Consider the following 55,233-nt stretch of genomic DNA (forward strand, 5'->3'; position numbering starts at 1 on the left):
ACTTCCTCGCCCGCGACCGCCACCCGATGGTGGCGCTGTTCCTCGATTGCCCGGCCGACGCGGTCGACGTCAACGTGCACCCGGCCAAGGCCGAGGTCCGCTTCCGCGACGCCGGCGTGGTGCGCGGGCTGATCGTCTCCGCCTTGCGCCATGCGCTGGCCGAGGCCGGCCACCGGGCCGCGACCACCGTCGCCGCCGGCGCCCTCGGCGCGATGCGGCCAGCGGGCGGCGGCCAGGCCGACTTCGGCTATCGGGCCACGGCCTATCGCCCCGGCCCCGGCCTGGCCGAGGCGGCGCTGGCTTACCAGGCGCCGGTGCCGTTCGCACCGGCGGCGCGCGCCGAGCCGGCACCGGCGCAGGCCGACAGCGATGCCGCGCCGGCGCCGCTGCGCGACTATCCGCTGGGCGCGGCCCGGGCCCAGCTGCACGAGACCTACATCGTCGCCCAGACCGCCGACGGCCTGGTGATCGTCGACCAGCACGCCGCCCACGAGCGGCTGGTCTACGAGCGCATGAAGCAGGCGCTGGCCGAGAACGGCGTCGCCCGCCAGGGCCTGCTGATTCCGGAAGTGGTGGAGCTGGACGAGGCCGCCGCCGACCGGCTGGCGGCACGGACGGCCGAGCTGGAGGAGCTGGGCCTGGTCATCGAACGCTTCGGCCGCGACGCCGTCGTCGTGCGCGAGGTGCCGGCGCTGCTGGGCCGCACCGACGCCGCCGGGTTGGTACGCGACCTCGCCGACGAGCTGGCCGGCTTCGACCAGTGTCTGTCGCTGCGCGAGCGGCTGGAAGCGGTCTGCGGCACCATGGCCTGCCACGGCTCGGTCCGCTCCGGCCGCCGGCTCGGTGCCGACGAGATGAACGCGCTGCTGCGCCAGATGGAGGCGACGCCGCACTCCGGCCAGTGCAATCACGGCCGCCCGACCTATGTCGAGCTCAAGCTGGGCGACATCGAGCGCCTGTTCGGCCGCCGCTGAGACGGAAGGGCAAACATTAAGAATAAATCAATCTTCTCAAATGCAGGACAAAGTTAACCATCCCTAAACGAGCGCGACATAGCGTGAAAGCGTTCGCAACAAGTTCGGGGCACGCTCCCGGATCCGGGCCGTCAGAGAGCAGCGGACCGGGGGTCAAGGCGGAAGGGGCATGACGATGCGTGGGGATACGACGGCAAGGCTGGCGTTTGTGGCCGTGGCGCTGGGCGCCCTGGCCGGCTGCGGCGGCGGCAGCGACATCGGTGCGTTGCAGGCCAGCGGCCGCGCGGTCGGCGACGCCTACATGCAAGCCAATGTAACGGGCGCTGCCTACAGCCCCAGCGCCAACGACGCCTTCTCGCCGGCGCAGCCCGGGCTGGTGCCGATGGGCGCGCAGCCGGCGCAGAGCATGCCGCTGAGCCAGGCGATCGAGCTGGCCGAGCGACCGACCGGCGAGATGTTCGTGCACGACATCCCCGGCCGTAAGCTGTCTTCGGGCGAGATCCAGCAGGTCGCGTCGGGCAACACCATGGTCGGGCCGCGCCTGTCGGTCCACTACCGGTCCGACGGCAGCGCCGAGATGGAGATCCTCAACCGCCACTTCGAGGGCAACTGGCGCGTCTCCGGCAACGACATGATGTGCCACAACTTCCCGTCGTTCGCGCCGTGGTCGGGCAGCGACGTCTGCTACGAGTGGTATCTGGACGGCAACCGGCTTTCGACCTACGAGCCGGTCACCGGCGCCGGCGCGACCAAGGGCGAGAACGTGCTGGTCGCGGGCAACCGCGTCCGCTGACCCCCGGCCCGGGCAGCCGGGCCGCCCGTTTCCGATTTCCGGAACCTCGACCGCCCCGCATCCACCGATGCGGGGCGTTTTCCTTGCCGCTCAGCCCAGCGCGCGGGCCAGGTCGGCGATCAGGTCTTCGGTATCCTCGATCCCGCAGGACAGCCGGACCAGCCCGTCGCCGATGCCGAGCGCCCGCCGCGCCTCGGCCGGCAGCGACGCGTGCGTCATGATCGCCGGATGCTCGATCAGGCTCTCGACGCCGCCCAGGCTCTCGGCCAGGGCGAAAATCTCGACGCGCTCGAGAAAGCGGCGGGCCGCGTCGAGCCCGCCGCCGAGCATCGCGGTGATCATGCCGCCGAAGCCGCCCTGCAGCTGCCGCTGCGCCAGCGCATGCTGCGGGTGGCTGGCGAGACCGGGATAGATCACCCGTTCGACCTTCGGGTGGCGCTCCAGATAGGCGGCGATCGCCGCGCCATTGGCATTGTGCTGCCGCATCCGCAGCGGCAGGGTCTTCACCCCGCGCAGGGCGAGGAAGCTGTCGAACGGCCCGAGGATGCCGCCGACCGCGTTCTGCAGGAAGCCGATGCGTTCGGCCAGTTCGGCACGCCGACCGACCACCACCACGCCGCCGACCATGTCGGAATGGCCGTTGATGAACTTGGTCACCGAATGGACGACGATGTCGAAGCCATGGTCCAGCGGCCGCTGCAGCGCCGGCGTGGCGAAGGTGTTGTCGGCGACCGCGATCAGGCCGTGCGCATGCGCCTTCTCCGCCACAGCGGCGAGATCGACCAGCCGCAGCATCGGGTTGGTCGGCGTCTCGACCCAGATCATCCGGGTCTCGGGCCGGACTGCCGCATCGATCGCCGACGGGTCGGTCAGGTCGACCAGGCTGAACGACAGGTCCGCGGTGCGGCTGCGCACGCGCTCGAACAGGCGCCGGGTGCCGCCATAGAGATCGTCCATGGCGATGACATGGGCGCCATGGTCGAGCAGCTCCAGCACCGTCGCCGTTGCCGCCATGCCGGAGGCGAAGGCGAAGCCGGCCTCGCCGTTCTCCAGGTCGGCGATGCAGGCCTCGAACGCCGCCCGGGTCGGGTTGCCGGTGCGAGCATATTCGTAGCCCTTGTGGCGGCCCGGGCTGTCCTGGACGAAGGTCGAGGTGGCGTAGATCGGCGTCATGATGGCGCCGGTGGTGGGGTCTGGCCGCTGGCCGGCATGAATCGCGCGCGTGGCGAGGCCCAGGCGGTTCGGCTTGGCGTCGGTCATCCGGAGTGGTCCTGGCTGGGATCGGGGCTTCCGGATCGCCCGAAACGCCGGCCGCCGTCAAGCGGCGCGGCGCGCGCCAGCGCTCAGTTCAGCTCCGGGATCGGGTCGCAGTCGCGATTGCCGTCCCAGGTATAGCGGGTGCCGTCGTAGCGCAGGTCGAAGGTGCACATGTCGATCCGGCACTGGCCGTGCAGGCGGATATCGCGCCAGCCATTGGTCGCGGTCGGCAGGACCGACAGACACGACCCCGCGTCGGTGCCGTCGCTGAGCCAGCGCCAGCTGTCGCCCTGCTGTTCGAACAGCCAGATGTTGCAGACATCGCCGGACCCGCACCAGGCATTCGCCTTCAGCATGACGAACACCTCGTTGCTGCCGTCGCCGTTCAGGTCGAATTCCGCCGCGGTCGGCGTGGTCGGCCCGCGGCCGCCGGCCAGCTCGGTGGCCAGCTCGGCGTTGACCAGGTTGCGCTGGCGCCCGGTGAGGCCGGAAGAAAAGCGCAGCTCGCGCGGCGGGTCGTCGGATACGACCACCGGGTCGGGCAGCGCCGGCACCGCCGGGGTCGCGACCGGCGCCGCCGCCGCGGCCGGCTCGGTCGAGGCCGCCTGTTCCGCGACCTCGTCTCCCGGCGCGGTGCAGCCGACCAGCCCCACGACAAGGACCGCGCCCATCGCCCAGCCCGGTGTTCTGCGCATTGTCTCTTCTCCGCTTCTCAATCGATGCAACCCGTACATGCTGCATTGTCGACGACGGCGCGGAAAAGCGGATTGATGCAGAGCAACTCCGCCGACGATGCGTCGCAGCGCCGGCCGGCAGCGGTGGCGCCGCGGCGTGCGGCGCCACCTGTCCGGTTGCCGTCGAGCCCTACAGGTTCAGGCTGCGGGCGTATTTGCCGAGCGCGTCGCGGGCCTTCAGAAGCGCCTCCTCGGCCTCGGCGATCGCCGTCGACAGCGCGTCGAGCTGCTCCTCCTGCGCCGACAGGTCGTCGATGTAGCGCCGGTAGAGGTCCGTGTCCCGCGGGATCGAATCCAGGTTCGCACGGATCCGCGCCTGGTCGTCCACGATCTCCCGATAGGCGTTCCGCAGGCGCGTGATCTCGGCCTCGCGCGTCGCCACCTCCATCTTGTAGCCGCGAAGCTCGGCGATCGCCGCGCGGACCTCGTCCGACAGCTCCCGCGCCGAGGCGTAGTACTCGATCTGGCTGTCCGACATCTCCACCAGCGACACCGACTGGTAGATCGGACGCTCCAGCGCCACCTCCAACGCGCGCGTCTCGCCGGCCGGCACATCCACCGTCAGGCGATAGCGCGTGTCGGTCATCTCCACCGGCACGCCCTCGTCCACGATCAGCTCGTAGCCCTCGGGCCGCGCATGCTCGATCACCACCGTGCGCGGCTCCCGCGCCGCACCCTCGATCGTGTAGGTCGACGTCGTCCGCTGCGTCAGCGTCAGCTGCAGCAGACCGTCGACCAGCCGCCCGCCGGCGATCACCTGGCTGCCGTCGTCGTCGCGCAGCACCGTCACCTTCTGGTCCAGCGCGAAGCTCAGCAGCCGCTCGTCCCCGGCCGGCAGCGCGCTCATCTGCGCGTCGCCCACATAGGACACCAGCCCGGTCGCCGCAGAGCGCTCGTACAGCGTCAGGATGCCCGGCGGCAGCCCGCTCTCGCCGTCGTTCTCCAGCCGCACCGACGCCAGCGGGTTGGTCGGATGCGTCTCGCTCTGGTACAGCGACAGCCGCTCCGCCGCGATCTCCCGGCTGACGATCGGCACCATCACCGAATGGCCGCTCTCCACCGACACAGGCTCCGGCAGATGGAACACCACCTGCGTCGTCGCCTCGCTCGACGATGCCGCCGCAACAATCGCGGACCCGGGCGGCGGCGGCGGTGCCGACTGGGCCAGCATCAGGTCCATCGGCGCCTCCTCGGCCGTCATCGCGAAGCCTCCGCTCGCATCCGCACGCATGGCCGGTGCGGGCTGCAGCAGGCCGATGGTTCCGTCCCGCTCGTTGTCCATCAGCGCGATGGCGCCGGTATCGATGCGGGGCATCACCCGGCCCAGCACCTCCACCGGCACCTCCGGCCGCGCCACGTAATAGGCCTGGTACAGCGCCTGCTGGAACGTCACCGGGTTGCCCGACACCACCGTCAGGTCGACCCCCTCCCAGTCCTCGCCGGACAGGTTCTCAAGTACCGCCCAGCCCTGAAGTTCCGCCGTCGCCACCGCAGGATCGTCCGACATCGTCAGCCGGTAGGTCGACTTCCACAGCGGCGCCTCAACCACATAGGCAACCCGGACCGTCCGCTCCGCATCCCCGAACGTATCGATCGTCACCACCCGGCGGTCGCGCTCGTTGTGCTGCGCCAGCGCCGCCAGCGCTCCGTTCACCTGCGCCTGCAACGCCTCGTCCACGAAACGAAGATTGTCCGACTCCTCAAGGATCAACTGGCGAACGCCGGTCTCCGTCAGCAGGCTCACGCGATGCTGCGTGATCGTGCCCCCGCCGTTCGCCAGCTGCACCGTCTCCGGCACAACCGCGATGATCCGGCCCTGGATCGCCCGGCCGCCCTCCGCGATCACCTCCGCACCGCGCAGCGCGTTCAGCAGGTCCACCGGCGACGACAGCGCCTCAGGACCGAACGGAAGCTCGCGGAACACCTCCTGCAACGGCTCCCGACCAGGCAGGCTCACCTCGCCGATCCCGCCATGGTCGTCATAGACCACGATGCTCTTCAGGATGTCGTTGACCTGGTCAAGGCGCACCTCCAGCGAAAGCTGCGCGTCCCCGCTGATCGTCGCCTCATACTCGAAATAGCCGACACCGCCCGTCGAAAGCAGAACCCGGCGCAACTCCAGATCGCCCGTACCCTGGGCCTGCGCCGCGCCGCACGCCAATACCGCACCAGACAACGCCGTCGCCGCGCCAAGAACCTGGCGCCTCGTCGAAAAACGCATGCTCGTCCTCCACTTGTTCGCCTCTGAAGCGCGGGGGTTCGACCGGCGGGTGGGCACGGGGCGATCGGGAGATCCGCCCCGCTCTGTGCGCGGCCGCGTTGTTTCGCTATCGTCTGGCAATGCTATACCAAAGGCCCAGACAAGGCGAAATTATGGCCCGATGACGGAAGCGGAGATCAACGAACTGCGCGCCCGCGTGGTGAAGGCGGAGGACCGTGCGCGGCGTGCCGAGGAGCGCGCCGCCATGCTGAAGATCGAGGTCGAGCGCCTGCGCAGCGCCGTGCCGGCCCCGTCGCCGGGCGGCGCCGGCACGCCGGCCGGGACCGGCGACCGGTTCGGTGCGGTCAAGCGGGCGTTCGCGCGCCTCTACCACCCCGACCGTCAGTCCGGCGGCACGCTCGAGCGGGCGTTGCGCGGCGAGGTGTTCAACGAGTTCTGGCCCGAGATCGAACGAATCGAACGCGAAAGCTGACCCAAGGCGACAACGACAGGAACCACCCATGACCCAGGATCTCGGACCCAATGCCGGGCTGATCGGCGCGGCCGATGCCCGCACGCGGCTGAACACCCCGGCGCTGATTCTCGACCTCGATGCCTTCGAGGCGAACATCGCCAGGATGGCGGACTACGCCCGCGCGCACGGCATGAACCTGCGGCCGCACGCCAAGTCGCACAAATGCGTCGCCGTCGCCCGCGCCCAGGTCGCCGCCGGCGCGCTCGGCGTCTGCTGCGCGACCATGGGCGAGATGGAGGCGATGGCCGCCGCCGGCATTCCCGGCCTGCTGCTGACCTCGCCGGTGACGACGCCGGCGAAGATCGGCCGGCTGGTTGCGCTGGCCGCATCCGGCACCGACATGATGGCGGTGATCGACGACGCGCGCATGGTCGCGCCACTGGACCAGGCGGCGGCCGCCGCCGGCACACGGCTGCGGCTGGTGATCGACCTCGACATCGGGCTCGACCGCACCGGCTGCGCTCCCGGCGACGCCGTGATGATCGCCCATGCAATCGCCGACGCCGGCACGCTCGATTTCGTCGGCGTGCAGGCCTATGCCGGCCACCACCAGCACATCGTCGACATCGGCGCGCGTCGCGCCGCCACGGTCGCCTCGGGCAAGGTGCTGGCCGACACCGTCGCCGCGCTGACCCAAGCCGGGATGGCGCCCGGCATCGTCACCGGCGCCGGCACCGGCACCTTCGACATGGCCTCTGAGCTGAAGGTCTATGGCGAACTGCAGGTCGGATCGTACCCGTTCATGGACGTCGACTATCTGGCGGTCGACTACGGGCCGGACGGACCGCCGTTCCGGCCGTCGCTGTTCGTCGCCACCAGCGTGATCAGCGCAGCGCGCAACGGCGGCGCGACCACCGACGCCGGCATCAAGGCGTTCGCCACCGACGGGCCGAAGCCGGTGCCGGCGCGCGGCGCACCGGCGGGCTCGACCTATGTCTTCCAGGGCGACGAGCACGGCCGCGTGGTGCTGCCGGCCGGCGCGCCGGCGATGGAACCGGGTGCAATGGTCGAGTGCATCAACCCGCATTGCGACCCGACCATCAACCTGCACAGCTGGGTGCACTGCATGCGCGGCGAGCGGCTGGAAGCGATCTGGCCGATCGACGCGCGCGGACGCTAGGGCATCCCGCGTCCGATCGGGCGCATCGATCCGGTCGGCGGTCGATCTAGCTTGCCGCGGCGTCGGCCCGCATCGTTTCGCGGATCGCGCCGACGATCTGGTCGGTCGTGGTCGGGTAGCCGAAGACCCGGACAAACCGGCCCTCGCGATCCATCAGGAAAATGCCGGCGGTGTGGTTGACCAGATAGTAGGCGGGGTCGTTCTCGTTCGGCACGATCTCGCTGAGGACGCCATAGCCGTCCTTGATCGCGGCAAGCTGTTCCTCGGTACCGGTCAGCCCGACGATGCGCGGATCGAAGCTGTCGACGAATGCGGCCAGCTTCTCGGGCGTGTCGCGGGCGGGGTCCACCGATACGAACAGCGGCTGAACCGCAGCCGCATCGTCGCCCAGCGCGTCCATCGCGGCGGCGATGTCGGCCAGGGTGGTCGGGCAGACGTCGGGGCAGAAGGTATAGCCGAAGAATACCAGCAGATAGCGGCCGCGATAGTCCTGGTCGGTCACCGTGGCGCCGCTGTCGTCGGTCAGGGTGAACGGCCCGCCCGGGCCGCCGGTGCGGTCGTCCACCGCCGTCGGCTCCGGCCCGCCGGGCACGAAGCCGAACAGATAGGCCGCGGAGATGCCGATCCCGCAGCCCGCAATCACGGCGCCGAGCGCCATGCCCACCCTTGCTCGCGTTGCCATGCCGTCCGTCCCGCTGCCGATCGCGCGCCGGAGCGCGCCGCATCAGCGGCTACATGGACGACAGGGGGGAAGAAGGAAAGGGCGCCGGACCGCTTGCGACACTCGGTCCGGGATTCGGGGTCAGCAGCAGATCGTCCGCCAGCGCATGCGAATCATCAGGCGGATCATGGCGTGCTTCAGCATTGCGGTGCCTTTCGGGCAGGGGGGACTCGGTCGACACTCATCCTAGGAGCCAGACGTTAACGAGGGATTGCGGTCGCCGCAGGGCGAAGCGCGTCACAGGCCGCCACGCAGCAGGGCGGCGATCCGTGCCGCGAAGCCGGGGTCGCGGACCAGCCGCAGGGCGAACTCGGGCAGCGCGCCGGGGTGGGCGGCGCGACCGGCGGCGCGGGCGAGCAGATCGGCGGTGCGGTGGGCCGGCAGGCTGCGGCCTGCCGTCGCGACGGCGGCCAGCGCCGCATGGCGGCCGTCGACCGACAGCGGCTCGCCGCCCTCGATATAGGCGACGACGCCGGCGACCACGCGCCCCTCGCCATCGCGGACCGCGCCGGTGGGCAGGGTGGCACGGCGATAGTGCGTGCCCTCGGTGCCGTCCATCCAGGCGGCCTGCGCTTCGGTCAGCCAGGTGAGGTGGACGCCGGCGTGGCATGACGCGTCGGCGGTAAGGCGCGCGGGAACGGCGCCGTAGCGGGTGAGACGGGCGGCGTAGACCACCTCCCACCCCTCCAGCGTCACCGGCTCGACGAACAGCCGGCCGCCGCAGGGCCGGTCGGCGAACTTGCGCGCCAACTGCGACGGCGCGGCGTTGGAGCCGTAGGCCAGCACCGGCACCCGGCCGTGCCGTGCCGCGGCGGGGTCGGCGTGGTCGCGGGGCACGCCGGCCTCCAGCCAATAGGCGCGCGGATGCCGTTCATAGGGATAGTCCAGCGCGCGGCGGATCGCCGTCGCATCGTCGTCCAGCACCACTTTGTCAGCCGGCACGGCGAACCGACCATGCGCCGGGATCGTGCAGGAAGCTGCGGATCTCGCCCATCGCGGCCGCGTCGACGCGGCCGTCGGCATGGGCCCGGCGCAGCAGCACGTCGATCGTGCACAGGCTGTGCATGACCAGATGCGCATTGCCGAAACGGTTGGCGCAATGGTCCAACGAGCGGTCGAGCACCACCAGCGTCTGGTCGACCGCGGCCTCGTTGTCGCGCAGGATCCTGCTGAACTTCAGGCTGCTGTCGCCGGTGGTGACCAGGTCCTCGACCAGCAGCACCCGGCGGCCGGACACCGCCGCGCCCTCGATCTGGGTGCCGAGCCCATGCGCCTTGGCCTCGCCGCGCACATAGGCGAGCGGCAGGTCGAGCCGGTCGGCGATCAGGGTGGCGAACGGCACGCCGGCCGTCACCCCGCCGGCGACCACGTCGAACGGGGCCAGGGCGCGGGCGCGCGCCACCATGTGCTCGATCACGATGCCCCGGCTCTGCGGGTGGCCGAGAACCTGCCGGCAATCGATGTAGAACGGCGCCTCGAGGCCGGACACCAGGCGGAACGGCGGATTCACCCGCACCTTGAAGCAGTCGGCGGCAAGCAGGGCGCCGGCGACGGCATCCGCGGTTGCATCGTTCATCGGCTTCGCTCCATGGTCATCCGGACGATCGGGAAGGATTCGGCGGGCGATGGCAGACACCACGATACTGGCCGAGCGGCAAAGGGCGACCGACGCGGGGCGCTGCCAACTGTACTGCGCCGTCGACACCGGCGACATGGCGCGTGCCCGCGACCTGGTCGCCGCCGTCGGCCGCCACGTCGACGGCATCAAGCTCGGGCTCGAATTCTACTTCGCGCAGGGGCCGGACGGCGCCCGGGCGATCGCCGAGGCCTGCGGCCTGCCGATCTTCCTGGACCTCAAGCTGCACGACATTCCCAACACGGTCGCCGGCGGCATGCGCAGCCTGCGCGCGCTGGCCCCGCACTACGTCACGATCCACGCGGCCGGCGGGCGCGCGATGCTTCGCGCCGCCTGCGACATGGCGGCGGAGAATGCGGCCGCCACCGGCAAGCTGGCCACGCGAGTCCTGGGCGTGACCGTACTGACCAGCATCGACGACCGCGACCTCGCCGAAACCGGCATCGTCTGCGCGGCCTCGGACCAGGTCCGGCGGCTGGCGGCGCTGGCGGCGGATGCCGGCTGTCCGGGCATCGTCGCCTCGCCGCTGGAGATCGGGCTGGTCCGCGCGACCTGCGGGCCGGCGGTGGACATCGTCACCCCCGGCGTGCGGCCGCACGGCAGCGCGGTCGGCGACCAGAAGCGGCTGATGACGCCGCGCGAGGCGGCCGACGCCGGCGCGACCGCGGTCGTCGTCGGCCGGCCGATCACCGCCGCGCCAGACCCAGCCGCGGCAGCCCGCGCGATCGCGGCGAGTCTGGCGACGCCGCCGCGTTAGAGGGCGGCGCCAGCGCCGCCAGCACCTCGTCGACCAGCGACGGGCCGCGATAGACCCAGCCGGTCATCACCTGGACCAGGGCGGCGCCGGCGTCGAGCCGGGCCAGGGCGTCGGCGGCCGACATCACGCCGCCGCTGGCGATCAGCGTCAGCCGGCCGCCGGCCTGGGAGCGGATGCGGCGCAGCTGGGCCAGCGCGCGAGCGGTCAGCGGTGCGCCGCTGAGACCGCCGAGCCGCCCGGCGTCGGGCGAGCGCAACCCGGCCGGCCGCGCGACGGTGGTGTTGCAGACGATCAGCCCGGCGAGGCCGGCGGCGACGGCGCGGTCGACCAGCGCTGCCTCGTCCTCCGCCGTCATGTCGGGGGCCAGCTTGACGAACAAGGGCGGCCGCCGGGCGAGCCGCGCGTGCGCCGCGGCGACCGCGTCCAGCACCTGGGCCAGCCGGTCGCCGGTCTGCCAGTCGCGCAGGCCCTGGGTGTTGGGCGACGACAGGTTGACGGCGAGATAGTCGGCGACCGGGCCGAAGCGGCTCACCCCGAACGCCATGTCGGCGGCGATGTCGGTCGAGTCGCGGTTCGACCCGACGCTGACGCCGAGCCGGAGCCGCGCATCGGGGTTGGCCTCGCGCCAGTGCGACAGCCGCCGCGCCACCGCCTCGGCGCCGTCGCCGGGCATGCCGAGGCGGTTGACGATGGCGCGGTCGGCTTTCAGGCGAAACAGCGCCGGCCCCGGATTGCCGGCCTGCGGCCGCGGGGTGACGGTGCCGATCTCGACATGGCCGAAGCCCATCCGCGCCAGCGCCGCGATCGCGACCCCGTTCTTGTCGAAGCCGGCGGCGAGGCCCAGCGGATTAGGAAAGCTGAGCCCGGCGGCGAGGGTCAGCGGGCCGCCCATCGGCCGCCGGGCAATCGGCAGGCCCAGCGCCAGCGCGCGAACCGCCAGCCGATGCGCGAGCTTCGGCGGCAACGTCAGCGCGAGGCGATGGGCCAGCATGGCGGCGCTATTCCGCGGCGATCGCCATGTTCTGCGCGTCGCGGTTCGGCACCAGGCCGCTCAGCTTCATCGCCCGCATCATCCGGGTCAGCCCGATGCCGCCGCCGAAGCGCGGGAAGAAATCATGGCTGAGGAAGTCGTCCAGCTCGCGCTGCACCCGCTCGCGGCCGAACTGCGCGAACAGGATGTCGGCGTACATGCCGTTGCTGATCGAATGGAACAGCTCGCGCATCTTGACCGGGTCCGACGAGCGCTCGGCCGAGCCGATGGTCTCGATGCCGTGCAGGATGACGTCGATCTTGTTGGCGGTGTCGCCCTCGGTGCGCATGTTCCAGAACGGGCTGGTGTAGATCGGGAAGTGCTCCAGGAAAAACACCGGGCCGTGGGTCTGGTCGATCCGGGTCTCGATGTCGCCGGTGATCTCCTTGACCTCGAACGCGGCGGCGGTGTCGAGATAGGTCTGGTGCACGAACGACGCCTTGGCGCCGAAGCCGAGATAGACCAGCAGGTCCTCCTCCAGCGCACGCAGCTCGTCGATGCCGCCGCGGGTCTCGAATTCGAACATCGGGAAGATCAGGTCGTGGCGGCCGGGCACCGGGTTCGGCTCGTTGCGGAAGCTGGTCGAGATGCAGAAGAAGCCGGGCGCGTCGGGGTTGGTCAGCAGTTCGTGCTCCAGCCACATCTGGCCGGTCTGCGGCAGCGGCCACAGCTGGCCGCCGTAGTTGTACGTCGCGATCGTGCGCGGATCCTCGCAAGCGGCCAGGATCGACAGCCGGCTCTGGGTGTGTACCTCGATGAAGCCGCGATTCTCGAAGAAGGCGCGCAGGCGCTTGACCGCATAGCTGTAGTCGTAGGGGTCGATCATGTTCGATGCCATGGCGCGGTGCTCCTTTTCAGGCCAGGGGGAAGACAAAAAAAATGCCGCCCAACGGCGGCTCTGACGGGTGACTCGGTCGAATCGGCACGACCGGGGGGACGGGACGGGTTCGCCCGCCCCACTGCAGGGCGGGCTGGCACGCGCGCTCAAAAAAACGCCGCCCATTCCGGCGGCGCTGCGCGTGCGTTCGATTTCTCATGACCAGTTGGGTCATGCCCGGCCCGTTCCCGAAGGTGTTGCTGATTGGCCGGAGTGGATATGCGATTCGGCAGACCGATTGCAACCCTAAATATGACCGAAGCGTGACGGCGACCCACCAGATGTTGGGCCAGGGCGACCGAATCCCAGGCGGCCGGAACCGGGGCAGCCGGCATCATGTCGCAGGCAGCCGCACCGTGAACCGGGTGCCCCGGCCGGGCGCGCTGTCCGCCTCGACCGCAATGCCCAGCCGGGCCGCGACCTCGTCGGCGATGGCGAGACCAAGGCCCTCGCCCTGCGAGGCCTCGCCCTTGCGACCGGCCCGGCGGAATTCGGCCAGTGCGGCCGGCGCCATGCCCGGTCCGCTGTCCTCGACCACGACAAACGCGGCCTCGGCCGTGGCCCCTGCCGTGACGGAGACGTGGCCTTCGCCCGTGTACTTGACCGCGTTGGCGACCAGGTTGCTGACCAGCCGCATCAGCGGCAGGACGGGGACCGCGACCTGCGCATCGGACCCGACAACCTTGAACGCAAGGCCCTTGGACACCGCCTCCTCGCGGAACATCTGCTCGACGGTGCCGGTGATCAGCGACAGCGGATAGGGCTCGGTCCGTTCGACCTGCGCGCCGTCCTGCGTATCGGCCGGCGCGTCGTCGGGCTCGTCCGCGTGCTCGGGAAAGGCCGCGTCCTCCGGCTCGCCGCGCGCTTCGGCCAGATAGGTGCCGGTCAGCCCCTCGAGATAGTCGAACGACTCCTTCAGGCGCGCGCGCACGGCCGAATCGCGGTCGGCCACCAGCGAATCGAGCGACAGGCGCAGCGAGGCGAGCGGCTGCCTGATGTCGTGGGTGGCCGATGCGAGCTGGCGCTGGCGCAGGGCGGCAAGACCGCGGGCGCGGGCATAGTTCTTCTCGCTCTCGAACAGCTCGCGATTGAGCGCGGCGTCGCGGCGGGCGGCGGCGACCTCGCGCTGCAGGGCGGATTGGTGGTCGCGGCGCAGCTGCAGCACGAAGCCGAGCAGGATCGCCATCGTCACCAGGCTGGTGACCAGGTAGACGATGCGGTGCGCGTTGTAGATCACGAACGGCGGTAGCGGCACGCCGGCGATGAACATGCCGACGAGGGTGGCGGCGGCGACGGCGACCGCCAGCACGCCGACGAGGCCGGCGGTGCCGAGCCCGCCGGTCGGCCGGCGCAGCAGCGGCAGCAGGGCGACGACCTGGGCGAACATCATCACCACCCAGAGCATGTAGCCGACCACCACCAGCACCCCGGGCTCGACGACCGGGATCAGCGCGTTGACCGCAATGCTGACGGCGGCGAGGCCACGGGTCGCCAGACGGAAGCGCGGGCTCGGCGCCTCGCTGTCGCGCTGCGCCGCCGCGACCAGGAAGCCGACCGCGCAGACCAGATACCAGAGCACCAGCGAGGCGATAGCGTTCCACTGCGGCCAGGACGGCCAGAGGAACTGAAAAGTCAGGCCGTCGATCTGGGCGTTGAGCAGGGTGCCGAACGCGAACAGGACGGCGTAGTACAACCCGGTCCACGCCCGCACCGCATAGCTGAACACGGCGAAGAACAGGATGCTGCCCAGGCTGAAGACATAGAACGCGGTGCTGAACACCGCGTCGCGCTCCAGCATCGACCGCAGGCTGGCCTCGGACTCCAGGCTGAACGGCAGCACGGCCGCGCCGCCGGCGGTGAAGCGGATCGCCAGGACCGCAGGCTCGCCCGGCTGCAGCGTGAACGGCCCGCTGATCATCGAGCGGTGCGGCACCGGCCGGCGGTCGAACGGCTCGTGCACGCTGGTATCGAGCGTCGCGGTCAGGCTGCCGTCGGCGTGCCGGACCCAGACGGCGACGGCGGGAAAGAACGGGGCGAACAGCGCCGCATGCCAGGTCCCGGGCGCGTCGCCGGCATTGTCCAGCCGCACGAACAGCCAGAAGGTGCTGAAAACGTTGCCGAAGTCGACCGTGTCGCCCGGAACCGGCGCAGCCGAGCCGGCATCGAAGGCGGCCAAGGCCTGTTCGAGCGTGAGGCGTCCGTCACGGTCCTCGATATAGGCGATCGCGCGCCCGGGCAGATCGGCGGGCCGGCCGACCTCCAGGTCGACGGCGCGCCCCTGCCCCGCGCCGCCCACGGTCGCCAGCAAGATGGCGAACACAAAGGCGGCCAGGGCTCGCCAGCGGCGCGGACCTGCACGGGACCGGGCAGCGACCCGGCTCATCTTCCGCCTCCCGAAGCGCGTCCCCGCGCGCGTCACGGACGCCAGACCCGTCAAGGCGCAGGTTCTGCCATGCCGGTCTGCTCCACCGGCCTGCGGGCCGAACCGCCGGACCCGGATCCCCGGCTTGCGATCGCGATCCGGAAGCGCGTGCCCTGGCCCGGGGCGCTCTCGACCGCCAGCGCCAGGCCGAGCTTGGCAGCGATGTCGTCGGCGATGGCCATGCCGAGGCCTTCGCCCTGCGACGCCGCGCCCTTGCGGCCAGCCTGGCGGAACTCGGCCAGCGCGGCGGGCGACATGCCCGGCCCGGTATCCTCCACCGTGATGAACGGGCCATCGCCGTCGGCCCCGGCCAGCACCGCGACCCGGCCGGCGACCGTGTACTTCACCGCATTCGACACCAGGTTGCTGACCAGCCGCATCAGCGGCAGCACCGGCACCGTCACCTCGACATCGTTGCCGCCGACCTCGAAGGCGAGCCCCTTCGATACCGCCTCCTCACGGAACATCTGGTCGACGGTGCCGGTAACCAGCGACAGCGGATAGGGCTCTGCCCTCTCGGCCGCTGCGACCTCCTCGTCGGCGTCGCCGCCATCCGCCGCGGTGTCGGCCTGGCCGGCCTCGCTGCGCGCCTCGGCCAGGTAGGTGCCGGTCAGGCCCTCCAGATAGTCGAAGGCCTCCTTCAGCCGGTCGCGCACCGCCGCGTCGCCGGTGGCGGCCAGCGCATCCATCGACAGGCGCAACGAGGCCAGCGGCTGCTTGATGTCATGGGTGGCGGTAGCGAGCTGGCGCTGGCGCAGCGCCGCCAGCTCGCGGGCGCGGGCATAGTTCTTCTCGCTTTCGAACAACTCGCGGTTCAGCTCGGCGTCGCGCCGCGCCGCATCCACCTCGCGCTCCAGCGCCCGCTCGTGGTCGCGGCGCAGCTGCAGCACCGAGCCGTGCAGGGTCATCATCGTCGTCACCGCGATCAGCAGAAAGGCGATCCGGTGGATGTTGCCGAGCAGCAGGGCCGGGATCTCCACCCCGGCCAGGAACAGCGCGATCAGCACCAGGATCGTGCCGCCGGTGAGGCCGGCACCGATCGTGCTGGTCAGGCCGAGCCCGCCGCGCGCCCTGACCAGCGGCACGCCGGCCAGCACGTGGGCGCCGATCATCGCCACCAGCAGCAGATAGGCCGCGATCATCAGCCAGCCCAGTCCGGCGAACGGCACCGGCACGATCAGCGCCAGGCTGCCGAGGGCAAAGCCATTCATCGCCCGGCGGAACCGCGGGCTGGCGACCGCGACGGCACGCTGCACGCCGGCGACGTAGAAGCCGAGCGCGCAGACCGCCAGCAGCAGAGGCAATGCGGCATAGCCGTTCCATATCGGCCAGTCGGGCCACAGGAACTGGAAGGCCAGCCCGTCGATCTGCGCCAGCAGCAGCAGGCCGAGGGCGAACAGGGCCGCATAGAGCAGGCCCGCCCGCGACCGCGTGGCGATGCTGGCGAAAGAGAAGAACAGGATCGAGGCCAGGCTGAAGGCATAGAACAGACCGGACAGCCAGGCATCCTCCACCATGAACGCCCGCAGCCCGGTCTCGGACTCGATGCTGAACGGCAGGCTGCTGCCGCCGCCGGCGGTGTAGGACAGCACCAGGTCGCCACGGCCATGCGCGGGCAGTTCGAAGGCCTCGCCGATCAGGAAGCGATGCGGCACCGGCCGTGCGGCAAAGGGCGCGCGGCCGTCGCTTTGCAGCAGGACCGTGTCGCCCCGGTCGGTGCGCAGATGCACCGTGAGGTCGGGCACGAACGGGGCGCGCGTCGCCACATGCCAGCGGCCGGCGCGCTCGCCCGGTTGGCGACCGCGACGAACAGCCAGAAGCTGTCGAACGCGTGCCCGAACTCGGCCGACTGGCGGCCCAGCGGCTGGGCCGCGCCGGCATCGTAGGCGGCCAGCGCCTGCGCCAGGTCGAGCGTACCGTCGGGATCGCGGATGTAGCTGATCTCGACGCCGGCGACCGCGGCGCTCTCGCCGGCCAGCAGGTCGAGCGCCGGCGCCGCGGTAACCGCCGCTAGCACCGCGAGCACCGCCGCCGTCAGACCGGCCAGGGCGCGCCAGGGTCGCGCCGGCATGCGGAAATGCCTCATAATGGCCCCCGTGAACCGGCCCCGCCCGGCCGAATCAGTTCGAGGTCCGTGTGAGCGAAGTCGATCCCTTCACCATCCGCGCCGTCGTCGCCGACGACCACCAGATCGTGCGCGCCGGCCTGAAGGGCGCGCTGGAGGCGCCGGGCGTCGTCGGCACCACGCCGATCCGGGTGGTGGACGAGGCCGGCGACGGGCTGGCCGCCATCGCCGCGGTCAAACGCCATCGGCCCGACCTGCTGCTGCTCGACGTCTCGATGCCCCATGCCGGCGGGGTCGAGGTGCTGCTGGAGGTGCGGCGCTGGAGCCCGCAGACCAAGGTGGTGGTGTTCACCGGCATCAGCGCGCCGGGGCTGATCGGCGACCTGATCGACGCCGGCGTCGACGGGCTGTTCTCCAAGGCCGCCGACAATGCGGAGATGTTCGCCAAGCTGCCGCTGATCGTCAACGGCGGCCGGCACATCGCCGCCTATTTCCTGGCCCGGCTGGAGGACCAGCCGAGCCGGCACAAGCTGACCGACCGCGAGCGCCAGACGCTGAACATGATCATCGCCGGCCGGTCGAACAAGGAGATCGCCGCCGGCCTGGGCATCAGCATCAAGACGGTCGACAAGCACCGCACCAGCCTGATGCAGAAGCTGGAGGTCAACTCCGTCGCCCAGCTGGTCGCGCTGGCCCTGAAGGAAGGGCTGATCGACCCGGCGCGCGAACTCTAGGGCGCCGTATTGGTCCGCCGGACGATCTGCGCTCGCTGCGTCGGTAGTCATCGTCGGCATGCATAGCCCAAGCCGGACAGGGTGTCGCGCTTGCGACCGATGCGCGGGACGGAGCCACCGGCGCACGTTGCCGCGCCAGTGGGCAACGCCAGATGCGCCTTCGGTTTGTTGGAGATCGACCATGCTGTACACCTCTCCAAGCCGGGTGGGCCGAGGCCGCCCGCGGCGGCGATCTGTAGAAGATTAGGTGCGTCTGGACTGCGGTCGTATGGGGTCAACGCCCCATTTCTGCCCAGATCAGGCAGCGACGCCGGGTGAAGAAACGATCGGGGCGGCGCTTTGAAGCGCCGCCCCGACAGGTTGATTGATGTCTGCCGATCACATGCGCGTCGAGCAGGTGCCGGTGCGAGTGTCGATGCCCTCGGGCTCTAACACGGAGCGCATCAGTAGCCGACGAAATAGAAGCTGTAATGGTTGAAGTTCAGGCTGTCGGATCTGACGCCGTTTCGCTCGGAGCCGTAGAATTCCCTGCGATGGCCGGCCGGATTCACCGAGATGTTGCCGCCCTCCCAGCCGATCGCGCCGGCATGGACCCCGGCCAGGCATAGCTGCGACGTTGCGTCGTAGATGTTGGTGCCGACCACCGCCAGCGGCATCGAGGACGGCTGGACCGGCCCGCAATGACAGGTGAATACCTGCTCGACATCCGGGACACCCCAGATCGTCTCGGGGCATTCGAACTGCGCCACCGGCCGGACCGGCCCGTTGCCCGGCCCACCCGGGAAGCCGGTGCCCGGCTGTATCGGCACGCAGCCGACGACGGCCGCGACGGCGCCCAGGGCGGCGGCCCAGTGCAGGATGCTGCGCCGGACCCCGGCATCGAAGATGCTATCGGTCATCCCGGTCTCTCCATTCCGATGCCGTCTCACGCTAGCGGGCACAGTCGACAAAGGTCACCCGCTGGCACGGTTCGCCGCTCTGACCGGTGCAGATCGACCCGTCGCCATAGCGATAGGTTCCGACATCGATCGGCTGGGATTCCCCCCAAACCGCCACGGTGTAGCCCTGTTCCCTGCAGAACGCGTGGAAGTTCTCGTCGTTATCGCAGTCGCCTGCGGTGTAGCACCCGTCCAGCCAGACCCCGCCGGCCCGCGGGTCGATGAACCTCTGGCGGTCGGGTCCGGCGAACCCGGGCGCACCGCCACCGGCAGAAGGGGCGCCAGTGGACGGGGTGCCCGGCAGGAAGGGGCCGGGGCCGGCAGCCCGGCCGACCGGCACGCACGCGGCGAGTGCCGTTGCAACCAAGACAGGCAGAATGAGGCCGGCCAGGCCGGCGCGGTGACGCAAATCCATGGTGTGCTCCCGGTTGGGTGGGCAATGCGGAACGTGGACAGGAAGATCGCCGCGGTCGGGCACAGAGGAAGCGGCCGGATACAGGTTGCCGTCCATCGGTGTTTGAGCCAGTCGCGCACGGAACGCCAGCAGCAATTCGGTTGCGCATGGGCAAAAGGGCGATGGCCCGACTCGGGTGGAGGGCCGCGGCGGGCAGACCGGCTCAGCGGCCGCCGAGATACTCCGCCGCCACCATCTCGCCGAACGGGAAGCCGAACTGGCAGGCATCCGCGCCGGTTACGTCGAACACGGTGCGCTGGCTGCCGGAAGGACAGGCCCAGCACTGGCCAAGACCGATATCCCAGAAGCCGGTCCCGCCGTTGCTGGCGATGCGCTGCTCGCACGCCGGGGTGGCGACCGGCACGGGCACAAATACCTGCTGCGGCGCCGGAGCCGGCTGCGGGTTGCCGCCGAAGCCGGGACCGGGCTTGAAGCCCTGGCCGACCGGCACGCAGGCGCCGAGCGAAGCCGCAGTCAGAACCGCAATGACCGCAAATCCGCGCCCGCGGCCCAGACCGTTGCGTACCGCCTTCTCGAACATCACAACCTCCATTCGCGTCGACGCCGCGCCTTGCGGTCGTCCGATGTGATGTGAAGGTAAGCGGCGGCGCCTGCCTGCGTTATGGGGTCGATACCCCATTCTGCGGCCCGGCCCTGGGCGTGCGCCTGCCGTCAGCGGCAGATCGGGTCAGGCAAGGCCGTGCCGCGGCCATGGCTGTCGGTCCGCAGCGCCGGGCAGCAAGGAAGCCCTGGTCCGCATACCGGTTCGGGCTCAGAGCGCCTTGTAGTTGGCCCACTGCTGCGGCTGCGGTGCGCCGATCTGCACCGCGCCAAAGTTCGCCTCCCAGGGCGGGCAGCATTGTGCGTTGTTGTACCAGAACTGCACATATTCCTGGGTCTCGGGCCGATTGCTGTTCCGGTAGATCCAGCGCAACTCGGCTCCCGTCACCGTCCGCACCTTGTCCGTCGCGCTGGTCTTGAACTCGTTGTTCGGGTTGTTCGGTTTCGTCGGATGCTTCCAGTTCTTCGCCAGAACGCCGGCCAGATCCAGGTCGTCCAGGACGAAATGCAGATGCCGATTGGAGGTCACGCAGAAGTTCAGGCCCGCTTTCGATTTTGCGCGGAACAGCGCATTGTTCATCGAGGCCTGATTGTCGTAGGTTATGTTCGGTGCGTTGATATATTTCGGGTGATTCTCCAGGGAATCCAGATACGCATTGTTCAGGTCTTGCCGCTCACCGGTGAACTTGTTCGCGACATCATTCCGCGACGTCGACAACTGCTTCATGGTGGTCACCGGCTGTGAAGTGTTTGCCTTGAAGGCGATGCCCTGGTTGCTGGTGACGTGCTGCTGGAATGCCGTGATGCTCTCCGCGACCCCGAAGATGAAGTCACCCTGGGTGTACGGTCTATAAGGCGCCTTGAACGGCATGGGTGTCTCTCCGCGAGAGCCCGGCACACGGCAACAGCGCTGCGGAATTCTGGAGCGCGCCTTGTGCAAGTCCCGCCGGCCGCGATCTTGCGCGCCGCACCCGCCCTTTGCAACTGACCTGCCGGACACCATCCGGACATCTGCGGCACGGCCGGCCTGCTGGCGGCAGGGCGCCCGGTCAAGGCGGGCCGTTCAGGCCCACCAGTCGCCGCGCTTGCTGGCACGCGCGGCCGAGCGCAGCATCGCCGGGTCGACCGTGCCTTCGTCGTCGATGTCGAGCAGCCAGCGCATCGCCTGGCTCATGCGGTCGTAGAGGCCGGGGGTCAGGTGGGCGCGCTGCACCAGTTGCTGCGGCAGGTCGCGGCGGGTGTAGGTCAGGTGCAGCACGCGCCGGCGCGCGCCGCCGACGTTGCGGGTGCCGCCATGCCAGGTGCAGGAGTTGAGCACCAGCACCGACCCGCGCGGCGCGGTGAAGAACACCTCGCCGGGATAGGGCGCCGCCAGATCGGCCGGCACCCGCGCCGCGTCCTCCGGCGACAGCGGTTGCGGCGTCCAGTCGCCGACGTTGACATAGGGCACGTTGATCGGCGCCCAGCGGTGGGAGCCGGGCACGGCCCGCGGCGGCCCGTTCTCAAGCGTGATGTCGTCGAAGGCGAAGATCGCGTTCAGCACCCACCAGTCGTCCGGGCGGTTCTTCGGCACGTCGACGTGGATGTCCTGGTGGCCGCCGCCCTTGTGCGGGTCGCGCAGGTTGGCGCCGTGCACCTTGAACGGGCCGAGCAGGTGACGGGCGGCCGCCAGCACCGGCGCAATGGCCAGGCAGCGGTCGAAGGCGTCGGTCTTGTTGAAGATGTCGGACACGCGCGAGGCGGTCGGCTCGATATGCACCTCGTGGCCGCCGCGCGCACCCTCGGCCGCGCTCAGCCGGTCGAACGCCGCACCCATGCCGTCGCATTCGGCGGGGGTCAGCACCCCCTGGCGCGCGAAGAATCCGTCCTTGTCGAGCGCGGCCCGCTCCTCCGGCCGCAGATCGGTCGGCCGCACGCCGAGCGCATCCAGCGCGGATTCGATGTCCATGGCGCCCTCCCCCGCAACACCCATCCGGTCGATGCCGGATGCTCGCGCCCGTGCCGGCGGCGCACAACCGGCGTGGACGAACGTGTCGCAGGGCCGCTTGGTCGCAGGGCCGGCGGACGCCGCCGCCGCTTTAACCGGCCGGGTCGGGTATCAGCACGCGGTGCATGTCCAGCACCGGCGCATGGGTGCGGTCGATCCGCGTCAGCATGGCGTGGACCTGGCCGCGGTGGTGGGTCTGGTGGTTGAAGAAATGCGGCACCAGCACGGTCACCGGGTCGTCGAAGCGGCGCCCCTCGTTGTTGACGTAGCCGATGGTGCGGTCGAGGAACGCCGGGTCGAGGCCGGCGAAGAAGGCCTCGATCCGCGCATCCTCGGCCTCGCGCGCCGCGCGCAGCTCGGCGAAGCCGTCGAACGGGACGGCGTCGAGGCCGGTCGACGGCACCGTCGCGCCGGCGAACCGCGCCATCCAGATGCGGTCGCCGACCAGGATGTGGCTGAGGGTGCCGTGGATCGAGCCGAAGAAGGCGCCGTGGTCCTGCCGGCGCTGGGCGTCGGTCAAGCCGGCGCACACGGCATAGAGCCGCCGGTTGGCGCCCCGGTTGTAGGCGGCGTGCTGGCGGAACAGGGCGATCAGCCGCTGCGGCATCGCGGCCGCGCTCAGTTCGAGCGGGCGATGCAGAAATCGATCACGGCCGAAAGCTCGCGCCGGGCCGGCCGCTCGGGGAACATGGCAAGCGCCGTGCGGGCCTGCTCGCCGAACCGGCGCGCCTCCGCCTTGGTGTCCTCCAGCGCGCCGCACTGCTGCAACAGCGCCATCGCGTGGGCGAGATCGCCGTCGCGCTGGTCCATGTCCTCCAGCGTCCGCTTCCAGAAGGCGCGCTGTTCGGCGGTGGCGTGCTGGATCGCGAACACCACCGGCAGCGTCATCTTGCCCTCGCGGAAGTCGTCGCCGACCGACTTGCCCAGCAGTTCCTGGCTGGCGGCATAGTCGAGGAAGTCGTCGACCATCTGGAACGCCATGCCCAGGTTCATGCCATAGGCGTCGAGCGCGTCGCGTTCCGCCGCCGGCCGGTCCGCCACCACCGCGCCGATCTTCGCCGCCGCCGCGAACAGGGTGGCGGTCTTCGACCGGACCACGGTCATGTAGTCCTCGACCGAGGTGTCGAGGTTGCTGGCGATGGCCAGCTGGTGGACCTCGCCCTGGGCGATCACCGCAGAGGCGTTGGACAGGATCTCCAGCACCTCGAGCGAGCCGTCGGCGACCATGAGCTGGAACGCGCGCGTGAACAGATAGTCGCCGACCAGCACGCTGGCCTGGTTGCCCCAGACCGCATTGGCGGTGTCGAGCCCGCGGCGCAGCTTGCTTTCGTCGACCACGTCGTCGTGCAGCAGCGTGGCGGAATGGATGAACTCGACGCAGGCGGCCAGCCCCAGGTGCCGCTCGCCGCGATAGCCGCAAAGCTGCGCCGCCGCCAGCGTCAGGATCGGCCGCAGCCGCTTGCCGCCCGCCGCGATCAGGTGCCCGGCCAGCTGCGGGATCAGCGGCACCGGGTTGTCCATGTTGTCGACGATCAGCTGGTTCACCCGGGCCAGGTCGTCGCCGACCAGGGCCAGCAGCCCGTCGAGCGACGGCGGCTTGCCTGTGGCGGGCGGCTCGGCCGGCCGATGCTGCGGGCGGGTCTGTGCTGCCCCGGTCACGGTGCTCCAATCCTGGCCAGCGCGGCGGGTCGGCTTGACGGTCCGCGCGCACAGGGAGCAGAGAGAGGTCGGGCGACCGGTCAAGCCGCGCCGCATGCGCATGCCTGCGCGGCGACGCCTTGCCGCAAGCCACGGTGGTGGCGCGCAGCCGCCTTCACTCGGAACGGGCGGCATGAAGGAACTGCTGCGCAGCTACGATCCCATCGCGCTGTCCTGGTTCACGGCCGTGCTCGCCGACGCCGGCATCGAAGCCGAGATCTTCGACCAGCAATCCGGCAGCCTGCTCGGCCCCTCTTTCCCATTCGCGCGCCGGCTGATGGTGCTGGACGAGGACTATCACCCGGCGCTGCGCCTGCTGGAAGAGGCAAGGGCGGCCGGCCACGACCTGTGACGGCGCGCATGCCCCGGCGACGTCCGTCACAGTGCCGCATGAACCCAAGCGCTACATTCGGCGACAGAGCCAGAGGGTGCGCTGTGCACCCGGCGACAGGGGGATGTCATGCGGCTCAGTCACGCCATGCTGATCGCGGGGATGATGACCTCGGTCAGTGCATCGCTCAGCCTGATGGCGGCGTCGCTGCTTCAAGACGACGGCCTTGTCGGCACCGTGCAGGGCGAGGCCGCGCCGGCGGTCCAGCCGCAGGACCCCGCGCCGGTCGACGTCGGCTGACCGCGCCCAGGCCGCGCGATGCCCGGTCGGCATCGCACCGCCAGCCTGCCGCTATTGGCGCGACGGGCGCCGAATGCCGATATCCGCACTGCGCCCCGGTCGCAGGGGGCGGTCCGGATCAGGAGCGGCAGCATGCACCGTCCGCGCGAATCCTTCGCCTTCGAACGCATTGCCCGACGGACGCCGCCGCGGCTCGGCCTGCTGCTGGCGATCGCACTGGTCGGCGCCTGGTTCGGCCTGATGACCTTCGCCCTGGTGGTGGAACCGATGCGCCACGTGGCGGTGCCGCTGGCGGAACGGGATGCCTGACCGGTTGGTGCCGGCCGCCGGCTATTGACCCTGCTGCTGGCCCAGCCCGCGCTGCTCGGCGTCGATCGACTGGGTGTAGTAGTAGGTGCGGGTGAATTCCTGCAGCAGGTCGTCCTCCGCCAGCAGGATCGCCATCACCTCGCGCAGCGCGTTCTGGCGCCGGGTCACCGCGGCCAGCGCGACCGGGTCCTGCCGTGCGGCGATGAAGATCTGCCCGGCGACCAGCCGACGGGTGAAATCGGACAGCCGATACCAGAAATACAGCCCCATCTCGACCCGCGTCGGCACCAGGCTGGCCTGCCACGGGCCGGTGACGATCGCCATCGACAAAGGGCCGTCGACCGCGGCCACGGTGCCGGCCTGCGCCGCGCCCTGCGCCCGCTCCAGCTCCGTCTTCAGCGCCAGCGCCTGGGTATAGCGCGTCCAGGCAAAGGGCTGGGTCGGCGACTTGACCAGCGCCGCCCGCGTCGCCGCCATCGCCTCCTCGGCGAGTTGCGGCCGCAGTTCCTGCGCGCGCGGGTCGTCGAGCGCGGCCAGCGTCAGCAGCAGCTCGCCGAGTTCGGCCTGGGCGCGCGGACCCGGGTCGCGCGCCGCCGCGGCGCGGCGCGTGTCGATGGCTTCGAAGATGGCGCCGTAGTTCACCTGCTCGCTGCCGCGGATGCGGCGCAGCGTGTCCTGCGATTCGGCGAGTTCCAGCCCGGCCATGATCCGCGGGCCGGCGACCAGCGCGATCGCGGCCGCGACCGCGATCACGCAGACCAGGCTCAGGCGCTGCAGGAACATGGGGCCACGCTAGCGGTCTTCCGTGTAGTACTTCTTGTAGGCGCTGGAATAGTAATACCCGGAATCGGCGTAGTCGTACTGGGCCATCTTCTTGGCGTTGACCTGAGTCAGCAGCACGCCGGCCAGGTCGCCGCCGGCATCGTAGGCCTGGCGCACGCCGGCGACCGCCGTGTTGCGCTTGGTCTTCTCCCAGCGCACCACGTAGACGGTCTTGTCGCAGCGGCGCAGCAGCAGCAGCGCGTCGGACACCGCCATGATCGGCGGGGTGTCGAGCACGACCAGGTCGTATTCGCGGCTCAGCTCCGCCAGCAGCTTCAGCATGGTCTGCGACTGCAGCAGCTCCGGCGGGTTCGGCGTCTTCGATCCGGCGGTGATGTAGTGGAGGTCGCTGTCCGGGTCGATCTCCAGCACCTCGGCGAGCTTGGCCTTGCCGGTGAGATAGTCGGCCAGGCCGGCGTTGTTCTCGCGGCCCAGCACCTTGTGCACCGACGGCCGGCGCAGGTCGCAGTCGAGGATCACCGCCTTCTGGCCGGACTTCGCGGCGAGGATGGCGATCGACAGGGCGGTGGAGGTCTTGCCTTCGTCGGGCAGCGAAGAGGTCACGCACACCGTACGCGGCGGCGCATCGGCGCTGGACAACAGCAGCGCCGTTCGCAGACTTCGCACCGCCTCGCCATAGGCGGAGTTCGGGTTCTCCATCGCGACGATGTGCGGCTCCTTGCCGCCCTTGGTCATCGGCATCAGGCCCAGCGCCGGCGCGCCGGTCATCGTTTCGACCTGGGTCATGCTGCGGAAACCGGCGTCCATGAACTCGGCCAGCAGGGCGAGCACGGCGCCGATCACCAGCGAGCCCGCCACCGCGGCGGCCAACATCAGCTTGGTGTTGGGGAAGGCGGGCTGGTCCGGGACCACGGCCTCGGAGATCACCCGCGCATCGGCCTGCACGGTGTCGTTGGTCTGGGTCTGGACCTCCATCTGCCGCGCCAGCAGCTGCTGGTAGAAGGCATTGGCGTTCTCGACCTGGCTCTGCAGGCTGACCAGCTCGGCCTGGGAGCCGGACTGCACCTCCAGGTCGCCCTCGAGTGCAGCCACCTGCTGCTCCAGTGCCGCCACGTTGGACCGGGCCAGCTGCAGGTCGTTCTCCAGCCGGAGCCCGATCTTGCGCACCTCGGTGCCGATCGAGGCCTGCAGGTTGCCGAGCTCGGCCTGGGCGGCACGCAACTCCGGATAGTCGGGGCCGTAGCGCGTGCGCAGGTCGGCGACCCGGCGCTCCACGTCGGCTGCCTGCTGGCGCAGGCTGGCGATCAGCGCGCTGTCCATCACCGCCGGGATCGAATCGATGCCAGCGCCGGTCGCGATCATCTGCTGGACCTGGTCGTAGGCGGCCTGGGCGATCTGCGCACGGTTGCGCGCCTCCAGCAGGTCGGCGCTCAGCCGCGCGACCTGCGTGGTCAGCAGGGTGGTGCCCTCGACGTCGTAGGTGCCGGTGGCCTGCTGGTAGTCGGACAGCGCCTGCTGCGCCGCCCGCAGGCGCTGCTCGGCCTCGTCGACCTGCTGCTGCAGATAGGCGCTGGCGCCGCCTTCGGTCGCCTGCACCGCCTCGATCTTGCTCGAGATGTAGGCCTGGACCAGGTGGTTGGCGATCCGGGTGGCCAGATAGCGGTCGGACAGCGCGACGATCACCTCGATGGTCTGCGCGCGGTCCGACGGCTTCACCGTCAGCACGCCGAGCAGGTTCTGGATGACGAGGTCGCGCGTCTCCTCCGGCGTCAGCGGCGAGGCCACCGCGGTCGGGTCCTCGCCGTCGGCGATCAGCCGCTCTGCCAGCGCGTCTTCCGCCCGGCCGGTGTCGTCGGCGGCGTCGCCGCCGCCGAACAGCGAGGAAATGCCGCCGACGATCGAGTCGAGCACCGAGCCTTCGTCTTTCGCCAGCAGCGGGTTGAACAGCGGGCTGGCGACCAGGTCGAGCTCGTCGACCACGCGGCCGGCAAGCTGGCGCGAGCGCAGCACCTCGGCTTCGGTCTCGCGCGCCTCGATGTTCGGGTTCTGCGCCGCCAGCAGCGGGTTGCCCGGCAGCAGCTGGGCCTGGTCGATCTGGACCAGCAGCGTGACCTTGGCCTCGTAGATCGGGGTCAGCTGGCGGATGAACAGGTAGGACAGGCCGGTGAGCAGCAGCACGACGGCGAGGATGAAGTACTTGCGCCGCTTGACCGCACCGATCACCCGCTTCAGGTCGAGGCCCTCGTCCTCCGGCGGCGGCGGCGGGGCCGGCGAGTAGTAGGCCAGCTCCGTGCTGAGTTCCTGCGACTTGCGGGCAACGGGCAGTTGAGTGACGGACGGCAGGCTCATCTTGCGCCCCAGACCTGTGACAGACACCGCGCCGTCGCTTCGGCGCGCCGATCCACGGGGTTCAGCGACCGCTGGGGCCGCTCCGTGCAGTATGGCAGATTATACGTTGCCGCTTTGCAAAGTCCTAAATTGGGGCGGCATCGGCCGCGGCGTTATCCGCGCTGGCGAGAAAGGTCGGCGCCGACCGCGCCGACAGCCAATTGCTCAGAACAGCCGGCGCTGCACTTCGACCGTGTCGCCGGGCAGCACGATCGTATCGGCCGTGGCCCGCATCTCCTGGCTGCCGGTCTCGTTCTGCCGGTAGATCACGAACTCGGCCGTGTCGGCGCGCCGGGTATAGCCACCGGCGATCGCCACCGCCTGGCGCACGGTGACGCCGCGGACATAGGGATATTCGCCGGGGGTGTTGACCTGGCCCAGGATGTAGAACGGCCGCGAGTTGAGCAGCTCGACGCTGACCCGCGGGTCGACCAGGTAGCTGCCGCCATAGGCCGCGGTCAGGTCGGTCGTGATGGTGTCGACGGTCTGGCCGCGCACCGGCAGCCGGCCGATCAGCGGCATGGTCAGGTCGCCCTGCTGGTCGACGATGAAGTTGCCGGACAGGTCCGGGTGGCCGAACACGATGATGTTGAGCTCGTCGCCCGGGCCGATCAGGTAGACCGGCGGGCCGCCGGCCGTGGTCGCCGGCTGGCCGCCGTCGCCCGTACCGGCCGCGACCGTGCCGCCGTCGCCCGCGCCGGCGGAGCCCGTCGCCGGCTCGTCCTCGAACAGGCTGCATCCCGAAACCGCCAGAGTCGCCGCAATCGCCAGCGCCGCGTTGGCGATCAGCCGCACCAAACCGCTCATCGTCGAACCCTCATCCAATCCGGTCACATGCGCAGCAGCAGATTCAGGATCAGGCTGTTCGAGCTGTACGACTCGTTGACCGCATCCGAATCCCGGCGCTCATAGAAGTACTCCGCACCGATCACGACATTCTCGCCGAGATAGTAATCGGTAGATATTCCCGCTCCGTAAAAATCGTCGTCGCGGCTGATTCCGTTGAAATTCTCGCGGCGATACAGGCCCTCGCCCGACAGGATCCAGTTCGGCAGCAGCTCATGGTCGACATTGACGGCGAACTGGTCGTTCACCTTGCCGGCCGAGTTGGTCAGCGTGGTCTGGTCGATGTAGCGGTCGAAGCCGGCCTCCACCGTGGTCAGTTCGTCGACGTTCCACAGCACGGTGCCGCCGAAGGTGATGCCGGAGATCGAGCTGAACGCCGGATCGTCGTAGTCCTGGTTCTGATAGCCGATGCCGCCGCGGATCTCCCAGACCTCGTCCGGGTCCCACTCGGCACCGACCACCACGGCATAGCCGTTGTTGTCGCGGTTAAAGCCGTCGTCGTCGGGTTTGCTGTCGTAGCTGACCCAGTTCAGCGACGGCTCGACGAACACCGACAGGTCCTCCTGCAGCTGGTGCGACAGGCGGACGAAGGCGCGCTGCTCGGTGCGGTCGCGGTCGTCGTTGTTGATCGTGCCGCCCGGCCCGCTGGCGTCGTCGTAGTCGTAGGCGAAGAACTCGTATCCCGGCTCGACGGTCAGCAGCGGGTTGTCGTAGCGCGCGCCGATCTGGCCGCCCCAGCGGTCGTAGGTGGTGATGTCGAACTGGGCGCCCGGATCGTCGACGTCGCCGCGGCCCTCATGGCTGGCGCGATACTCGACGCGGCCGTTGATGTCGATGTCCTCGGTGACGTCGATGCGCCCCTCGGCGGCGGCCAGGCCATCCAGATAGTCCTCGCCGGACAGGTCGACGAACTTGCCGTACTCGAGCCCGCCCTCGATGGCCAGGAAGTGGTTGTCCCAGTCGGATTCCAGGCGGATCAGCGGGGTCACGCGGAAGATGATGTCGGAGTTCTCGCCGGTCTCCTCGCGGAAGACGTTGTCGTTGAACTCGACCGAGAAATCGACGGACGGAAACACGATGAACGAGCCGAACGCGGTCTCGCCCTCGCGCGGCCGGGTCGAATCCGGCGCGAACAGGCGCCCGGTTTCCCAGAACAGCAGGTCGAGCGGCAGGCCGAGAGGCTCGTATTCCGGTCGGATCCGCTGCGACACCGATTCGGCCCGCGCATCCGCCCGGGCTTCGCCGGCGGTGACCGCAAGGCCGACAGCAGCCGCCAGCAACGGCAGCGCCAGCCCGTGCGCGGACCCCAGCCACCTGTTCGATGCCGATCGGTTCAGCACTGCGCACTCCCTTTCCGGCAGCGGCAGTGCGGCGCAAGGTCGATCCTGACCTGTCTCGTCGCTCTCACCCCTGCCCCTTCATCCCCGTCGCAACGCAGCCTTCGCGCGGCGAGACCGCACGGTCCACCCGGGCGATCAAAGGCACAGGCCAGATCTCCCCACGGGCCGGCCTGGTTGCACGAATGACACGCTGCGTTGCCTGCATATCACAACATTATGACTCTGTAATGCAAGAGGCGTTGGCAAACCCTAAAATCTCGACGAAATGCTGCGACCGATCTGCAACATGTCATGTGTCGGCAAGGTTTCGTACATGTTCAGCGGCAGACCCGGGCCGATGTCAGCATGCCACACCATTGCCGCAACTCTTCCGCCCGCCTGTGCGGGTCGCCACGAGTTCTGTCGCCGCCAAGGCGACCCGGAATAGTATGAAGCCCTGAAGCGCGATTTCGAGCGTCTTGACCCCATCGTGCGACACTTCGCCCGAGACGGTGTGCGACGCGGGAGGCGTGGATCACACCTAGCGAATGTACAAATGCACTTCGCTTGTCAATGCCGCACTGCTCGACGCCTCGGTCAGCGCGACGCGCTGCGGCGGGATGCCGAATTCGGTCAACCGCTGCCGCACGGTCTCCGCATTCTGCCGCGCCGACGAGGCGGCCAGCGCCTGTTCGGCCGGGATGCCTTGCGCGTGCCACCGCGACCAGTTCGAACGCGGCGTCGGGCCGCACGCTGATCACGTCGAGTGCGGCGGTGTAGAGCGCCTGGTCGTAGTCGACCGACTGGCCGGTGAACCGGATGATCAGCAGCGGCCGCGAGGCCGCGATGCCGACCGGCGCCGTCACCCCGGCCGGGGTCGCGCTGTAGGCGGCATTGGCCAGACTGTTGCCGAACCATTCCCCGTTCAGGATCGCCACCGAGACGACCCGCAGGTTGTCACGCTCGCGGCCCAGATAGGCGGTCTGGCGGCCCAGATCCTCGGTCAGCTCGGTCAGCAGCCGGTCGATCAGCACGACGGTCTGGTTGGTCTCGTCCTCGAGCACGGCCAGCTGGCGGTGATCCTCGTCGACCGCGCCGGTCAGCCCGTGGTGGCCCGCGCCGTCGCCAGCAGGTAGGAGGCGCTCGCCGCCGTCGTCGCAACCTGGTCGACAGCTGGGTCAGCGCGTTGACCTCGGCGCCGAAGGTCTCCAGGTCGGTCTGCGCCTCGTTGAAGCGGCCGACCAGCTCAGGATTGCCGGGCGTGGTGCCGATCTGCAGACGGGTGCGGATCTCGGCCAGCCGGGTCTGGTAGCGCGCCGCGGCCTGGATGCTGTCGGTGCGCACCGCCTGCAACTGCGCGTTCTCCGCCCGCACCTCGCCCTGCACCTGCTCCAGCTGGTCGCGCATCTGGTCGATGCGGTCGCCGACGATGGTGCCGGTCGACGCGCCGCTGGACACCCCATTCGGCACGAAGGACGACGAGCCGAGCACCAGACCGCCGGTCTGGCCGCCGGCCGGGTCGACCCCGGTCAGCGATGGCAGGAAGATGTCGGAGCAGCCGCAGAGCGCCAGGCACAGCAGCGCGACCGCACCGAGTCGGGGTGCGTCGCGACGGGCCGCGGCGGGCAGAAATGGCGCAGTTCTGTTATGATTCTTGCGAGTCTGTCGCATTCGACTCAAGCGATGAGTGGGCACCCAGGCAGGCGGCACCATAGCGAAGCCGCCGGAATGCGACAAGTACACGCTTTCCCGCGCGATTCAAGCGGTTTGGGCTCCGGTCGAACGCCGCCGCGGCGCGATCCGCCGCCGGCCCGGCGGCACTTGCCAAGCGCGGGACAATGGCGTAGGGTCCGCCGCCTTCACGCCCCGGCCCCGTCGGGGCGAAGACGCGCCCGTAGCTCAACTGGATAGAGCATCTGACTACGGATCAGAAGGTTAGAGTTCGAATCTTCTCGGGCGCGCCATTCTTCCTGTCGTCGAACCTGCGTTCTAGAGCCATTCGGGGTCCGATTTGCGTCCGATGGGGCGTGCCGCTCTCTCCGCGGATGGCAGTGGAGCCTTCCGGCCGTAGCCGGTGACCTGCCGAGGCGGCTCGCTCCGGACCAGGTGGCCATGGCATTCGCGATCAAGGCCGACATTGCCGATCCGCAGGCGCAGACATTCTGGTTCCGTGGGCAGAAGACGATGTACGGCGGCAAGCGCATAGCCGTCGGCGACACGATCTCTCAGTTCGCCAGCGAAACCCAGGGCGGTCGCGGGCCGGCCGCACGCGGGATCGTCGCCGCCGCGGCGGTGCCGAGCCGCAATTGCCTTCCGGTGGCATGCGCACGCCTCGGATGAGGCCATGCGACCTCGCGGCCAAGGCCGCCTGGACAAAAAGGCGTTGCTGCGGGGTACGCCAGCGCCTGGAAGTCCCTGATCGCGCCCCACACGCCAGGCCGACACCGTTGGCCAGTTGTTCGAGTTCCACCATGCTGTGGGCGAGAAAGATCTTGACCGAGCCGTCATTCGGATCCGCCTGCCACCAACTGCCGTAGGCGCCGGGCCAGCCGACGGCGCCGGTTCCGCCACCGCAGCGGGTGGGATCGGCCTTGTCCGGCTCCATCACGATGGCCACCCCCATCCCGTAGCCGTGCCCTTGCGCAAACAGCGGCAGCCCGAGCAGCCGCGCCGCGGCGCGTTGACCGGCATTGAGACGGTTCGACGCCATCATCCCCAGCGTCGCCGGCCGCAGCAGGCGAACCCCGGCCGCGGCGCCGCCCTCGACGAAGATGCGCGCGAATGCGAGAAAGTCGTCCAGGGTCGACCACAGGCCCTGGCCGCCGGAAACGAAGGTCATGCCGGCCGGCCGCTCGGACAGCGCGTGTCCGCCGGGAACGGACCTGAGCGTGGCCGGACGACCTTCGTCATCGAAGCCGAGCAACCCGGCGCGACGCCCGTAATCCTTCGCTGCGACGGCGAAGCCGGTATCGCGCATGCCGAGAGGCTCGAAGATGCGGCGCTGCAGCACGTCCGCCAGCGGCGCATCCGCGATGCGTTCGATCAGCAGCCCGAGCAGGTCGGTGGACTTGCCGTAGTGGAAGCCGCGGCCCGGGTGATCGATCAACGGAAGCCCGGCCAGGCGAGCGATCCATTCGTGCGGCGGCACCGCGCTGTCGATGTCGCCGCCCAGCGCATCGCGGTAGGCCGCGGCGATCGGCCCGCGGTGGAAGTCGCCGTAGGTGAAGCCCGCGCGATGGGTCAGCAGATCCGCGAACGTGATCGGCCGCTCGGCCGGTTCCGTCCGGTCGAGCGGCCCTTCCGGTGAACGCAGCACCCGCATCCTGGCGAATTCCGGCGCCCAGCGGGCGATCGGGTCGTCGAGCGCGAAGCGCCCTTCCTCGAACAGCATCAGGGCCAGGGCAGACGTGATCGGCTTCGACATCGATGCAATGCGAAAGATCGTGTCGCGCGTGACCGGACACCCGGTCTCCAGGTCGCGACAGCCGACGCACAGGACCCGCGCTTCGCCATCTCTCCAGACCAGCGTCGCCGCGCCGGCCAACGCGCCGGCGTCGACATAGCGCCTGATCGCCACCCCGGCGGCCAGATCGTCCGTCGTCATGCTTGTTATTCCGTATGAGTATTATATTATACGATTGCTATCCAATAGCAGAATCCGGGCAGGAAACAATGACGACGGCAGCGGAGAATCCGCGAAGGCGGCCCAAGGGCGACAAGCGGGCGCGAACGCGCGCCAGGCTGCTGGACGCCGCGCGCGAGCTGACGCGGCAGAAGGGCTATGAACACACCACGATGGCGGACATCGCCGAGCGCGCCGGGATGACGACCGGCGCGATCTACAGCAACTACCGCAATCGCGACGCGCTGTTCATTGCACTGGCGGAGGCATATTGGCCTGCCATCAAGCCGACCGTGGTTCCCGGCTCCGACTTTTCCGCGGTCCTGCGCGCCATTGCCGAGGCCACCATCGCGGCCGTGCCGGCCCGGCGCGCTGCCGCCGTCGGATTTCTGACCGGCCGGGCCTATGCGCTCGGCCATGAGGACGTAAGAAGCCAGGCCCAGGCGCAGACGGCGCGAGGCTACGACGCCGGCGCGGCGTGGCTGCGGACCATGGTGGCGGACGACGACCTGCCTTTCCCGCCGGACGTCATGGTCCGCATCATCCACGCGCTGACCGAGGGGCTGGTGCTGCAGCGCCTGCTGACACCGGACCTCGTCGGCGACGAGGTCATCCATGCCGCTCTGGCGCTGCTTGCCGGCGAACGGCGGACGCGCGCGGATGCCGGTACGGGACCGGGCTGACGAGCGGCCCGCGGTCGACCTCGAGGTCAGCGTCTGGCGCACGGAAGCCAACGTCATCGACGCCATCGCGACGCGGCAGCGACCACCCCGGATCAACCCGGGAGCAGCTTCGGCCCACCGTGCCGGCGGCTTCCGAGCCGCCATCGAAACGGCTGAATTAAGTCACGATTAAGTGCTAGCAATATTCACTTGCGTCGGGTGACTCCATCCGACGTCCCAGCCAAAGGTGCCCCCATGAAGAAGAACGTCCGCCTGGCCCTGGCCGCGTTGCCATTCTGCGCGTTCGCGCTGGCAACCGAAGCGCAGGCCTGCCCCGACTACAACCTGCCCGCCTCTTTCGGCGAGATCGTGCTCTACGAGAACTTCCAGCCCGATCCCTGGGTCCGCAACATCACCGCCGGCGGCCGCTATTCGCTGGCCGGCTGCTTCGGCGATTCGCGCTACACCGGCTCGGTCGCGGCCAAGCCCGACTTCGCGTTCCAGTACACCACCTCGGGCACCTACAACCTGACCATCATGGTGCAGTCCGGCTACGACACCATGCTGCTGATCAACGACCCCAACGGCCAGTGGTGGTTCGACGACGACAGCGGCGGCGGCATGAACCCCGCCATCACCTTCACCAATCCGCAGTCGGGCGTGTACGACATCTGGATCGGCTCCTATGACGGCGGCCGCGGCCTGCCCGGCCAGCTGATGATCAGCGAGCGCTATTGATCCGCCGACAGCCGGCGCGCAACCGGCGCGCCGGCCCCTATTCAGGCCGCGACCACCGCACCGAGGCATCCGGCCGCGCGGCGATGTCCGGCAGCAGGTCGAGGCCGAGTCCGGGTCCCTCCGGCGGCGCGATCCGGCCGTCGGCCACAGGCGGCAGCGCGGTGACGATCTCGCGATACCAGCCGGTGTAGAACGCGCGCACCGATTCCTGGATCGACGCGTTCGGCGCGTTGCACGACAGGTGGCAGCTCGCCGCCAGCACCACCGGACCGGTGCAGTCGTGCGGCGCAACCGGCAGGTGCCAGGCCTCGGCCATGGTTGCGATCTTTTTCGCCTCCGACAGACCGCCGCACCAGCTCAGGTCCAGCATGCAGATGCCGAGCGCGCCGGTCTCCAGCAGGTCGCGGAAGGCGGCGCGCCCGCCCAGCGTCTCCGACGCGCACAGCGGCGCCCGGCTCGCCGACGCATAGGCCTTCAGCGAGGCGAGGCTGTCCATCCGGATCGGGTCCTCGTGCCAGTAGGTGTCGAACTCCTCCAGCGCGCGGGCGATGCGGATCGCGGTCGGCAGGTTCCACAGCGAATGGAACTCGACCATGATGTCCATGCGGTCGCCGACGGCATCGCGGATCAGCGCGAACGGCTTCAGCGCCGTGTTCAGGTCGTCCGACGAGATCCACTGGCCGCCGGTCGACTCCGCCGCGATGTCGAACGGCCAGATCTTCATGCCGGTGATGCCCTGCTCCAGCAGCGACAGCGCCAGTTCGTCGGCGCGGTAGAGGAAGCCGTCGAGGTCCTCGTACGGCCCCTCCGCCTCGCCCAGCCCCCAGTTCGCCACCTTCTGCAGGCGGGTGTCGCGGATGTAGCGATAGCCGGCGCAGGTGTTGTAGGTGCGGATGTCCGGCCGGGTCCGCCCACCGAGCAGCTGGACCACCGGCTGGCCGGTCGCCTTGCCCCACAGGTCCCACAGCGCGATGTCGACCGCCGAGGCCGCCCGCGTTTCCACTCCGGTGGCGCGGAAGCCGATATAGGGCACCAGCTTGCGGGCGATCAGGTCGATGGCGAAGGCGTCCTCGCCCAGCACCAGCGGTGCCACGATCTCGTGCAGATAGGCCTCGACCGCGCCGGCGGCCATGAAGGTCTCGCCCAGGCCGTAGAGCCCGTCCTCGCCGTGAACCCGCACCCAGACCAGATTGGGAAACTCGCCGAGCCGCACCGTCTCTAGCGCCGTGATCTTCATGATGCCGTCCCGCTTGCCAGCTTCCATTCAGTGCATCCACCAGCCGCCGTCGACCGACAGGTTCTGGCCGGTGATGAACCGGGCCTTGTCGGAGACCAGGAACAGGATGGCGTTGGCGATGTCCTCCGCGCTGCCGCGGTACTTCAGCGACTGGTGGTCGAGCAGGAACTGGCGGTAGGTCTCCAGCTGGTCGGCCCACACCTCCTCTTCCATCGGCGTCGGGATGGCGCCGGGGCTGACCGCGTTGACCCGGATGTTGAACGGGCCGAGCTCGCGCGCCAGCGCGCGGGTGAAGGTCAGCATCGCGCCCTTGCTGGTGACGTAGGCGGTGAAGTCGGTCCAGCCGCCGTTCATGGTGATCGAGCAGATGTTGACGATCTGGCCCCAGCCCTTGCGCTTCATCGACGGCACCGTCGCCATCGCGATCGCCACCGCCGCGGTCGCGTTGATCGCCTGGGTCTTGCGGTAGAGGTCGAGGTCGTAGCCGTCGATCGGGTCCGACGGGTTGATCGCGGCATTGTTGACAACGATGTCATAGCCGCCGACATCGGCATCCAGCGCGGCCACCCGCGCCTTCAGGCCGTCGGAATCCGCCAGGTCGAACGGCTCGTAGCGCGGCGCCGGCACGCCAGCGGGCAGGCGCGCGGCGATGGCCGCCGCGGTCGCCGCGCCATCGGGCTTGACGTCGATCAACGTCACCGCGGCGCCGGCGCGCGCCAGTCCCTCGACCTGGGCCACGCCCAGCCCGCCGACGGCGCCGGTGACCAGCGCGTTGCGCCCCTTGTGCTCCATGGTGCATTCCCCCCTCGTTCGGCCGCCCGCGACGGCCATTCTCAACGCGTTCGAAAGCGGATGGCAATCGGCTGCGTCGGTTTCGGCTCGACCGGGTCGGACCCCGGCCAGCGCAGCCGCCCGGCCGGGAACCAGACCTCGACCGTCGTGCCGCGCTGCGGCGCGCTGGAGATGCTGAGCCGACCGCCCTGCTTCTCGGTCGCCAGCTTGGCCAGGGTCAGGCCGACGCCGACGCCGCCATGCCGACGCGTCATGTTGTCGCCGGAATATTCGAGCATCAGCACGGCGCGGTCCTGCTCCAGCGGCGACATGCCGATGCCGTTGTCGGTGACCTCGAGGGTCAGGCCGCGCTCGCGGTCGACCGCCGCGGTGACGGCGACCGCGCCGCCCGAAGCGGTGAACTTCACCGCGTTCGACAGCAGGCTGGCCAGGATCTGCCGCATCAGGCCGCTGTCGCCGCAGAACAGCGCCTTCTCGTCGTCGACGGTCCAGCTCAGGTCGACATGGCCGGCACGGGCCTGCGGCTGCATCGCGTCGCAGCACTCGCGCACCAGCGGGCCGATCGGGAAGGCGTTGTCGTGGCCGACCGGGTCGCGCGCGTCGAGGCGGACCACCTCCAGGATCGAATCGATCAGCGCCAGCAGTTGCGCGCCGCTGGCACGGATGTCGCGGACATAGCTGCGATAGCGGTGGTCGCCCAGCGCACCGAACGGTTCCTCGTTCATCAACTCGGCAAAGCCGATGACGGCGTTCAGCGGCGTGCGCAGCTCGTGGCTCATCATCATCAGGAATTCGCTCTTGGCCGCGCTGGCCCGTTCCGCCGTCGCCCGTGCGGCACGCGCGTCGCGGGTCTGCTGGGTCAGGTCGTCGGCCATGCGCCGCAGGTCCTCGGCCTGGGTCTCGATGCGGCGCTGGGCGGCGCGGCGCGCGGTGACGTCGCGCAGCACCAGCACAACGGTGCCGTCGGGATCGTCGCGCAGCGGGGTCGCGGTCACTTCGAGCAGGATCTCTCGGGTCGTGTCGGCGTCCATCGCGACCAGGTCGACCGTGCCCGGCTCGGCCGCCAGCGCCGGCACGAAGCCGGCCTGGCCGAGCGGCCCCGCCTCGGCGGCCCGATGCAGCAGGCTGTTGATGTCCGCTCCGAGCTTCAGCGCGTCGCCCAGCACCGGCAGCGCCGCGGCTGCACGGTTGGCGAACAGGAGGCGACCGGTGCGGTCGACCGCGACCACCGCGTCGAAGGTGGCGTCGACCAGCCGGTGGATGAACGTGTCCGCCTCGGCCAGCGCGCGGCGCGCCAGCTCACGCCCGCGCTCGACCTCCCGGGCCCGCCAATAGCCGGCGATGGCCGCGAAGATCAGGGCGGACAGGATCGGGAAGGTGGGATCGAGCAGGATGTCGCCGGCGGCGAGCGCGACCACGGCCGCGCCGGCGAGCAGCACGGCGGCGGCGACGCCCATGATCGCCGTGCGCAGGGCGTCGTGCAGCGACATGCGGTAGAGGAAGGCAAGCCCCAGCACCAGCGCGGCCAAGCCCTCCAGCCAGGGCGCATAGCCGGGCCGGTACAGCGGGTCGCCCGCCAGCACCATGGCGGCGCCGTCGGCCAGCACCTCGACGCCGGCGCGCACGTTGCCGCCGGCGGCGGTCACCTGGTCGTTGAGACCGAGCGCGGTCGAGCCGATCAGGACGACGTGGCCGGCCAGCCGGTCCTCCGGCACCAGCCCGGCCAGCAGGTCGCCGGCGGCGATGCGGTCGGCGATCGGCGCCCCGTCGGCGGTGGCGCGCAGCCAGATCGCCCCGCTGGCGTCGGTCCGGATCAGCCGGTCGCCGATGCGCACGCCGGCGATGCCGAATACCGGGTCGGTGACGACGGTGGCCGCGTCGGCGCCGAGGCCGAGCCGGGCCAATTCCAGCACCAGCCCCGGCTGCAGGTTGCCGCCCGCCCGCGCGACCAGCGGCAGGCGGCGGACCACGCCATCGCCGTCGACGAAATTGGTCAGGAAGCCGCGCCCGGTCGCCGCCACCTCGATGGCGGAGATGTTGCCGACCACGCCGTCGGCCTGCAGCAGCCAGGGCATCGGCGACGGTCCCTCGGTCGCCAGCGATGGCGGCAGCACCAGCCCAGCCGCCTCGCCCGTCGGCAGCGACCGGTCGCGGCTGCGCACCAGCGCACTCGCCAGCACCACCGGCGCGTCGGCCGCCGCGATGGCATCGGTCAGCGCGGCGTCGGGATCGATCAGCCTCGCGGTCAGCGCGTCGCGGTCCGCCGGCGGCACGGCGAAGCGGGCGACCAGGTCCTCCGGGCTCAGGCGGTCGCGCTCTGGGAACAGGATGTCGAAGCCGATCACCCGGGCGCCGGCGCGATCCAGTTCCGCCACTAGATGCGCGATCCGGTCGCGCGGCCACGGCCACTGGCCATGGGCGGCGAGGCTGCGCTCGTCGATGTCGAGGATGACGACCGCGCCGCCGGCATCGTGCGGCTCGGCGGCTGCCAGCCGCTGCATCACGTCGAAGCCTGCCATGCGCAGGCGGGCGATCGGCGTCGCGTCCAGCGCACGCGCAACCAGCAGGCCGGCCAGCAGCAGCAGCGCCAGCGCGATCACCAGCGAGGCGCGCGAGCGGCCGCCGCCGGCCGCGACCGCCGGCGCACCCAGGCTGCCCACATGCGGCGCGGGTTGCATGCCCTGCGGGCCGATCGGACTCGGTGGCTGCATCGCGTTCCCTTAGCGCCGGTCGAGGCGCGCGGCGAGACGATCCATGACGCCCGTTCGCGTCACCGCACCGTCACGACGACCCGGCGGTTGCGCGGCTCGTCCGTCTCGTCGGGCGTCGGCACCAGCGGGTTGCTCTCGCCCAGGGAAAACACATCGATCGAGGCCTCCGGCAGGCCGGCCCCGACCAGCGTGTCGCGAACCTGGATCGCCCGGCGCAGCGACAGGCGCGCGTTCACCGCCGGCGATCCGACCGTGTCGGTATGGCCGACCACCCGCACGCTGACCACCGGCCGGCCGAGGGCGAAGGCGACGATGCCGTCGACCTGGGCCGCCGATTCGTCGGTCAGCGTCGCCGTTCCCGGCAGGAAGTACAGAATGGTGTCCACCGGGTCGTCCGGCTGTGCCGCGATGGCGTCGCCGAACAGCGTTTCGACGGTCGTGGGCTTCAGCGGCACCGGCGGCTGCGGCGGCGCCGCGTCCGCCTGGGCCTGGGTCGCGGTCAGCGGCTGGTCGATGACTGCGGCGCCGGCATCGGTGGCGAACTCGATGGCGGTCTGCTGCGCGCCGTCGGACGGCAGCAGCATCGCCACCACACCGCCGGTGGCCGCCTTCGCGCGGGCCAGCGCCGCGTCGAACGCGCTGCGGCAGCCGTCGATGTCGTCCGTCTGGAAGGCCTCTTCCTGCTGCTCCATCCAGCAGTCGAACGCGGTCTGCGCCTCTGCCGAATCGGCCGGGGCGAATTCGGCCCCGCCCCGGTTGAGGACGTCGACCAGCGCCTCGCGGCCGGCGGCGATGTCGGCGACCGCATCGTCGGGCACGTTCCAGTCGGCCACCAGTTCCGGCGCCACCGCCTCGCCGCGCAGCACCGCCTGCGCCTTGCCGAAATAGAAGTCGGCATCGATCCAGTCCGCCTGGGCGGTCTCGGACTCGGCAAGGGCCAGATAGCCGGTGTAGAGCGCCTGGTCGAAGGCACCGCCGGCAACGGTGCTCTGACGCGCCGTCTCGATGTCCTGCGGGCTGGTGCAGCCGACCGCGAGCCCGACAAGCCCCAGCGCCGTCAGGCGCACGGGCCAGCGGCACGACCGCAGCGCTGTCGCACGGGAAACAGGCTTCGACCGGTGAGGCGGCATGGGGGGCACCTGCGCGACTGGCTGCTCTGGATCAGCTGACGTTGACGGCGAATTTCGTACCGCGGATGCCGATCACGCCGAACGGGGTCTCGAACTCGACATTCTCCGGTGCGATCTTGCCGATCTCGCCCGTGGTCACGACCATCGAGCCGTTGATGATCCGCCCGCCCATCGAGAAGTTCTGGCTGACCGGATCGAGCACGAAGCCGGTCAACTCGAACACCGACGACGGGCCCAGCGACAGCAGCGAGTTGTCCTTCAGCGTCACGCCGAGCGCGCTGTCGGCCATGGTCTCCAGCCGGTCGCCGACGAAGATCGGCGCGCCCAGGTCGAGCGCGACCGCCGTGCCGTTGCGCACAGCCGTGACGGCGCCGGAGATCTTGACGACCACGCCGACGCTGCCTTCCTGGGCCTGGGCCGGTGCGATCCGTCCCAGGCCGATCACAACCAGGGCGACCAGCAGGATCGCGCTGACGGCATGGCCGAGGCGCAATGACAGGCATCCGCGGCTCGGGTTCAGCGCACCGACCGTAGCCCCGAGGATCAGGTTCATAGCGTGCTCCCCAAATACCGGAAGGCTCGGGCTTCGGCGACGAGTGCGCCCGCGACAGATATCGCTTCACCGGAGTGTCGGGCGAAGGACCGCGGCGCCATCCCGACGGATGTATGAATTCTTGTTTGCGATCAGAGATTAAGTGACACGCCCTGTCAACGCCAGTCAAAATCGGACCGCGACGAGCGTATTACAAACGGATTTCGGGCAAATACCGCCCTTTCCCGCCGCCGGCACCGTCGTTCCGGGGTGAATTCCGTTCGCGCCCGGCGCGCCCCAGCGCTTAACCGGCGAACACGCCCTGCGGCAGCCCCCTGACCCCGGGGTCGTAGGCGAACAGCCCGCCGGCCAGCGGCTGTGCCGCACGTTCGCCGGCGTCCATGCCGTAGGTCACGGTGGTGATGTAGAGCGTGTCGAGGTCGGGCCCGCCGAAGGCGGCGCTGGTCACCCGGCTGCACGGCAGCTCCACCACCCGGTCGATGCTGCCGTCGGGCGCAAAGCGGATGACGCAGCCGCCGTCCCACCGGCAATTCCACAGGAATCCCTCGCAGTCGATGGTCGAGCCGTCGGGATGGCCGCGATCGGCCAGGTCCGGACGGTCCTGCATCGCGAACGGGCGACGGTCGGCCACGGTGCCGGCCGCCGGGTCGAAGTCGTAGGCGTAGATGCCGGCAAGCGTGTCCGCGAAATAGAAGGTTCGGTCGTCGGCGGTCCAGGCAAAGGTGTTGGAGATGCCGATCCCGGTCGCCATCGCGCGCCAGCTGCCGTCCGGGTCGACCCGGTAGAGCGCGCCGGTGCTGCCCTCCATCTCGATCGGACCGCCGTCCTCGGCCAGGTTGTTCGACATGGTGCCGTACCAGAACCGGCCCTGGCGGTCGCAGCCGCCGTCGTTCGAGCGGTTGCGCGGCCGATCGGCCTCCGGTGCGACGAAGGGACGAAGCGTGCCGGAGGCCGGGTCGAAGAACGCCAGTCCGTGCAGCTCGGCGACGATCAGCCCGCCGGCGCGCCGCGGCGCCAGCGCGGTCACCATGTTCGGCACCGGCCAGACCGCGTGGCCGTCCGCGGCGGACCAGCGGTGCAGCCGGCGCGACGGGATGTCGGTCCAGTACAGGCACTGGTCGCGTGCGTCCCAGCACGGCCCCTCGCCGAGCCAGCAGCCCGCTTCCAGGATGCATTCCGGTTTCTGCGCCATCGTCCTCTCCGCTCGCGCCGCACCGTCCGCGTCCGATGCGGGCGGCGGCCGTGACGGCTACCACCTGCCGTTCGCGCCTATGCTCCATTCGCGCAAAGCGGGGCTCGCGGCAAGAGCCTCGACGATCTCGGCCCACCCGAGCAGCAGGTGCGCCAGCGCATCGACGGCGCGCCGCGCGTTGCCCGCCGCCAGCGCCTGGGCCAGGGCGGCATAGCCGGGTGCGATCCGCTCCAGCGGCAACCCGGCGTAGCGGAAGCCAACGACCGCGAGCCGGCAGGTCTGCGCGCACAGCGGGGCGACCGCCCGCGCCGCCACCTGCTGGCGCGCGGCGCAGCCGACCAGCAGATTCAGAGTCTGGATCGTCTGCAGCAGCACGTCGATATCGCCGTCGCGGACGCTGTCGCCGAACGCGGCGGCCATGGCGGCGAACTGCCGCCCTTCGGCCGGGCTGCGCGCGCTCGCCGCCCGCGCGACCAGCAGACGCTCCAGCAAGCCGCTGACCTCCAGCACCTGCTGCATCTGGTCGAAGTCCAGCCGCGTCACCACGTGGCTGCGGCCCGGCCCCGGCTCGACCAGCCGGGCATAACGCGCCCGCAGCAGCGCCTCGCGCGCCGGCGTGCGGCCGATGTCCAGCCGTGCCATCACCTGCGATTCCGTGATCATCTCGCCCGGCTTCAGGTCCAGCGTCACGATCAGATGCTGCAGTTGGTCGAAGGCGCGATCCGCCAGCGTGGCGGCGCCGGCGACCGGCGAACATGTCCGTAGGTCCGGGCTCAGATAATTCATGATCCAATCGCCCCTGCTCGCAATTGCTGTGGCCCGGGCCAGGCGGCGTGACCATCCGAGGCGGGAACGGCGCAACCGGGTCCGGAATGCGCCCCGCCTAATAGAGCTTGTAGTCAAAAATCGTTGATCGACCGGTCGGGCGCGGACCGGCCCTTTCTATCTATCCGTAAGTCCGCCCCAAGGCCAGCGACGACTTGCAGCCGCAACGCTCCGCGGTCGACGGCGGATGGACGGGCCGGCCCGGCGCGGGCGACGATGCCCGCGCCGGATCTGCGATCAGAAGGTGACCAGTTGCTCCTGGCCCTGCTCGCCGGCGACGTCGACCGAGATCGTCCTGGTTTCGCCATGAAACGATGCGTCGATGCGATAGGTCCCGGCCGGCAGGTCGACCAGCAGCCACGGGCCCGGACAGGTGACGTCGACCAGCACGCCGCCGTCGCCGTCCTCGATCACGGTGGCCACGTCGGCAAGGAAATGGCCGTCGGGCTCGGCGAACACGATCTTCAGGCTATGCTGCATCGCATCGGCCTCGGCGCGCGATTCCTCGCCGACGCCGGCGCACAGATAGGATGTCGGCGACTGGGCCGTGGCGGCATGGGCGGCCAGCGCGGTCGCGGCGCCGGCGACCAGAGGAGTCAGAATTCGCATGATGGCTCTCCATCAGTTGGCGATGGACCCAGAACGCCTTGAGCTGGCGCGGAGTTCCCGACCGTTTGAACCGAACCCGGCGCCGCGGCGACTGACTGCGGTGCCGACAAACCGCAGCGCATGCGGCATCGGTCGGCGCCGAAATAGTGAACCTTGTTCATTCCACCGGCCGCGCCGCCACCCGGCGCGGCAACGAGGAGTCGCACGATGATCATGTCCCGCTTCGCCCGCGCCGGGCTGCTGCCGGCTGCCGCGGTCGCCGCAGCAATCGCCGGCGCACCGGCACAGGCCCAATATGTCGACGACGTCACCGCCTTTCTGGCGCAGCCCGACCTTGCCGGCCGTCTCTCCTATGGCGGCATCGTCGAGCAGCCGTCGGGCGGCATCGAGATCACCGACATCCGGGTGACCAACCGCGGGCTGGCCGACCTCACCTTCGGCGTGCGGCCCGACACCGTGCCCGACGCCGACACCGTTGCGCTGCGCATCGATCGCCTCTACCTGGACGAAGGCATGCTCGGCCTGGTCTTCGGCATGCGCGGCGCCACCGCCGAGCCCGAGACCATCGGCCTGGCGGTCGACGGCCTGGCCCTCGACCTCGCCGCCGCCTCCGGCGCCGAAGGCATGGCCATGCTGCAGCGTTATGTCGGCGGGGTCGCGGCGATCACCGGCTCGGGCGTCCTGACCGTGCTGCGCGGCGACGGCGACTGGCACGACGTCGATGCCACGCTCGATCTCGACGGCCTCGGGCGCTTCCAGATGGCGATCCAGTTCGACGGGTCCCAGGCCAGTCCGGCGCGCGGCACGCTGTCGTTCACCGACACCGCGGCGCACCCGCTGGTCGGCATCGGTGCCTATCTCCACCGCGCCGCGCTGGAGAACATGGCGGAGCTGGCCGAGGAGCTGATCGCCACCGTGGAGGCGACCGCAGCCGGACAGAACCGCGACCAGGTCGAACTCGCGCTTGCGCCGGCACGCCAGGATCTGGAGCGGACCCGCGCCCTGCTGGCCGGCTTCCCCGACGACGGCCGGGGCGCCGCGGCCGACATCGCGGCCTGGGCCGATACGATGGCGGCGGCGATGCCGCAGCACCGGGCCCTGTTCGACGCCGTCATCGCCTTCGCCGGCGCGCCGGGCACGCTGGTGCTGACGCTGGCGCCGGACGGGACCCAGCCGATCCCGCGCGGCGTCGGCTTCACGCTGGAGACCTATGCCGACCCGGCGGCGGTGGGCGGCGTCATCAGCGCCTACGGCATCTCCGGCGCATTCATGCCGGCCGAATGAGACGGCCGCTTGCCACCGGCCGTGCCGCCGCTAGTCTTGGCGACGAGCCAACCAGGAGCGCAGGGCCGGTGAGCAAGGCCTTCACCAAGGAAAACGACGACGCCGAGGACGACCTGCCCGACACCGAGGCGGCGCTGCCGGCCGGCGTGAAGAACTACATCACGCCGGCCGGTTTCGCCCGGCTCGAGGCGGAGCTCGACCAGCTGACCGCGGTCGAGCGCCCGAAGGTGGTCGAGGTGGTGTCGTGGGCCGCCGGCAATGGCGACCGCTCCGAGAACGGCGACTACATCTACGGCAAGAAACGGCTGCGCGAGATCGACCGGCGCATCCGCTTCCTGCGCAAGCGGCTGGCCATCGCCGAGGTGGTCGACCGGAGCCGGCAGGTCCAGCGCGACCGCGTCTATTTCGGCGCCACCGTCACCTACGCCACCGAGGCCGACGAGGAGCGCACCGTCCGCATCGTCGGCGTCGACGAGGCCCGGCAGGAGCATGGCGAGGTCAGCTGGATCTCGCCGATCGCCCGCGCGCTGCACAAGGCCGAGGAAGGCGACGTCGTGCGCGTGCGCACCCCCGCCGGCGTCGAGGAGATCGAGGTGGTGCGGATCGTCTATGGCGACGACTGAAATCGATCCGGCGCCGCGCAGCTACCCGCCGTTCGTCACCCTGCTGCGCCGCGGCGCGCGCGGGCCAGCCGCCGCGCCGGCCGCGACCACGGTCGAGGACATCGCGACCTGGCTGCTCGGCGACGCGCTGGCGGAGCCCGACCTGCTGCCGCTATACGAATCGCTGGTCTGGCGCCTGGTCGCCGCCGGCCTGCCGCTGGCGCGTGCCAGCCTGCATGTCGGCACGCTGCACCCGCAGCTGCTCGGCTTCGCCTGGAACTGGCAGATCGACGACAGGCTGTGCGACGAGGTCAAGGTCGACGCCGCCTCGCGCCTGACCGACAGCTTCCGCAGCAATCCGCTGAGCCGGGTGATCGAGCGCGGCGAGACCATCGACATCGACCTCGCCGATCCGCTGCAGCGGGCCCGCTTCCCGCTGATGACCGAGCTGGCGGCGCGCGGCATCAGCCACTATCTCGCGCTGCCGCTGACCGCGGGCGGCAGCTACCACAACGCCGCCACCGTGGCGACCCGCCGCCCGGAAGGATTCGACGCGGGCGAGCTCGCTGCGATCCGCCGCGTGCTCGCGCCGTTCGCCTTGCATGTCGAGCGGCACATCGCCCAGCGGATCGCCGCCAACGTCCTCGACACCTATCTCGGCTCCGCGGCCGGCGCGCAGGTGCTGCACGGGGCGATCACCCGCGGCTCCGGCCGGGCGATCCGCGCGATCATCTGGGTCTCGGACCTGCGCGGCTTCACCGACCTCAGCGACCGGCTGCCCGCCGAAGCCATGCTCGGCCTGCTCAACGCCTATTTCGAGCGGATGGCCGGCGCCGTGATGGCCCATGGCGGCGACGTGCTGAAGTTCATCGGCGATGGCATGCTCGCGGTATTCCCGTTTGCCGACGATGCCGCGGGCGCAACCGCCGCACGCGCCGCGCTGGCTGCCGCGACCCGCGCCCTTGCCGACGTCGGCGCGCTTAGCGAGGCGCCGCCGCCGGCGCTGGCCGGCGCCGCGGGCTGGCAGCCGCTGCGTTCGGGCATCGCGCTGCACGAGGGCGAGGTGTTCTTCGGCAATGTCGGCGCGCCGGAGCGGCTGGACTTCACCGTGATCGGCCCCGGCGTGAACGCGGCCGCGCGGGTGGAGGCGCTGTGCAAGACCCTCGGGCAGCCGGTACTGCTCACGGCGCCGGTCGCCGGCCGCCTCGCCGATGCCGCACTGGACGACCTCGGCGAGCACCGGTTGCGCGGGCTCTCCCGGCCGCTCAGGCTGTTCGCGCCGCGACCGACTGAGGCTTGAGCCGCGCGCTGCGAGCCGGACAATGCCGCGGACGACATCCGCATTTCGTCGCTGATTTCCTGCTCGGCAAAGCACGCGGCGGCCGCGCCGCCGCGAACGGTGCGGTCGGGCGTTCCGCCTACACGCCCTCGACCCTCGCCCAGCTCCGCCGCTCGGCCGACACCCGCACCGCCTCGATCACCTGCTGCACCGCCAGGCCCTCGGCGAAGTCGGGCCAGGGCCGCCGCTCCGGGCTGCCGAGCGCCAGCAGGATGTCGCGCACCTCAATGATCTTCAGCTCGTTGAAGCCGAGCTGGTGGCCGGGTGCCGGGCAGAAGGCGCCGTAGGGCGGGTGGTCCGGGCCGGCCCAGATGGTCTTGAAGCCCTCGCGGCCCTTCGGCTGGCCCATGGTCGACAGCTGCAGCTCGTTCAGCCGCTCGGCGTCGAACGCCAGCGAGCCGCGGGTGCCGGTCAGCTCGAAGCCGAGCTGCATCTTGCGGCCCTGCGCCACCCAGCTCGCCTCGATCACGCCGGCGGCGCCGTTGGCGAAGCTGCACAGAAAGCTGACCTGGTCGTCGGTGGTCACCGGGCGCATCTGCGACGCGCCGCGCGCCACCGGCCGCTCGTGCACCACGGTGTGCAGATGGCCGCAGACCTCGGTGATCGGTGCGACCAGGAACCGCGCCATCGCGATGATATGGCTGCCCAGGTCGGCCAGCACGCCGCCGCCGACCAGCTCGTTGCGGAACGAGAAGGGCGCGGCCGGGTCGGTCATGTAGTCCTCGGCATGGATGCCGCGGAAGCCGACCACCTCGCCGATCTCGCCGCTCTGGATGATGTCGCGGGCCAGCCCGATCATCGGGTTCTTCAGATAGTTGTAGCCGATCGCGGTCGGCACCCCGGCCGCGGCCGCCGCCGCGGCCAGCGCGGCACAATCGGCCACGGTGTTGGCCAGCGGCTTCTCGCAATAGGCGATCTTGCCGGCCGCGATCGCCGCCATGCCGATCTCGTGGTGCAGGATGTTCGGCGCGGTGACGTCGACCACGTCGATCTCGGGATCGGCGACCAGCGCGCGCCAGTCGCCGGTCGACCGGCGGAAGCCGAACCGCGCCGCGTTCTTCGCGGCCGCGGCGTCATCGACGTCGGCCAGCAGTTCGAGCACCGGCTCCAGCGGCACGTCGAAGATGCCGGAGACCGCCCGCCAGGCATTGGCGTGGCAGGCGCCCATGAACCCCGATCCGATCAGGCCGACGCGAAGCGGCGGTTTGGCCATTCACAGCACCTCCCGGTTGACGACCAGGTCGCGGTCGAGCCGGCCGTCGAGCATGTCGAGCACGTTGCGGATGGTGACCTGCCCCATCCGCATCGCGCATTCCTCGGTCAGCCCGGCGATGTGCGGCGACAGCACCACGTTGTCGAGCTGGAACAGCGGGTTGTCGGCAGCCGGCGGCTCCTGCTCGAACACGTCGAGCCCGGCGCCGGCGATCCGCTTCGCCCGCAGCGCGGCGACCAGCGCCGCTTCGTCGACCAGGCTGCCGCGCGCCGTGTTGACCAGGAAGGCGGTCGGCTTCATCCGCGCCAGCGCATCGGCGCCGATCATGTGGCGGGTCTCCGCCGTCATCGGCAGGTGCAGGGTGACGAAGTCGGCCTGCGGCAGCGCGTCGGCGAAGCGCTCCACATAGTCGTAGCCGTCGGCAAAGACGACCGTGTCGTCGACCATCGGGTCGCAGATCGCCACCCGCATGTCGAAGGCGGCGCAGCGGCGGGCGACGCCGCGGCCGATGCGCCCGAAGCCGCAGATCAGCACGGTTTTGCCGGCGAGTTCGGTGGCGGCGAAGCCGTCGCGGAATGCCCAGTCGTTCGTGCGCATCGCCCGGTCGTAGGCGAAGCCGCGCTTTGCCAGCGTCAGCATCAGGTAGAGCGTGTGCTCGGCGACCGTCACCGCGTTGACGTTGCCGACCAGCGCCACCGGGATGCCGCGCTCGGTCAGCGCCGCCATGTCCAGGTTGTCGTAGCCGACGCCGTGGCGCGAGACGATGCGCAGCTTCTCGGCCTTCTCGACCAGGTCGCGGGTCAGCTGGAAGGTGCGGATCGCCAGCGCGTCGGCGTCGACGATCTCGGCCGCCACCGCCTCGCGGGTCGGCGTGTCGAGCCGGACCAGGTCGACGTCGTCGCGCCCGTCGAGCAGGGCATAGCCCGAATCGTGGACCTGGCCGACGACGACCAGCTTCGCCTTGTTCGCCATCGCCGCCCCCTCCCCCGCGTTGCCGGCGTGCCGCTGCCGCTCAGTAGGTGCCGCCGGACGGCGCGGCCGCCGGCGCGCCCTCGCGGAACGCCTTGACCGCGGCCGCCGCGGCATTCGCCATCAGCCGCGCGTCGGACAGGATCGTCATCAGCTGGAAGCCCTCGTCGGCCATCCGCCGCGCATAGGCCGCCGACCCGCAATGGATGCAGGCCGCCTTGCCGGCCTTCCTGCAGGCGTCGCGCACCCGCCAGAACAGGTCCAGCATCTCCGGATCCTCGTTGTCGAAGATCGGCTTCTTGCCGTAGCTGAGCGCCAGGTCGGCCGGGCCGATGTACAGCCCGTCCAGGTCCGGCACCGCGCAGATCGCATCCAGGTTCTCGATCGATTCCCGCGTCTCGACCTGGGCGATGGCGACGACGGTGTCGTTGGCATGCTCGGCATAGTCCGGCCCGCCGTAGAGCAGGCCGCGGATCGGCCCGAAGCTGCGCTGGCCGCGCGGCGGATAGCGGGTCGCCGACACGAACGCCTCGGCCTCGGCCCGGGTGTTGACCATCGGCGCGATCACGCCATAGGCGCCGGCGTCGAGCATCTTGCCGACGATGCCGGGCTCGTTCCACGGCACCCGGCAGATCGGCACGGTCTTGGTCGAGGAGATCGCCTGGAACAGCGTCGCCGCGGCCTGGTAGTCGTTGTTGCCGTGCTGCAGGTCGACGCACAGCGAGTCCCAGCCGGCATGTGCCATCACCTCGGCCGAGTAGGGCGACGGCACCGCCAGCCAGCCGTTGACGACGGCGCCGCCGGACGCCCAGATCTGCCGGATCGGATTGGGTCGCATTACACCATCACCATGCTGGTCAGCTTGACGTCGAGATAGTCCTTGATGCCGAGCGAGCCGCCCTCGCGGCCGAAGCCCGACTGCTTGATGCCGCCGAACGGCGCCTCGGCCATGGCGATGGCCATGGTGTTGACGCCGACCATGCCGGTCTCCAGCCGCTCCGAGGCGGCGTTGGCCGTCTTCTGCGACGATGTGAACACGAAGCCGGCCAGGCCCATCTCCAGGCTGTTGGCCCGCTCGATCACCTCGTCGAAATCGCGGAAGGTGGTCAGCGGCGCGACCGGGCCGAACGGTTCCTCGGTCATCAGCACGCCGTCGTCGCGCACGTCGTCGAACACGGTCGGTTCGTAGAAGAAGCCGCGGTTGAACCCGGCCGGCCGCTTGCCGCCGGCCAGCAGCGTTGCGCCCTCGCCCCGGGTCTGCTCGACCATCCGCTCGATGTCCTCCAGCCGCTTGCGGGTGGCGAGCGGCCCCATCTCGGTCTCCGGGTCGAGGCCGTTGCCCAGCTTCAGCTTCTTCGCGACCTCGACGAAGCGCTCGGTGAACGCCTTCTTCGACTTCTCGTGCACGTAGAAGCGGGTCGGCGAGACGCAGACCTGGCCGGCGTTGCGGTACTTGGCCGTCGCCAGCGTGTCGGCCGCCTTGACCGGGTCGACGTCGTCGAACACCAGCACCGGGGCGTGGCCGCCCAGCTCCATCGACAGCTTCTTCACCGTGTCGGCGGACTGGCGGATGATCAGCTTGCCGACATCGGTCGAGCCGGTCAGCGAGATCTTGCGCACCGCGGTCGAGGCCATGATCGGCGCGGAGATCTTCGAGGCCTTGCCGACCAGCAGGTTGACCACGCCGGGCGGCACGCCGGCATCCTCGCAGCATTTGACGATGCCCATCACCGTGCCCGGCCCCTCCTCGGACGGGCGCACGATGATCGCGCAGCCGGCGGCCAGCGCCGGCGCGATCTTGCGGCACGACAGCACCGCCGGGAAGTTCCAGGCGGAGAAGGCGGCGACCACGCCGACCGGCTGGTAGGTGATCATGATGCGGTGGTCGGGCGTGCGCGCCTCGACCAGCTGGCCGTAGATGCGCTTGGTCTCCTCGGCGTACCAGGTGAACTGCTCGATCGACATCTGCAGCTCGATGCGCGACTGCGCCAGCGGCTTGCCGATCTCCAGCGTCATCGTCCGGGCCAGGTCCTCGATCCGCTCCTGCATCAGTTCGCCGATCCGGCGGATGATGCGGGCGCGCTCCCACGGCTGGGTCTTGCGCCAGGTCTTCAGCCCGTCCTCGGCCGCCGCGATCGCCGCCTCGACGTCGTCCACCGTCGCTGCCGGCGCATCGCCCAGGCTCTCCTCGGTCGCCGGGTTGAGCACCGAATAGGTGCCGCCGTCGGAGGCACCGCGCCAGGTACCGCCGATGAACAGGCCGTATTTCTCGTACATGGCGCCTCTCCGTGCCGTTGCTGCCCCGCGGGGCCGGTTCAGACCCCGTCGACCGCCGTCGGCGCGCCGCCGTTGCGGGCCGATGCGTCCGCCGCCTCGGCCAGCGCCAGCGCGCGCAGGCCGTCGATGGCGCCGACGCTGGGCGCCACACCCTTCTCGACGCAGTCGATGAAGTGGTTGAGCGCGATGCGGTAGGACGCGTCGTAGCGCTCGATGAAGAAATTCATCAGCGGCGTGCCGTGGGAGCCGTCGGCCCGCCAAACGGTCGCCAGCGATTCCGGCACGTTGCCGTTGTGCACCCAGCCGTCGGAGCCGAGCACTTCCATCCGCTGGTCGTAGCCGTAGGTGGCGCGGCGCGAGTTGGTGATCACCGCCAGCTTGCCCGACCTGGTGCGCAGGGTGGTGATCGCGCTGTCGAAATCGCCGATGCTGCCGACGTCGGGGTCGACCAGCACGCTGCCCTGGGCGGACACCGTCACCGGCTCCTCGCCCAGCAGCCAGCGCACGATGTCGAAGTCGTGGATGATCATGTCGCGGAAGATGCCGCCGGATTCCTTCAGATAGGCCATCGGTGCCAGGCCGGGGTCGCGGCTGGTCACCATCACCTGCTCGACAGCGCCGATCTTGCCGTTGCGCACGGCGGCGTGCAGGGCGGCGTGGTGCGGGTCGAAGCGGCGGTTGAAGCCGATCATCACCGGCACGTCGATGCCGGACAGCCTGGCGACGCAATCCTTGGCGCGGCCATAGTCCAGGTCGATCGGCTTCTCGCACAGCACCGGCTTGCCGGCGGCCGCGGCGGCGAGCATCAGGTCGACATGGGTCGGCGTCGCGGAGCAGATCAGCACCGCATCCACATTCGGATCGCCGAGCGCGGCGTCGCGGTCGCTGACCTTGGCGCCGGTGGCATCGGCCACGGCCCGTGCGGCGGTTGCGTTGACGTCCACGATATGGCTGAGCGACGCCCGAGGTTCCTGCGCGATGTTGCGCGCATGCATGACCCCGATGCGTCCGGCGCCGAACTGGGCGAACCGGATCATTCTGGTGTTCCTCCCCCTGACCCGCATGATGCGTGTTTCCCGTTGTTATAGCGGCGGGTCGGCGGCTGTCACGCTCCATTTTGCCGCTTGGATTCCCCGGACAGGGCTGCCTATAACCGGGGCAGGGGTAGGAGAAATGCGGCGCCGCAGGCAGCCGCGCGACCACCGGGGAGGACATCCGATGAAGACGGTTCGCTTGACCATGGGCCAGGCGCTCGTGCGCTGGCTGACCGCGCAGAAGACGCTGATCGACGGCGAGGAGCGCCAGCTGTTCCCCGGCGTGTTCGCCATCTTCGGCCACGGCAACGTCACCTGCGTCGGCGAGGCGCTGGAAACGGTGCAGGACGTGATGCCGACGTGGCGCGGCCAGAACGAGCAGTCGATGGCGCTGGCCGCGATCGGCTACACCAAGGCGATGAAGCGGCGCCAGATCATGGTGTCGCTCAGCTCGATCGGTCCCGGCGCCACCAACATGGTCACCGCCGCCGGCGTCGCCCACTCCAACCGGCTGCCGATCCTGCTGTTGTCCGGCGACATCTATGCCAGCCGCCGGCCCGACCCGGTGCTGCAGCAGGTCGAGCATTTCAACGACCCGACCGTCAGCGTGAACGACTGCTTCAAGGCGGTCACCCGCTACTGGGACCGCATCACCCGGCCGGAGCAGATCATCCAGTCGCTGCCGCAGGCGCTGGCGACGATGCTGGACCCGGCCGACTGCGGTCCGGCCTTCATCGGCCTGTGCCAGGACATCCAGGCCGAGGGCATTCGACTATCCCGAGGTGTTCTTCGAGCCGAAGGTGCACCCATCCCGCGGCCGCGGCCGGACGTCGAGCAGCTGGTCGCCGCCGCCGACCTCATGAAGGCGCGAAGCGGCCGCTGATCGTCGCCGGCGGCGGCGTGACTATTCGGTGCCACCGCCGAGCCCGCCTTCGCCAGCCAGCACCGCGTGCCGGTGGTCGAGACCATCGCCGGGCGCTCGGTGCTGCCGTTCGACCACCCGCAGAACGCCGGGCCGATCGGCGTCACCGGTTCGGCCTCGGCCAACGCGCTGGCCGGCGACGCCGACGTGGTGGGCGGTCGGCACCCGGCTGCAGGACTTCACCACCGGCTCGTGGACCGTGTTCGGCAACGAGGGCGTGCGCATCATCGGGCTCAACGCCGCCCGCTTCGACGCCCACAAGCACCGCTCGCTGCCGGTGGTCGGCGACGCCCAGGTCGGCCTGACCGAGCTGTCGGCCGGGCTCGGCGACTGGAAGGCGCCGGACGCCTGGATCGCCAAGGGCAAGGACGAATACGCCAAGTGGAACGCCACGGTGGACAAGGTCTGCGCACCGACCAACGCCGAGGTGCCGAGCTATGCCCAGGTGGTCGGCGCCATCAACCGGCTGTGCGACCCGACCGACTATGCCGTCTCGGCCGCCGGCGGGCTGCCCGGCGAGCTGGCCAAGAACTGGCGCGCCAAGGCGGTCGACGTGTTCGACGCCGAGTTCGGCTTCAGCTGCATGGGCTACGAGATCTCCGGCGCCTGGGGCGCGGCGATGGCGCGGCCCGACCGCGACACCCTGGTGTTCATCGGCGACGGCTCGTACCTGATGATGAACTCCGACATCTATTCGTCGGTGCTGACCGGCCACAAGCTGATCGTCATCGTCTGCGACAACGCGGCTTCAGCGTGATCGAGCGGCTGCAGGTCGCCAAGGGCAGCCCGGCCTTCAACAACCGCTTCGAGACCGTGCGCAAGAAGCAGCTGGTCGAGGTCGATTTCGCCAAGCACGCCGAATCGATGGGCGCGATCGCCGAGACCGTCACCGGCATCGGCGACCTGGAGGCGGCGTTCCGCCGCGCCAAGCAGAACGACCGCACCACGGTGATCGTGCTGAAGACCGACCCCTACACCTGGACGCCGGGCGACGCCTGGTGGCAGACCGGCGTGCCGGAGGTCAACACCCGCCAGGCGGTGAAGGACGCGCTGAAGGCCCATGTCGACGGCATGGCCCGCCAGCGCGTCGGCGTCTGACCGCGGGAGAATTCGTGCGGCGGGCCGTCCCGCCTCGACCCGTCGTCCGCGGGCTCGGCCCGGGGGATCTCTTCGCAACGGCACGCCGTTGCGCTCGGTCATATCGCGCGCCCGGCGACAGGTACCGGCTCTGCCCCGGGACTGACGCGCAACGGCGCTGCGGCAAGCAGGAGCGTTATCGAATGGCGAGACTCGGCATGGCGCCCATCGGCTGGCTCAACGGCGACCGGCCGGAGATCAGCGCCCATATCTCCATCGACCAGTGCCTCTCCGAGGTGCGCCAGTGCGGCTTCGAGGGCGTCGAGCTGTGCGCCCCATGCCGACCGGCATCGACGAGCTGCGCGCCCAAGCTGGACCAGCACGGGCTGCGGCTGATCTCCGGCTGGTACGGCGCGTCGCTGTCCGAGCGCCCGGTCGCCGAGGAGAAACGCGCGATCGCCGACCAGCTCGCCCTGTTCAAGGCGCTGGGCGCGCCGGTGATGGTGTTCGCCGAGACCGCGGGCAGCGTGCAGGGCCTCGACGTGCCGGTGTCGACCCGCCCGCGCATGTGGCCGACGGCGACTGGAAGGCTACCGGCGCCAGCTGACCGAGATGGCCGAATGGCTGGCCGACCAGGGCGTGCCGATGGCGTTCCACCACCATATGGGCACCAAGG

55 protein-coding genes, 1 tRNA gene and 3 pseudogenes (2 of these 59 running past the window's edge) are annotated in these 55,233 nt (G+C 70.3%); 20 read left to right on the forward strand and 39 right to left on the reverse strand.

Going from position 1 to position 55,233, the window contains the following annotated elements:
* Positions 1-974, forward strand: partial view of a DNA mismatch repair endonuclease MutL gene (gene mutL, locus R3F55_10400; protein ID MEZ5667824.1) — the 3' portion only. 859 nt of this gene lie to the left of the window's left edge; only the last 974 of its 1,833 coding nucleotides appear in the window; its start codon lies off the left edge, out of view; the stop codon is at positions 972-974.
* A gap of 169 nt (positions 975-1,143) precedes the next feature.
* Positions 1,144-1,767, forward strand: a complete 624-nt coding sequence (locus tag R3F55_10405) for a hypothetical protein (GenBank protein ID MEZ5667825.1) — start codon at positions 1,144-1,146, stop codon at positions 1,765-1,767.
* 90 nt (positions 1,768-1,857) lie between these two features.
* Here R3F55_10405 and R3F55_10410 read toward each other — a convergent pair whose 3' ends face one another.
* The 3 genes from R3F55_10410 to R3F55_10420 all read right to left on the reverse strand — a co-directional run bounded on the left by R3F55_10410 (position 1,858) and on the right by R3F55_10420 (position 5,979).
* Positions 1,858-3,027 carry a PLP-dependent aspartate aminotransferase family protein gene (locus R3F55_10410; GenBank protein MEZ5667826.1) on the reverse strand — a complete coding sequence of 390 codons (1,170 nt, stop codon included), beginning with the start codon at positions 3,025-3,027 and terminating at the stop codon, positions 1,858-1,860.
* A gap of 83 nt (positions 3,028-3,110) precedes the next feature.
* Positions 3,111-3,719 carry a hypothetical protein gene (locus R3F55_10415; protein ID MEZ5667827.1) on the reverse strand — a complete coding sequence of 203 codons (609 nt, stop codon included), beginning with the start codon at positions 3,717-3,719 and terminating at the stop codon, positions 3,111-3,113.
* 169 nt (positions 3,720-3,888) lie between these two features.
* The gene (locus R3F55_10420; protein MEZ5667828.1) at positions 3,889-5,979 is read right to left on the reverse strand and encodes a DUF4139 domain-containing protein; all 2,091 of its coding nucleotides are present in this window, start codon (positions 5,977-5,979) and stop codon (positions 3,889-3,891) included.
* A gap of 160 nt (positions 5,980-6,139) precedes the next feature.
* Here R3F55_10420 and R3F55_10425 point away from each other — a divergent pair, with 160 nt between their 5' ends.
* Positions 6,140-6,451, forward strand: a complete 312-nt coding sequence (locus tag R3F55_10425; GenBank protein ID MEZ5667829.1) for a hypothetical protein — start codon at positions 6,140-6,142, stop codon at positions 6,449-6,451.
* Between the two features lie 28 nt (positions 6,452-6,479).
* The gene (locus R3F55_10430; protein MEZ5667830.1) at positions 6,480-7,613 is read left to right on the forward strand and encodes a DSD1 family PLP-dependent enzyme; all 1,134 of its coding nucleotides are present in this window, start codon (positions 6,480-6,482) and stop codon (positions 7,611-7,613) included.
* A gap of 46 nt (positions 7,614-7,659) precedes the next feature.
* Here the strand turns inward: R3F55_10430 and R3F55_10435 are convergent, their stop codons facing one another.
* From R3F55_10435 to pyrE, 3 genes are all read right to left on the reverse strand, one after another.
* The gene (locus R3F55_10435) at positions 7,660-8,295 is read right to left on the reverse strand and encodes an SCO family protein (GenBank protein ID MEZ5667831.1); all 636 of its coding nucleotides are present in this window, start codon (positions 8,293-8,295) and stop codon (positions 7,660-7,662) included.
* Positions 8,296-8,571: 276 nt separating this feature from the next.
* On the reverse strand, positions 8,572-9,276 hold the full coding sequence (locus R3F55_10440; protein MEZ5667832.1) for a hypothetical protein: 705 nt from the start codon (positions 9,274-9,276) through the stop codon (positions 8,572-8,574).
* Positions 9,266-9,910: an orotate phosphoribosyltransferase gene (pyrE, locus tag R3F55_10445; protein ID MEZ5667833.1), complete on the reverse strand. Its 645-nt coding sequence runs from the start codon at positions 9,908-9,910 to the stop codon at positions 9,266-9,268. Before pyrE ends, R3F55_10440 begins: the two co-directional genes overlap by 11 nt.
* A gap of 49 nt (positions 9,911-9,959) precedes the next feature.
* Between pyrE and pyrF the strand changes: the two genes are divergently transcribed.
* Entirely contained in the window at positions 9,960-10,727 is a 768-nt protein-coding gene (pyrF, locus tag R3F55_10450; GenBank protein MEZ5667834.1) for an orotidine-5'-phosphate decarboxylase, read from the forward strand.
* On the opposite strand, the gene R3F55_10455 is transcribed toward pyrF, so the two are convergent.
* The 5 genes from R3F55_10455 to R3F55_10475 all read right to left on the reverse strand — a co-directional run bounded on the left by R3F55_10455 (position 10,657) and on the right by R3F55_10475 (position 17,127).
* The gene (locus tag R3F55_10455; protein MEZ5667835.1) at positions 10,657-11,718 is read right to left on the reverse strand and encodes a quinone-dependent dihydroorotate dehydrogenase; all 1,062 of its coding nucleotides are present in this window, start codon (positions 11,716-11,718) and stop codon (positions 10,657-10,659) included. The genes pyrF and R3F55_10455 overlap by 71 nt on opposite strands.
* A 7-nt stretch (positions 11,719-11,725) precedes the next feature.
* The gene (locus R3F55_10460) at positions 11,726-12,595 is read right to left on the reverse strand and encodes an amino acid--tRNA ligase-related protein (GenBank protein ID MEZ5667836.1); all 870 of its coding nucleotides are present in this window, start codon (positions 12,593-12,595) and stop codon (positions 11,726-11,728) included.
* Between the two features lie 373 nt (positions 12,596-12,968).
* Complete coding sequence (locus tag R3F55_10465; GenBank protein ID MEZ5667837.1) at positions 12,969-15,017, reverse strand: 7TM-DISM domain-containing protein; 2,049 nt, start codon at positions 15,015-15,017, stop codon at positions 12,969-12,971.
* Positions 15,018-15,067: 50 nt separating this feature from the next.
* Positions 15,068-16,801 carry an ATP-binding protein gene (locus tag R3F55_10470; protein ID MEZ5667838.1) on the reverse strand — a complete coding sequence of 578 codons (1,734 nt, stop codon included), beginning with the start codon at positions 16,799-16,801 and terminating at the stop codon, positions 15,068-15,070.
* Positions 16,693-17,127: a hypothetical protein gene (locus tag R3F55_10475; protein ID MEZ5667839.1), complete on the reverse strand. Its 435-nt coding sequence runs from the start codon at positions 17,125-17,127 to the stop codon at positions 16,693-16,695. Before R3F55_10475 ends, R3F55_10470 begins: the two co-directional genes overlap by 109 nt.
* A 65-nt stretch (positions 17,128-17,192) precedes the next feature.
* On the opposite strand from R3F55_10475, the gene R3F55_10480 reads away from it, so the two are divergent.
* Positions 17,193-17,855 (forward strand): response regulator transcription factor, encoded by a 663-nt coding sequence (locus R3F55_10480; GenBank protein MEZ5667840.1) that lies wholly within the window; start codon positions 17,193-17,195, stop codon positions 17,853-17,855.
* Positions 17,856-18,298: 443 nt separating this feature from the next.
* Here R3F55_10480 and R3F55_10485 read toward each other — a convergent pair whose 3' ends face one another.
* The 7 genes from R3F55_10485 to R3F55_10515 all read right to left on the reverse strand — a co-directional run bounded on the left by R3F55_10485 (position 18,299) and on the right by R3F55_10515 (position 23,373).
* Positions 18,299-18,754, reverse strand: coding sequence for an LCCL domain-containing protein (locus R3F55_10485; protein MEZ5667841.1), 456 nt, complete (start codon positions 18,752-18,754; stop codon positions 18,299-18,301).
* A 31-nt stretch (positions 18,755-18,785) separates the two neighbouring features.
* Complete coding sequence (locus R3F55_10490) at positions 18,786-19,304, reverse strand: hypothetical protein (GenBank protein ID MEZ5667842.1); 519 nt, start codon at positions 19,302-19,304, stop codon at positions 18,786-18,788.
* Positions 19,305-19,410: 106 nt separating this feature from the next.
* The gene (locus R3F55_10495; GenBank protein ID MEZ5667843.1) at positions 19,411-19,788 is read right to left on the reverse strand and encodes a hypothetical protein; all 378 of its coding nucleotides are present in this window, start codon (positions 19,786-19,788) and stop codon (positions 19,411-19,413) included.
* A gap of 231 nt (positions 19,789-20,019) precedes the next feature.
* On the reverse strand, positions 20,020-20,679 hold the full coding sequence (locus R3F55_10500; protein ID MEZ5667844.1) for a hypothetical protein: 660 nt from the start codon (positions 20,677-20,679) through the stop codon (positions 20,020-20,022).
* 192 nt (positions 20,680-20,871) lie between these two features.
* Positions 20,872-21,756, reverse strand: a complete 885-nt coding sequence (locus tag R3F55_10505; protein ID MEZ5667845.1) for a phytanoyl-CoA dioxygenase family protein — start codon at positions 21,754-21,756, stop codon at positions 20,872-20,874.
* A gap of 130 nt (positions 21,757-21,886) precedes the next feature.
* Positions 21,887-22,402 carry a DinB family protein gene (locus R3F55_10510; GenBank protein MEZ5667846.1) on the reverse strand — a complete coding sequence of 172 codons (516 nt, stop codon included), beginning with the start codon at positions 22,400-22,402 and terminating at the stop codon, positions 21,887-21,889.
* 11 nt (positions 22,403-22,413) lie between these two features.
* A complete protein-coding gene (locus R3F55_10515; protein MEZ5667847.1) occupies positions 22,414-23,373 on the reverse strand; it encodes a polyprenyl synthetase family protein in 960 nt (319 codons plus the stop codon).
* A 253-nt stretch (positions 23,374-23,626) separates the two neighbouring features.
* On the opposite strand from R3F55_10515, the gene R3F55_10520 reads away from it, so the two are divergent.
* The 3 genes from R3F55_10520 to R3F55_10530 all read left to right on the forward strand — a co-directional run bounded on the left by R3F55_10520 (position 23,627) and on the right by R3F55_10530 (position 24,433).
* Complete coding sequence (locus R3F55_10520; GenBank protein ID MEZ5667848.1) at positions 23,627-23,845, forward strand: DUF2007 domain-containing protein; 219 nt, start codon at positions 23,627-23,629, stop codon at positions 23,843-23,845.
* 108 nt (positions 23,846-23,953) lie between these two features.
* On the forward strand, positions 23,954-24,124 hold the full coding sequence (locus tag R3F55_10525; protein ID MEZ5667849.1) for a hypothetical protein: 171 nt from the start codon (positions 23,954-23,956) through the stop codon (positions 24,122-24,124).
* Between the two features lie 132 nt (positions 24,125-24,256).
* A complete protein-coding gene (locus tag R3F55_10530) occupies positions 24,257-24,433 on the forward strand; it encodes a hypothetical protein (protein ID MEZ5667850.1) in 177 nt (58 codons plus the stop codon).
* A gap of 21 nt (positions 24,434-24,454) precedes the next feature.
* Here the strand turns inward: R3F55_10530 and R3F55_10535 are convergent, their stop codons facing one another.
* From R3F55_10535 to R3F55_10560, 6 genes are all read right to left on the reverse strand, one after another.
* Complete coding sequence (locus R3F55_10535; protein MEZ5667851.1) at positions 24,455-25,216, reverse strand: hypothetical protein; 762 nt, start codon at positions 25,214-25,216, stop codon at positions 24,455-24,457.
* A gap of 9 nt (positions 25,217-25,225) precedes the next feature.
* Positions 25,226-27,565, reverse strand: coding sequence for a polysaccharide biosynthesis tyrosine autokinase (locus R3F55_10540; protein ID MEZ5667852.1), 2,340 nt, complete (start codon positions 27,563-27,565; stop codon positions 25,226-25,228).
* Between the two features lie 204 nt (positions 27,566-27,769).
* Positions 27,770-28,411, reverse strand: a complete 642-nt coding sequence (locus R3F55_10545) for a polysaccharide biosynthesis/export family protein (protein MEZ5667853.1) — start codon at positions 28,409-28,411, stop codon at positions 27,770-27,772.
* A 23-nt stretch (positions 28,412-28,434) separates the two neighbouring features.
* Positions 28,435-29,790: an outer membrane beta-barrel protein gene (locus R3F55_10550; protein MEZ5667854.1), complete on the reverse strand. Its 1,356-nt coding sequence runs from the start codon at positions 29,788-29,790 to the stop codon at positions 28,435-28,437.
* Between the two features lie 317 nt (positions 29,791-30,107).
* Complete coding sequence (locus R3F55_10555; GenBank protein MEZ5667855.1) at positions 30,108-30,803, reverse strand: hypothetical protein; 696 nt, start codon at positions 30,801-30,803, stop codon at positions 30,108-30,110.
* Entirely contained in the window at positions 30,727-31,440 is a 714-nt protein-coding gene (locus tag R3F55_10560; GenBank protein MEZ5667856.1) for a hypothetical protein, read from the reverse strand. Before R3F55_10560 ends, R3F55_10555 begins: the two co-directional genes overlap by 77 nt.
* A gap of 217 nt (positions 31,441-31,657) precedes the next feature.
* Here R3F55_10560 and R3F55_10565 point away from each other — a divergent pair.
* A tRNA-Arg gene (locus R3F55_10565) sits at positions 31,658-31,733 on the forward strand.
* A gap of 560 nt (positions 31,734-32,293) precedes the next feature.
* Here R3F55_10565 and R3F55_10570 read toward each other — a convergent pair.
* A pseudogene (locus tag R3F55_10570) lies at positions 32,294-33,373 on the reverse strand (serine hydrolase domain-containing protein).
* A 68-nt stretch (positions 33,374-33,441) separates the two neighbouring features.
* Here R3F55_10570 and R3F55_10575 point away from each other — a divergent pair.
* Both R3F55_10575 and R3F55_10580 read left to right on the forward strand, forming a co-directional pair.
* Complete coding sequence (locus R3F55_10575; GenBank protein ID MEZ5667857.1) at positions 33,442-34,074, forward strand: helix-turn-helix domain-containing protein; 633 nt, start codon at positions 33,442-33,444, stop codon at positions 34,072-34,074.
* A 234-nt stretch (positions 34,075-34,308) separates the two neighbouring features.
* Complete coding sequence (locus R3F55_10580; protein ID MEZ5667858.1) at positions 34,309-34,791, forward strand: peptidase S1; 483 nt, start codon at positions 34,309-34,311, stop codon at positions 34,789-34,791.
* Positions 34,792-34,828: 37 nt separating this feature from the next.
* Here the strand turns inward: R3F55_10580 and R3F55_10585 are convergent, their stop codons facing one another.
* The 8 genes from R3F55_10585 to R3F55_10620 form a co-directional block, all read right to left on the reverse strand.
* The gene (locus R3F55_10585; protein ID MEZ5667859.1) at positions 34,829-36,028 is read right to left on the reverse strand and encodes a mandelate racemase/muconate lactonizing enzyme family protein; all 1,200 of its coding nucleotides are present in this window, start codon (positions 36,026-36,028) and stop codon (positions 34,829-34,831) included.
* A gap of 27 nt (positions 36,029-36,055) precedes the next feature.
* Positions 36,056-36,820 (reverse strand): SDR family oxidoreductase, encoded by a 765-nt coding sequence (locus R3F55_10590; protein MEZ5667860.1) that lies wholly within the window; start codon positions 36,818-36,820, stop codon positions 36,056-36,058.
* Between the two features lie 41 nt (positions 36,821-36,861).
* The gene (locus R3F55_10595) at positions 36,862-39,531 is read right to left on the reverse strand and encodes a CHASE2 domain-containing protein (protein MEZ5667861.1); all 2,670 of its coding nucleotides are present in this window, start codon (positions 39,529-39,531) and stop codon (positions 36,862-36,864) included.
* 59 nt (positions 39,532-39,590) lie between these two features.
* A complete protein-coding gene (locus R3F55_10600; GenBank protein ID MEZ5667862.1) occupies positions 39,591-40,598 on the reverse strand; it encodes an OmpA family protein in 1,008 nt (335 codons plus the stop codon).
* Between the two features lie 94 nt (positions 40,599-40,692).
* The gene (locus R3F55_10605) at positions 40,693-41,214 is read right to left on the reverse strand and encodes a FecR domain-containing protein (GenBank protein MEZ5667863.1); all 522 of its coding nucleotides are present in this window, start codon (positions 41,212-41,214) and stop codon (positions 40,693-40,695) included.
* A gap of 283 nt (positions 41,215-41,497) precedes the next feature.
* On the reverse strand, positions 41,498-42,406 hold the full coding sequence (locus R3F55_10610; protein ID MEZ5667864.1) for an SMP-30/gluconolactonase/LRE family protein: 909 nt from the start codon (positions 42,404-42,406) through the stop codon (positions 41,498-41,500).
* A gap of 57 nt (positions 42,407-42,463) precedes the next feature.
* Entirely contained in the window at positions 42,464-43,192 is a 729-nt protein-coding gene (locus R3F55_10615) for a GntR family transcriptional regulator (GenBank protein ID MEZ5667865.1), read from the reverse strand.
* 276 nt (positions 43,193-43,468) lie between these two features.
* Positions 43,469-43,840, reverse strand: a complete 372-nt coding sequence (locus R3F55_10620; protein MEZ5667866.1) for a hypothetical protein — start codon at positions 43,838-43,840, stop codon at positions 43,469-43,471.
* A gap of 207 nt (positions 43,841-44,047) precedes the next feature.
* Between R3F55_10620 and R3F55_10625 the strand changes: the two genes are divergently transcribed.
* From R3F55_10625 to R3F55_10635, 3 genes are all read left to right on the forward strand, one after another.
* A complete protein-coding gene (locus R3F55_10625; protein MEZ5667867.1) occupies positions 44,048-45,124 on the forward strand; it encodes a hypothetical protein in 1,077 nt (358 codons plus the stop codon).
* Between the two features lie 68 nt (positions 45,125-45,192).
* Positions 45,193-45,747, forward strand: a complete 555-nt coding sequence (gene greB, locus R3F55_10630; protein MEZ5667868.1) for a transcription elongation factor GreB — start codon at positions 45,193-45,195, stop codon at positions 45,745-45,747.
* Positions 45,734-47,026: an adenylate/guanylate cyclase domain-containing protein gene (locus R3F55_10635; protein ID MEZ5667869.1), complete on the forward strand. Its 1,293-nt coding sequence runs from the start codon at positions 45,734-45,736 to the stop codon at positions 47,024-47,026. Before greB ends, R3F55_10635 begins: the two co-directional genes overlap by 14 nt.
* A 118-nt stretch (positions 47,027-47,144) precedes the next feature.
* On the opposite strand, the gene R3F55_10640 is transcribed toward R3F55_10635, so the two are convergent.
* Genes R3F55_10640 through iolG form a run of 5 tightly spaced genes read right to left on the reverse strand, consistent with a single transcriptional unit; the run spans position 47,145 to position 52,561 of the window.
* Positions 47,145-48,278 (reverse strand): Gfo/Idh/MocA family oxidoreductase, encoded by a 1,134-nt coding sequence (locus R3F55_10640; GenBank protein MEZ5667870.1) that lies wholly within the window; start codon positions 48,276-48,278, stop codon positions 47,145-47,147.
* Positions 48,279-49,250 (reverse strand): hydroxyacid dehydrogenase, encoded by a 972-nt coding sequence (locus R3F55_10645; protein MEZ5667871.1) that lies wholly within the window; start codon positions 49,248-49,250, stop codon positions 48,279-48,281.
* Positions 49,251-49,290: 40 nt separating this feature from the next.
* Positions 49,291-50,085 (reverse strand): aldolase/citrate lyase family protein, encoded by a 795-nt coding sequence (locus tag R3F55_10650; protein ID MEZ5667872.1) that lies wholly within the window; start codon positions 50,083-50,085, stop codon positions 49,291-49,293.
* On the reverse strand, positions 50,085-51,524 hold the full coding sequence (locus R3F55_10655) for an NAD-dependent succinate-semialdehyde dehydrogenase (protein ID MEZ5667873.1): 1,440 nt from the start codon (positions 51,522-51,524) through the stop codon (positions 50,085-50,087). Before R3F55_10655 ends, R3F55_10650 begins: the two co-directional genes overlap by 1 nt.
* 38 nt (positions 51,525-51,562) lie before the next feature.
* A complete protein-coding gene (gene iolG / locus R3F55_10660) occupies positions 51,563-52,561 on the reverse strand; it encodes an inositol 2-dehydrogenase (GenBank protein MEZ5667874.1) in 999 nt (332 codons plus the stop codon).
* Positions 52,562-52,742: 181 nt separating this feature from the next.
* On the opposite strand from iolG, the gene R3F55_10665 reads away from it, so the two are divergent.
* From R3F55_10665 to R3F55_10680, 4 genes and pseudogenes are all read left to right on the forward strand, one after another.
* Positions 52,743-53,441: a thiamine pyrophosphate-binding protein gene (locus R3F55_10665; protein MEZ5667875.1), complete on the forward strand. Its 699-nt coding sequence runs from the start codon at positions 52,743-52,745 to the stop codon at positions 53,439-53,441.
* 57 nt (positions 53,442-53,498) lie between these two features.
* A pseudogene (locus R3F55_10670) lies at positions 53,499-53,621 on the forward strand (hypothetical protein).
* Positions 53,622-53,679: 58 nt separating this feature from the next.
* Positions 53,680-54,237 (forward strand): thiamine pyrophosphate-dependent enzyme, encoded by a 558-nt coding sequence (locus tag R3F55_10675; protein ID MEZ5667876.1) that lies wholly within the window; start codon positions 53,680-53,682, stop codon positions 54,235-54,237.
* A complete protein-coding gene (locus R3F55_10680) occupies positions 54,234-54,578 on the forward strand; it encodes a thiamine pyrophosphate-dependent enzyme (GenBank protein MEZ5667877.1) in 345 nt (114 codons plus the stop codon). The genes R3F55_10675 and R3F55_10680 overlap by 4 nt, the downstream gene beginning before the upstream one ends.
* A gap of 175 nt (positions 54,579-54,753) precedes the next feature.
* Here R3F55_10680 and R3F55_10685 read toward each other — a convergent pair whose 3' ends face one another.
* Positions 54,754-55,125, reverse strand: coding sequence for a hypothetical protein (locus R3F55_10685; GenBank protein ID MEZ5667878.1), 372 nt, complete (start codon positions 55,123-55,125; stop codon positions 54,754-54,756).
* A 44-nt stretch (positions 55,126-55,169) separates the two neighbouring features.
* Between R3F55_10685 and R3F55_10690 the strand changes: the two are divergent.
* Positions 55,170-55,233: pseudogene (locus R3F55_10690) on the forward strand (myo-inosose-2 dehydratase) (it continues 50 nt past the right edge of the window).

The organism is Alphaproteobacteria bacterium, assembly GCA_041396705.1.
Taxonomy (GTDB): domain Bacteria; phylum Pseudomonadota; class Alphaproteobacteria; order CALKHQ01; family CALKHQ01; genus CALKHQ01.

Coding starts and splice junctions, on each gene's coding strand:
- R3F55_10405 (MEZ5667825.1), top strand. CDS start 1,144: ATGACGATGCGTGGGGATACGACGGCAAGGCTGGCGTTTGTGGCCGTG.
- R3F55_10410 (MEZ5667826.1), bottom strand. CDS start 3,027: ATGACCGACGCCAAGCCGAACCGCCTGGGCCTCGCCACGCGCGCGATT.
- R3F55_10415 (MEZ5667827.1), bottom strand. CDS start 3,719: ATGCGCAGAACACCGGGCTGGGCGATGGGCGCGGTCCTTGTCGTGGGG.
- R3F55_10420 (MEZ5667828.1), bottom strand. CDS start 5,979: ATGCGTTTTTCGACGAGGCGCCAGGTTCTTGGCGCGGCGACGGCGTTG.
- R3F55_10425 (MEZ5667829.1), top strand. CDS start 6,140: ATGACGGAAGCGGAGATCAACGAACTGCGCGCCCGCGTGGTGAAGGCG.
- R3F55_10430 (MEZ5667830.1), top strand. CDS start 6,480: ATGACCCAGGATCTCGGACCCAATGCCGGGCTGATCGGCGCGGCCGAT.
- R3F55_10435 (MEZ5667831.1), bottom strand. CDS start 8,295: ATGGCAACGCGAGCAAGGGTGGGCATGGCGCTCGGCGCCGTGATTGCG.
- pyrE (MEZ5667833.1), bottom strand. CDS start 9,910: ATGAACGATGCAACCGCGGATGCCGTCGCCGGCGCCCTGCTTGCCGCC.
- pyrF (MEZ5667834.1), top strand. CDS start 9,960: ATGGCAGACACCACGATACTGGCCGAGCGGCAAAGGGCGACCGACGCG.
- R3F55_10455 (MEZ5667835.1), bottom strand. CDS start 11,718: ATGCTGGCCCATCGCCTCGCGCTGACGTTGCCGCCGAAGCTCGCGCAT.
- R3F55_10460 (MEZ5667836.1), bottom strand. CDS start 12,595: ATGGCATCGAACATGATCGACCCCTACGACTACAGCTATGCGGTCAAG.
- R3F55_10465 (MEZ5667837.1), bottom strand. CDS start 15,017: ATGAGCCGGGTCGCTGCCCGGTCCCGTGCAGGTCCGCGCCGCTGGCGA.
- R3F55_10475 (MEZ5667839.1), bottom strand. CDS start 17,127: ATGCCGGCGCGACCCTGGCGCGCCCTGGCCGGTCTGACGGCGGCGGTG.
- R3F55_10485 (MEZ5667841.1), bottom strand. CDS start 18,754: ATGACCGATAGCATCTTCGATGCCGGGGTCCGGCGCAGCATCCTGCAC.
- R3F55_10490 (MEZ5667842.1), bottom strand. CDS start 19,304: ATGGACGGCAACCTGTATCCGGCCGCTTCCTCTGTGCCCGACCGCGGC.
- R3F55_10495 (MEZ5667843.1), bottom strand. CDS start 19,788: ATGTTCGAGAAGGCGGTACGCAACGGTCTGGGCCGCGGGCGCGGATTT.
- R3F55_10500 (MEZ5667844.1), bottom strand. CDS start 20,679: ATGCCGTTCAAGGCGCCTTATAGACCGTACACCCAGGGTGACTTCATC.
- R3F55_10505 (MEZ5667845.1), bottom strand. CDS start 21,756: ATGGACATCGAATCCGCGCTGGATGCGCTCGGCGTGCGGCCGACCGAT.
- R3F55_10510 (MEZ5667846.1), bottom strand. CDS start 22,402: ATGCCGCAGCGGCTGATCGCCCTGTTCCGCCAGCACGCCGCCTACAAC.
- R3F55_10520 (MEZ5667848.1), top strand. CDS start 23,627: ATGAAGGAACTGCTGCGCAGCTACGATCCCATCGCGCTGTCCTGGTTC.
- R3F55_10525 (MEZ5667849.1), top strand. CDS start 23,954: ATGCGGCTCAGTCACGCCATGCTGATCGCGGGGATGATGACCTCGGTC.
- R3F55_10530 (MEZ5667850.1), top strand. CDS start 24,257: ATGCACCGTCCGCGCGAATCCTTCGCCTTCGAACGCATTGCCCGACGG.
- R3F55_10535 (MEZ5667851.1), bottom strand. CDS start 25,216: ATGTTCCTGCAGCGCCTGAGCCTGGTCTGCGTGATCGCGGTCGCGGCC.
- R3F55_10540 (MEZ5667852.1), bottom strand. CDS start 27,565: ATGAGCCTGCCGTCCGTCACTCAACTGCCCGTTGCCCGCAAGTCGCAG.
- R3F55_10545 (MEZ5667853.1), bottom strand. CDS start 28,411: ATGAGCGGTTTGGTGCGGCTGATCGCCAACGCGGCGCTGGCGATTGCG.
- R3F55_10560 (MEZ5667856.1), bottom strand. CDS start 31,440: ATGCGACAGACTCGCAAGAATCATAACAGAACTGCGCCATTTCTGCCC.
- R3F55_10575 (MEZ5667857.1), top strand. CDS start 33,442: ATGACGACGGCAGCGGAGAATCCGCGAAGGCGGCCCAAGGGCGACAAG.
- R3F55_10580 (MEZ5667858.1), top strand. CDS start 34,309: ATGAAGAAGAACGTCCGCCTGGCCCTGGCCGCGTTGCCATTCTGCGCG.
- R3F55_10585 (MEZ5667859.1), bottom strand. CDS start 36,028: ATGAAGATCACGGCGCTAGAGACGGTGCGGCTCGGCGAGTTTCCCAAT.
- R3F55_10590 (MEZ5667860.1), bottom strand. CDS start 36,820: ATGGAGCACAAGGGGCGCAACGCGCTGGTCACCGGCGCCGTCGGCGGG.
- R3F55_10595 (MEZ5667861.1), bottom strand. CDS start 39,531: ATGCAGCCACCGAGTCCGATCGGCCCGCAGGGCATGCAACCCGCGCCG.
- R3F55_10605 (MEZ5667863.1), bottom strand. CDS start 41,214: ATGAACCTGATCCTCGGGGCTACGGTCGGTGCGCTGAACCCGAGCCGC.
- R3F55_10610 (MEZ5667864.1), bottom strand. CDS start 42,406: ATGGCGCAGAAACCGGAATGCATCCTGGAAGCGGGCTGCTGGCTCGGC.
- R3F55_10615 (MEZ5667865.1), bottom strand. CDS start 43,192: ATGAATTATCTGAGCCCGGACCTACGGACATGTTCGCCGGTCGCCGGC.
- R3F55_10620 (MEZ5667866.1), bottom strand. CDS start 43,840: ATGCGAATTCTGACTCCTCTGGTCGCCGGCGCCGCGACCGCGCTGGCC.
- R3F55_10625 (MEZ5667867.1), top strand. CDS start 44,048: ATGATCATGTCCCGCTTCGCCCGCGCCGGGCTGCTGCCGGCTGCCGCG.
- R3F55_10635 (MEZ5667869.1), top strand. CDS start 45,734: ATGGCGACGACTGAAATCGATCCGGCGCCGCGCAGCTACCCGCCGTTC.
- R3F55_10640 (MEZ5667870.1), bottom strand. CDS start 48,278: ATGGCCAAACCGCCGCTTCGCGTCGGCCTGATCGGATCGGGGTTCATG.
- R3F55_10645 (MEZ5667871.1), bottom strand. CDS start 49,250: ATGGCGAACAAGGCGAAGCTGGTCGTCGTCGGCCAGGTCCACGATTCG.
- R3F55_10650 (MEZ5667872.1), bottom strand. CDS start 50,085: ATGCGACCCAATCCGATCCGGCAGATCTGGGCGTCCGGCGGCGCCGTC.
- R3F55_10655 (MEZ5667873.1), bottom strand. CDS start 51,524: ATGTACGAGAAATACGGCCTGTTCATCGGCGGTACCTGGCGCGGTGCC.
- iolG (MEZ5667874.1), bottom strand. CDS start 52,561: ATGATCCGGTTCGCCCAGTTCGGCGCCGGACGCATCGGGGTCATGCAT.
- R3F55_10665 (MEZ5667875.1), top strand. CDS start 52,743: ATGAAGACGGTTCGCTTGACCATGGGCCAGGCGCTCGTGCGCTGGCTG.
- R3F55_10685 (MEZ5667878.1), bottom strand. CDS start 55,125: ATGCGCGGGCGGGTCGACACCGGCACGTCGAGGCCCTGCACGCTGCCC.